Genomic DNA, 57,671 nt, shown 5'->3' with positions numbered 1-57,671 from the left:
AATGCACAAGAAAAAGACTTTGATGCAGAATCAATCGTTGCCTTGAAGACTTCCTTGATGGGTCCACTATCAGGTATTGGCGATTCAATTTTCTGGGGTGTTATCCGTGTTATCGCCGCCGGTGTTGGTATCAGTTTAGCTGCACAAGGTTCAATCTTAGGACCAATTTTGTTCCTATTGATCTACAATATTCCTTCAATTTTAACGAGATATTATTTAACATACATGGGCTTCTCATTAGGTTCATCCTTTATTGAAAAAATTTATGCTAACGGAAGTATGAAGATTTTGAATAAGGCCGCAAGTACATTGGGTCTTCTAATGATTGGTAGTATGACTGCAAGTATGGTCAAGTTTGAAAGTAAGTTGTCTGTTCCTATTGCTGGTGGCAAGCCAATCTTGATTCAAACTTATTTAGATCAACTATTCAAAGGCTTGATTCCATTGAGTATTACACTTCTTTGCTACTGGTTATTGAGCAAGAAAGTTAACGTTAACTGGATTCTATTAGGCGTCTTAGTTCTGGCTATTATCCTAGGACTACTTGGTGTTGTTTAGTTGACGACTCAATTGGATGCCATCACAGTAATTACGAGATTATTGATGGCAACAGTTTTTTCCGGGGCCATTGGGATTGATCGAGCCTATAAGCACCGACCTGCCGGATTAAGGACGCACATCTTGGTTTGCTTAGGAGCTTGTATCATCGCAATGATTCAGAAGAATCTCGGTTTCAATGCATTAATGGTTGCCCAACAATATCCTCAATACAAAGGAATATTGCGAGTAGATGAAGCTAGACTGATAGCACAAGTTGTCAGTGGAATAGGATTTCTCGGTGCAGGAACGATAATTGTTGAAAATCATTCAATCCGAGGCTTGACTACAGCAGCTAGCCTTTGGGTTGTAGCTTGTATCGGAATCGCAATTGGAATGGGCAACTACATTATTGCAATAAGTGGATTTTTGGTGGTGTTTGGTGTGGTAGCATTTTTGAAAAAGATTATCCGGATCAGTCCGGTACGAAAACTAAAAGTTGAATATAAGCAGAAAGTAGAAACGAAGGAATTTATCGATGGTTACTTTAAAGAAAATAAAATTTCTGTTGAAGACGTAAAATTCCGCGTTTCCAAATTGAATAACAACAATAGTATTTATACCAACATTTACTCGATTGATTTTGGCAAAAATGTTGATTACGTGGATATCGTTGAGAATCTATCAATGAATGAAAATATTGTTAAAGTTGAGACTATTAACGTGTAATGGGTTTGTGAAGTATGCCGTCTTCCACAAAAATTGGGAATGCTGTTGGAACGTTATGGGTACGATTTGAAACTAATTATTTTACACTTTGTGCAAAATAATGGATTTCCAAAGTCGGCCTCACTGTAACCGGTAAAGCCGGTAACAATGATCTCATAGCTGAACGCATTCCCAAATTTTGCTCCAGACTGAATCTCACTTTGATTGTTTAGCTTGAGATGAATAAATTAGTCTATTATTTTTCATCATAAAAATTAATTTTAATTCGAAAGAAATGTCCGTAGAGCCAATGTATATTGGTTAATACGGATATTTTTTAGTGTTGATAATTTTGAGGTAGAAAAAACATAAAATAAGTACAGTTATAGTAGAAAAAACAGCTCCCTTTACGTTATGATGAAACTTGAATAATGAAAAGGGAGTTTTTACATTGAAGAGCTTAAAGAAAATAAGTATCTTTTTAGTAGCTTGTCTTTTAGTGCTTAGTTCATTCTCATTTGTCGGGATAAAGAACGTTCAAGCTGCTGACACAGATCAAGCACAATACACGATTGGAACAACTAAAAATATTCCTTCCGCTGTTGCCCAAATGGGTAAGGATTTAAATGCTTATACGAACAACAATTTAAATGTTGATCTGAAAGCATATGATTCTACTAAAGAATTGAATAGTGCTATTGCCGATGGAACGGTTAATGCGGCTGTGACTGATTTAGTAAATTATGCAGCTATTTCTAAGAAACATTCAAATTGGAAGATTGCTGGTACTATGCCTGGTTATAGCGGTTTAGTTGCTAACAAGAAGTACAAGAGTGTTAAGAAATTAAAAGGTAAGACAATTGCAGTTGATAAAACTGACTACTCAATGTTCTATCTAAAGAAAGCTTTGAAGAAGAGCAGATTAAAGTTATCTAGCGTTAAATTGAAGCAAGTTGATTCTGAGGCAGATCGTGTCAGTCAGTTGAAGAGTGGCGACGTTGATGCTGCTGTCTTACAAGATCCATCAATGACTGAAGCTAAAGTTAATGGTGCTAAGGTTCTAAATAGAGATAAGATTAGTGCTGATAATGGTAATGTTTTGATTGTTAATAACGATTATGCTAAGAAGAATGTTTCTAATACTAATATTCTATGCAATGTTATGAAGCAAGAAGTTAAGAAAATCAATAAGGGTAACATGTACATCATGCTTAACAAGACATTCTCTAACTATGGAACTAGCGATAAAGCTGTTGCTAAGTTGAACAACATGAATGTTAAGTTTAAGACAATGCATAAGGTTAAGAAATCTGATTTTAAGAAAGCCTTCAAGTATGCTAAGCAACAAAAGTTATACAAAGGTAAAATCAATTATAAAAAAGCCAATATGAAGCTTAGACAAGTTAAGTAATCAAAAAAAGTTCATCTGATGATGAACTTTTTTTCTTGCTCAGATAATAATGGTAAAATGTTCTTATTATTTAATTGATTTGAGGGAAATATCTTGAAGAACAAAAGACTAATCTATGTCGATACGATTAGAGTTTTTGCGATGTTATTGGTGGTTTTGGCGCATTCTTGTGCTGATGATTTGGCTAACTATCAACCAACGTTAAAATGGGGTGTCGTAAATTCCATCGTTATAGTGACAGAAATCGCAGTGCCACTTTTTTTCATGATCAGTGGTGCCATGGTTTTAAACAGTAAAAAAACTTATGATTTAAAGTACTTATTCAAGCATCGATTGGTCAGAGTCGTTGTACCATTCTTACTTTGGTCAGTTGTGTCAGCTTATTTGGCTCGTGCCATGTCAGGTCCAGTTGATATGAAGGATTTCAGCAATACATTGTTAATGATGTATCATAAACCAGTATTAATAGCATATTGGTTTATGTATCCATTGATTGCTTTGTATTTATTGTCACCATTTTTGAAAGCTATTGCTGATAAGATTGACGATAAGATGTTGATGTATTTGTTAATTCTTTGGGTCATCATTGATATTGCATTGCCAACGTTAACAACTACTACACCTAAGAATATTGGAGTTTACTTCAATTCCTTTGATTTAGGCCGAGTGGTTGTTTCCAAAGATATTGGTTACTTCTTTATTGGTTATCGAATTTCTAAGATTGACAAACATTCGTTAAAACTCAATATGAATATCCTGATAGCGGCCGTGTTAATGGCAATCAATATTCTAATCAGTTTTATCAGTTTGAAACCAAACCTACAATTCTTGAATGCCATTGCTAACATCAATACGCCAATCATTGCAGCATTGGTCTTCATGCTCTTCAAACGCTTTGAAACAAGTTATGGTAAAGGATTTGCACGAGTGATTGAATTGATAGCACCATTGACTTATGGAGTTTATCTAGTTCACGGATTATCAATACAGTTTGTGATGAAGTATTATGTGAATGCTAACTTCTTATACGTATTCGTTTTAGCAACTGTCTTATCACTATTAGTAATTTTGATTTTAAGCAAGATACCAGTTGTAAAAAGATTGTTCACTTAGAAAAATTAAAATGGCATCTATTCAGAATTTCAATTTCCGTAATAATTAGGGAAAATGAGGAATCTGAATAGGTGCTATTATTTTTACTCATCATTGCAGGTCATTTCTTTATCTATTAATGTATAATGTAACTAATATTAACTTTAAAGGTGGTATTGCAATGCTTGAAAAAGTACAAGGAATCGTTAAAGTAACTCAAGACGATCGCTACGTTGTTTTCTTATTTGATAATTATGAAGTTAACCGTAAAATGCTTCAAGACAAATACGTTAAAGGTCAAACTGCTTGGTATACTGATGCCAAGGGTACAGGTGAAGACGGAAAAGAATTCTATCGTATCGCTGAAGATGGTGAATGGATCGAAGCTGAATATGTTGAATTCATTCCTACTGAAGGTTAGTGATTTTAAATCATTAAAAAAGTTTAAAAATATCCAAATTTCTTAAGGTTTTATTGTCGAATTCCAAATTAAATAGTAGTCTAAGCATTAGATATACAAGAATTTGGGAGGAGACAAATTATGAATAAAAAATGGGTTGCCTCAACGGCATTAGCAAGTTTTTTAGCCGCTGTTGGTATTTCTTCTAATACTTCTCCAGTTAAGGCTGCTGTTTCTGATGACGAGGGTAATCAAACTGACGACCAAAATCAAAATACATCTGAGACTAAGGATACTACTGTTGCTAGTGTAATGGACAAGAGTGGTGCACCAATCAATGAGGATGCAGCTGACGCTATTGAAGCTAATCAAAAATCTGGTAGAAGTAGTGTTTTGCCAGCTAATGCGGTTGCCGCTTTGACACAAGCTGGAACAACTAAGGGAGCATCAACTGCTCAACAACAAGCCTACTTGGCTAAGGTTGCTCCACAGGCACAACAGGTTGCATCAAAATACAATTTGTATGCTTCAGTAATGATGGCACAATCTATTTTGGAAAGTAGTTGGGGTACTTCAGTATTATCATCACAGTATAATAATTACTTTGGTATTAAAGGGGACTATCAAGGTTCATATGTCTCACTACCAACTCAAGAGTGGAGTGCCGATAAGGGCTACTACACTATTTATGCTAACTTTAGAAAGTACCCTAGTGTTTACGCATCTTTTGCTGATAATGGCGATAAGTTACGTAATGGTATTCAAGGAAATAGTGCTTTCTATAAAGGTACATGGAGAGAGAATACCTCTTCTTATAAAGATGCTACAGCTTGGTTGCAAGGACGTTATGCCACTTCACCAACCTATGCAGCTGTATTAAATAATATAATTGAGAGCTCTAATTTGACACAATATGATGGAAAAGCCAGTACAAATGGTACTGGTAATGAAAATGCAATTGAAGGTACACAAACAAAATTAAACGATGTTGTAACAATAACTAATAAAAATTCAGCACATGTTTATATAAACGCTGATAAAATAGCTGCTAACCGTACTTTAGCTAACGGAACTAGATGGAAAGTTACATCTAAGGTCGTTAAATCTGACGGTACGACTTATTATCAAGTCTCGACAAACGAATACGTAAAGGCTTCAGATGTTCAATTGGAATCTGAAAAGACTAACCCACCAGTTAATATTGCTGATACAGCAATTATTATTAATAAGAGTGGTTCCGTAGTTTATCGTTTGCCTAATTTGAATACGGCTACGAATCGAGTTTTGCCATATCAATCTTCTTGGATTACAACTAAGTATGTGTTGGATAATTCTGGTAATAAATTCTACTTTGTAGGTAACGACTGTTATATCAAGGCAACTGATGTTTCCTTGAAATCAACACAATCACATGGTGACTATACTAAGGATAAAGTAGTATCTTATCCCGATATCGTTAACATCACTGCTAATCCAGGAGCCAAAGTTTATGATGATAAACATAATCTTTTGGCAGTTAGTCTTTCAAACAGAACTGATTGGAAGATTGATCAGAAGTCTACTCATTCAGATGGTTCCATTTGGTATCGTGTAGCTACTAATCAATGGGTCAGTGCTAACGATGTTCAAGTTAAAGGATCTAACTATGTAACAAGTGTTAGTGGTATGGCAAAGATTAACTATATTCCTGGATATGGTGTCAACGTTTATAACAGTCCTGCTGCCAATAATAAATTTACAGGAACTCGTCTAGCCGATGGTACGACTTGGCGTGTAACCTCAAAACAAATTGTCGATGGTCAAACTTGGTATAAAGTAAATGCCGGTTGGGTCAACGGAAAATACTGTATTTTCAATGCAGATTAGGAAGTCCTTAGGGGCTTCTTTTTTTGTACAAATTACGTGAAATTATTTTGAATAAATTATATATTTTGGTATCTTCAGAACATATATTCTTGTTATATTGTTGACATACTCATGAAAAGTGAGTAAATAAATATTTTAGGGAAAATAAATGATGATATCAAATTTTAAATCCATTAAGGATGTAATATCTAAAAGAATCTTTAGTTCTCTCAATGTTTGTAAAAATTTTAAAGTTGATTATAAAATTGAAGCCTTGTTGGATATTTCAGATATCACTAATTTGGGAAATACGATTGTTGTTCATGCTGAACAAGGAATCTTTATTGACTCAAGAACGACCAGGAAGATTATGAATGAGATGTATTTGATTAATGGAATAGGATTTGCCATGGCCAAGTTTTTAGCTGATTTGTATGGGATGACTCACTATACGCCGTTTATTCATGAAGATATTGCCTATATGCCAATGACTGGGGCCAGTCGAAGAAATGCCGATTGGATTGCTGTTCACTTCTTAGAATGCTATGAACAAATTGAAAAGAAAGCCTATTTTGTCACCGAGAGCAGCCATAAGATTCAATTAGATTTTCCAAGGGGAGATTTGGAAAAAAGATTGCATGATATTTACTTTTTAATGAAGTGTTCATTAAACGTATTTGAAATGATGGTTAATGTTGGTAGTTGTCATTTAAAGTATAAGTGTAATAAATTATTTTCTACGTATGATAGATGTCGTTGTGATTTGCATTCAAAAATTTGCCTATTGAACAGTTTGCCGATATTTTACTGGCATTTGATTGAGTTTATTTTGATAAATCAAGGTATTGAAGGATTAGGTAAACTCGAGACGAAAAAGTATTACCATCAAAATTTAACCAGAATTAAAAAATTATATTAATCGCCAAAACCAAAAAAGAACACTGTTTGTGGGTGTTCTTTTTTAATCGATCGAATTAAAGCCTTATTCTTAGACTGTTTTGGCAACTAATTTTTCTAGTCTAAATTAGTTATCCTAGTTTTACCACAAGCGCTTGTGAGTAAAACTAGGAGATGCTCACAATGAATCTAGAATTAGGATTTCAGCAAGCATTAGAGAATCAACAATTAATTCATGGAGCTTTGAAACGAGTTCATATTTATGTGACTCGTTGTGATTATGAAGATTACTTTCAAGAAGCAGTAATTATTTATGCACAAACTTATTTAAAATACTGTCAAAGAGATCAAAATATGACTAAGTTCAAACCATATGTGTTTCAAAAATTGGTTTGGCGGTTAACCGATATGTTGCGACAAGAGAAACAATACTTCGATTTTCATAGTTTAGAAGAGTTTGATTTTCAAAGAGTACCGGAGACAGAAATTACTCAAATTAATTTCGTTGATTGGCAAAAATTATCTGAATTGGAAAAAGAAATATTGCAGGAACATTTCATGAATGGGATTTCACTCACAACAATTGCTCAACATCATCAACAGACGCCCCGTAACCTTAGATACCAGCGAAATAGGCTTTTAACCAAATTAAGAGCAATGAATCAAAAGTAAATTTTACTATCTGTTTACATATTTGTTACTTTTCTCAAAAATGCTTTGAAAATTGTTATAATTTATGGGTTAAGGAAATTAACATTGGGAAGGAAATATATATTATGGTCTCGAAGAAATTTATTACAAGTTTAGCTACTTCAGCTGCACTTGCAAGTGTCGGTTTTGCAACTGTTGGACAAGTGGTTCCACAACTAGGTTCACAAGTTCAAACAACACAAGCTGCAACTTCAGCAATCAACGATTACATTAATAATAACAACATTAAACCAGTTTCAATTCAATATCGTGCAGGAACATTTAACAAGATGTTCGGTTACGAGAACGGTGTTGGTAAGCCAGAAGGGGTCGTTATCCACGAAACTGCAACACCTGGTGCTACAGCCGAAAATGAAGTTTCATACTTTAATTGGTCATGGCCAACAACATACACTTATGTTCATGCTTTTGTCGATGATAAAGAAATTATAAATATCCATAGTGCTGACTATGGTGTTTGGGGAGCAGGTCAAACTGCTAATAACAAATACATTCAAGTTGAGTTGTGTCGTGTAAATACAACAGATCAATTTGCTAGATCCGTTGCTAACCAAGCTTACTACGCAGCCTTTAGATTAGTTCAATATGGATTACCATTTACACCTGGTAAGACAGTTCTTTCACATAACGATGTTTCAAGAATGTACAAAGAAACAAATCATACTGATCCAGTTGGCTACTTTGCTCAATGGGGTTACAGCATGGATCAGTTCTATGATTTAGTTGGTAAGTATTATAACCAATTAAAGGGCAGCAACACTAACAACGGTGGAAATGCTAATACTAATAATGGTAACCAGGCAAGTAACATTGGAATTCTTAGAGTTAAAGATGGTTCGAAAGAATATATTTCTCTATACTCATTGAATAATGATACTATGTCTAGAATTACAAACCGTGCTTTAGGTACAGGGACTGATTGGCAAATGGATCAAGTTAAAGTAGTTAATGGTATTAAGTATTATCGTGTTGCTACTAATGAGTGGGTTCCAGAAAGTTCAGTTGGACAAATTATTAAACCACTAGCATAATTTCAATATAGAATGAAATATTCTTTGATAACAAATTATTACAAAAGACCCGCTGAAAAGCAGGTCTTTTTTTGCTATCATTATTTCATAATAGGGGTTAATCTTGAAGTTGTATAATTGTCTTCAGAAAGGCATTGAGTGAACAATATGGTTAAAAAATTCTTAGCGGTTCTTGGAATTCTTTGTTTATTCCTAACAATCTTAGGATGCAAGCCAAAGGAAACTGATGAGGTAGTTTCCAGTAACAAAACTTGGTATTTGTATCAAGATCAGGGAGAAAACGATACTGTTTCAATTAAGTTTTTAAAGAACCAACGAGCAGAAATAAAAGATGTTTCTACTATTAATGGTAAAGTCGGCATTAACCGATTTGATAATCAATTTAACAATCCAAAATACGTTTTAAATCGTGATGGTAGAACGATTACCTTTAAGACGGCTAAAAAAGATTTAGTTTTAAAAATTGAAAAAACTTATCATGAAAATGTCTATGGTAAACATATGAAGGGTTATTCGGTGTCTTCTGGTGGTGACACGTATAAATTTGCCTATATTACTAAAGTAGACAAACCGTCTACTGCTGCTAATAACACGAAAAAAGATTTGTCTCAAAGTATTTCTTCTAAACAAATGCCAGATCATATCATCGATGTTAACAGTAATGCTAAACCGTTAACGGCTAATAATGTGATGATTGGTAATTATAACTTCAAAACAATTATTGACTATCGTCGAACTGATGGGAATCTAACGATTAATCAGAATGGGACTTATCAGCTGACTTTAACGGAACATTCAGCCCAGAAGTTAAATGATGATACCGATAGCAAAGTTGTCATGGAAACGTTAATTGAAAGTGGTCAGGTACAGAGTTTATATGGTAAGTACTATTTAACCCCGAAGAACCTGTTGACGATTAATTACTATTATCATGGACAGAACACGGATCGACTTTTGCCTAAGAGTGTTAATTTGAAGGTTAATTCAAAAGCTACGGGGAATCAAATCAAGCGAGCTAACATTAGAATTGAAACGGATTCTAATCAGTTGTACTTGTATTCAGGTGACTACACGGTCCGAGTTCAGGATGGTCAGAGCAATAAGAATGGTAATTTATTGACTAAATCGGATACTGCTCAAACTGATTTGAAAGCAGCCATTTCACAGACTCAAGATTACTACGATAAATATAAAGAAAATCCTTTATCATCGAATGCTGATTTAATGCAATTGGCAGGAGCTATTTCGGATAATAATGATAAAAAAATTGGCAATTTAGGGGTTAATTTTGGTGGTCAATATGGAACTAATTTACAACCGACTGACTATCAAGGGATTAGTGTCAACGGTAGTAAACAACCATTGATGCAATATATGTTTTTAGTATCACCTTCAGCTTATTCACAGAATGGACCGGCTGTTACAACTACTAAGGGTAAATTTTTAGTTTATGGTTCATTGGACAATCGATTATTTCTTTTGAAACAACCAGATAAAGATTCAACAACAGTAACCTGGACTTTAGTTAAGGACTTTCCATTGAAGGTTCCAAAATTAAAATTCAGTTTAGATTAAGCCATGGAGGGGAATATGACTTATTTATTAATATTTGCTGTATCAATGATTGAGGTAATGATTATTTATAAAATAAGGTATGCCTATAGTCGCTTACCGATTTTTGCCATAGGAGTTGCTGTCATAACCATAGCGGCGTTATACTTCATTTCGATTGTTTCAGTAGATAAGTATTTACGTGCCTATGCGTTCAATTTTGCAACGGTGGATTTGATTTTGTTAGTGATCATGTTGGTTTATATGTATCAAATGAAACGTGATTTGCGCGAGTTACCGGCCGCCAAACAACCAGATTTCTTAGTTGTTTTGGGTAATAAATGTATGGGATCACGAGTACCACCAATATTGAGTGAACGTTTGGATAAGGCAATACAACTATACAATCGTTTTGAATATAAACCGAAGATTATTGTTAGTGGTGCTAAAAGTTCAGAATCATCATATGGAACCGAAGCTGAGATGATGCGCAAGTACTTAATAGATAGAAATATTTCGGAATCGGTTATTATTAAAGAGGATGAATCGATCAATACAGTACAGAATTTAGAGTATTCGGCGATCGAAATTCATCAAGCATGGCAGAAAAAAACACGGCCAAGGGTTATTATAGTAACGAGTGATTATCATATTCCTAGAACTAAATGGCACGCCAAAAGATTGGGCTTAAAAGTTCAATTTGCGGCCGCTTGTACTGTTAGAATGTTGAAGTGGCCAGCAATGTTTCGTGAGTTTACGGCGATTGTTTGGTATCATCGTTATTCATTGTTGACGTTATTAGGAATGGATTTGGTATTTTCACTAAGTATGTGTATGTGAGGAGTTTTATATGAGTTTGTACGATAAGTTCGTTGATAACAAACGATTGAGAAGATTCACGTTATTAGCTTTAGTCATATTGCTGATCTATCTTTTTCGAGGGATGATGAGTCTATTTCTACTAACTTTTACTTTTACCTTCTTGTCAGTTCAATTAGTTCGAGTAATTCAAAGAAAGTTTCCCAGAATTAAACCGATTTGGGTAATAGCACCAGTTTATTTGATAATTATTGCGTTATTAGTTTTTGTCATTGCTAACTATGTGCCGCAACTGATCACGCAAACAGCAAAAATGTTCTCATCGTTACAGAAGTTTTATGAAAGTAAAGAAGTACGTTCGAATCCTTATTTGAATGTTATTTATAATTATTTGCAACAAATTAATTTGGATAATCAAATTAAGGGAGCCATCACGCAAGTTGTAAACTACATCAGCAGTGTTGGTGCAGTCGGATTCAATATTGTTGTCTCATTCTTATTGAGTTTCTTCTATGCTAGTCAGGTAGAACAAATGAATTCCTTCGGAAGACAATTCTTGGACAGCAATTATGGTTGGGTATTCTCTGACTTAAAGTATTTTGGACAAAAGTTTGTCAATACTTTCGGTGTTGTTCTGGAAGCACAATTGATGATTGCCGTTGTTAATACAGCCTTGACGACAATTACTTTGTTGTTCATGCAGATGCCAGGGATTATTGCTTTGGCAGTGATGGTCTTCATCTTGTCACTGATTCCGGTAGCTGGAGTTATTATTTCGATGATCCCACTGAGTTTCATTGCTTATACGGTTGGCGGTATCAGATACGTTATTTATATCATTATCATGATCGTGATTATTCATATGATTGAAACGTATTTCCTGAATCCACAATTCATGTCCAGCATGACACATTTGCCAATTTTCTTTACATTTGTTGTATTGATCGTATCAGAGGAATTGCTTGGTACATGGGGATTGATTATTGGTATACCAATCTTTGTTTTCTTCCTTGATATATTAGGCGTTCATTCGATTACTAAGAACTCCAAAAAGAAGAGAATAAAATTAAAGAAAATGTTATAATTAACTTTAAAGAAAACTTGTCATATATAATGGAGATAACTAACTGACGTAGATAGGAGATTAAGTTATGTCATTTTTTGATAGAAAAAAGAAAGACAACGATGATAATTATTCTGATCCGAATAATTCTTCTTATCAGACACCTCAACAACCAGACCAAAATAATTTTGATCCTAGTCAAGGCCAATTCAATAATGACCCTAATATGGGGATGGGGACTCAATTTACACCTAACAATCAAGATTTTAATAGTAGCAACAATAATTACTACTTTGGGCCACAAGAGCCTCAACCTCAAGCACAAGCACCGGTTCAACCGGGACAACCTGGCAATGAGGATTGGGAATACACTGAACAAAGTTTACAAAATACTTTGGATCAAAGTGCTGACCTTAAGTCACAATTACGTAGTCAATTATTAGCTGACCGTAGCTATTGCAATCATCTTTTGAGAACGGTTGGTAGTGACCAAATTGATGAGAGAAGACAGGCAACTGACCGTATCAATGATATCAATGATTCATTGAAAGAATGGTTTGGAACTGATGAAATGGCTAATGAGATCTATTTGGATCCTAATACAAGCTATTTTGTCTTTACTGATGATTTGCCTGCCAATCCAGATAGTGATGTCACATCAATGTGGCAACAGATGACAATGACTTTAGCTGATCGGGGATTATTGGCTAATGCAATCTCTGTTACTTATAATGACCAAATTGACGCAACTTGGATGAATTATCAAAATGCCGGTTTCGTTGATGGGAATGCTTACTTATTGAATATGTACAATGAGTTGCAAGGTCGTGACTTGAATGTACCTATCACGCCTGCTGAGATACCATTTGATGCTGATTATCGTGTTCAACATGTGACTGATAAAGTTGATAAAATTTTGGATGCTAACGATAAATTAGTTATGGAAGTTTCTCGTGATTCCAATCATCAACTACAAATTATTCGTCACTATAAAGATGAACAAGTATTAAGTCGTGATATTTTTGACGTTAACGGAGTTATCTCTGCCACACAATTTTACGATCATCGTAATGCCAACAAAGTGGTTCGCGAGAACTTTTATCGCCAAGATGGAACACTTGTCTTGATCAAGAGTTATACAGGTGACGAGCCTTATATTCAACTCTTCAGTGAAGGTAACGTCTTGATGAGTACATTTGACAGTGATGAAGATTTAATTATCTGGTGGCTTAAGAATCAGGCCTTGAAACAAAGTACATCGACTATCTTCGTTTCGATTGGTTCAGACTTCTATAAGAAGCTCTTGTCACTACGTGATAATGGGATTGAAGTGATTCCAATTGTAATGAAACAAAGTGAAAACGCTGATAGAATTTCCAGTTTGATTGATGGTACAGATAAAGTTTCTGCAGTGATTGCTGGAACTGATCAAGTAAATACTTACTTGAATAAGAATGCCAAGAACAAGATGGATATCACAACTTTAAAGGAAATCGAGACACCAATTTATAAAGAACAAAAATAAATTTTCATTAAAAATATTTTTTTCATGAGAATGATGCCAAAAATTAGTCTTTTAGGCTAAATTAGGTGTCACTCTCTTTTTTTTATTGGCAATATCGTGTAAAATGTAGATTGTTAAAGAAATGAAAAGAGGATCATATAAATGGCAAAATTAGTTTTCATTCGTCACGGACAAAGTGAATGGAATTTATCAAACCAATTTACTGGTTGGGTTGATGTTGACTTAAGTGAAGAAGGTGTAAAGCAAGCTCAAAACGCTGGTAAACTTCTTAAAGAATCTGGCATCCAATTTGACCAAGCTTATACATCAGTATTGACACGTGCTATCAAGACATTGCACTACGCTCTTGAAGGCTGTGACCAATTATGGATTCCTGAAACAAAGACATGGAGACTTAACGAACGTCACTACGGTGCACTTCAAGGTCTTAACAAAGCTGAAACAGCTGAAAAATACGGTGATGAACAAGTTCATATCTGGAGACGTTCATACGATACATTACCTCCACTATTGAAAGCTACTGACGAAGGTTCAGCAGCTAACGATCGTCGTTACGCAAACTTGGACCCAAGAATTGTTCCAGGTGGTGAAAACCTTAAAGTTACTTTGGAACGTGTAATTCCATTCTGGGAAGATGAAATTGCTCCTAAGCTATTAGACGGCAAGAACGTAATCATCGCTGCCCATGGTAACTCACTACGTGCTTTGACTAAGTACATCGAAAATATCTCTGATGCTGACATCATGGATGTTGAAATGACAACTGGTGAACCAGTTGTTTATGACTTGGATGACAAGTTGAACGTTGTAAGTAAGAAGAAGCTTAACTAATTTTTGATTAGTTTATTTTTAATAAAAAACGCCTATATACAGAGTAAATCTGTGTGGGCGTTTTTTTGTATAAATGGTGAATAAAGGAGATAATAAAATTTTTAGACGAATAAAACAAGACGGACCGACCTGTTTAATTTATGAATTCGTTAATGGTTTAAAATACGTGTCAGGTAGCAGAGATGAGAATAAAGAATTATCCCAGTTAGCTAAAAATATGCTGAACTTTTTTACAAAAGAGAAGAAGTGTTCATATGTCGGTGAATTTTTCGATAGTAACGTAGCCGTAAAGGCTTTAGATGATTATTATCTTAAAAGTAATAATGAAAAGTCACTTTTAGCATCTGAATATAGTGTAAATATGAAAATTTTGGATGATGATCTTGTTAAAAATGTTAATGATTTAAAAAATAATGAATTTATTTTAATACAAATAATTGAAAAACATACTCACTTTACGAACTCGCACTGGTTATGTATTGTTCAACCGAAAATGAATAAACATTATATTATCAACAGTGCTAGTGCAACTCCACTAATACAACATGATGTTAAATCAATTAAATTAAAGAGGATAGAGCAAAAAAATTTGGCATTGGTAGGTAAAATTTTTGATTGGAAATACTGGAAGAAAATGAAAAAGAATAGAAAATATTCCAATGAAAATATTCCAGATGATAAATATGAATTCAAATATGTCAAACCAATCAAAATATCTATTAATAAATTAAAATAGAATTGATTCATTTAAAAAACTCAACAAAACTATATTTAAAGATGATAGCTGTATTTAATCAAAAATACCGACCTGATAGCCACTTAAAATGCTATCCGGTCGGTATTATTTTTTTTGAACTAATATAAATTTTTCACATCAGTAGCTTTGATCCATTCATTTGTAGCAACACGATACATCTTAGTGCCATTGATTGTTGCTGCTTGATCAGTCTTAAGACTCAATGATGAAATGGTTCTTACCACATTTTCGTCACTATCAAATATTTTTACATGAATTTTTGTATTAAGAATTTTACTGATTGGTTGGTATTCAAAAACATTTTCAGCATTGATCCATTTATTCGTAGCGACACGATAATACTTCTGATTATTGAAATAAGCGTATCTATCAAAGCGCCAATTGCTGTTAGCATTTAGACTTGCATTCGCGATAATTTTACCCTGTGAATCGACTAAGGGATAGTTGCCAGAGTAAGTTTTGATGTAGCCTGTATTATTATAATAAACATAGGTATCACTAACTTTAACCCATTGGTTAGTGGCAACACGGTAATAGGTCTGACCGTTTAAACTCATTTTTCTATCGGTTAACCAATTGGAGTCCAAAGTAAGTGTCCAGTTTGTAAAATTACCTTTGTCATCATATATTTTGGCATCTATTGTTGAAATGGTAATAGTTCCATTAAAAATTTCAGTATCGTCAGAGTTATTGCTGTCGGGTTGATCAGTGGAATTGTTATTGGAATTGCCTGTACCACTACTGTTGGAGCCATTGTTGTCAGCCGGATCTTTAGTAACTGTTATGGTAGCTGTGGACGTTAAAACTTTTCCGGTAGTATCAGTATATGAATAAGTTATTTTATAAGATCCGACCTTGGTTGTGTCAACTGAATCTACTGTAGAACCTGTACTATCTTGGATGGTATAGGTAAGAGTCTTATCAGTTAAAGCCTGACTAGCTGTTAAACTATTACCAGAATAATCGACTATAGTCTTTACATTATCTACAGGATTCCAAGTGTTACCGGTTTTCAATGTACTATCTTTGGTTGATAAAGCACTGTTATTAACTACAGGATTACTTACTGTTACGGTGATTGGTGGGTTGATGGTAGTTGAATTACCCTTATCATCCGTATAAGTATAAGTAACCTTGTAATCTCCGACATTAGTCGTATCGATTGAGGTAACGGTATTTCCGCTTGGGTCGGTGATGGTTACCTTAATTGAACCATTGTTAATGGCATCGTTGATTTCGTTGGTAGTCATATCCGAACCATCAGTTTTAGTTACGAAAGAAATATTGTCGCTAGGCTGCCAAGAGGCACCATTCTTAATTGTAGAATCTTTAGCTGTAATACTGCTTTGATCTTTAGCGTTAACGGTTAGAATAACTGGTTGAGACGAAACAATTTTTCCATTAATTGTGTAAGTATAGGTAATTGTATATTTACCAGCTTTAGTAGTATCTGGAGAGTTTACCGTATTACCATCAGAATCAGTAATAGCTGTAGTGATAGTTCCATCTTTAATAGCAATGACTATTTCATCGGTAGTCATATTTGAACCATCAAATTTAGTTACAGAGGAAATATTGTCACTAGGTTGCCAAGAGGCACCATTTTTAATTGTGGAATCTTTAGCAGTGATACTGCTTTGGTCTCTAACATTAATAGTTAATGTGGATGATGCACTAATGGTATTTTCGCCTTCATCTTTATAGTTATAAGTAATCTTATAAGTTCCAGCCTTAGTGGTATCTAGAGAATCAACTGTATTACCGCTTGAATCAGTGATAGTTGTTGTAATAGTTCCATCTTTAATGGCAGTAGTTGTTTCATTGTCAGTCATATCTGAACCGTCAGATTTAGTTACAGTAGAAATGTTGTCACTAGATTGCCAAGAAGCACCATTTTCAATTGTGGAATCTTTAGTAGTAATGGCACCTTTATCTTTATCGTTAATTGTTAGAGTGATCGGTTGAGATGAAACAGTGTAGCCGGTATCATCTTTATAAGAATAAGTAACAGTATATTTACCAGCTTTGGTAGTATCTAATGAATCAATTGTACTGCCATCAGCATCAACAATGCTTGTAGTGATGTCTTTATTCTCGATAGCAGCGGCTATTTCCTCATCGGTCATATCTGAACCATCAGATTTAGTTACAGAAGAAATATTGTCACTAGGTTGCCAAGAAGCACCATTCTTAATGGTTGAGTCTTTAGCAACGATACCACTAAAATCTTTAGCCTCAATAGTTAGAGTAATTGGTTGTGATGAAACCGTCTTTCCAGTGACATCTTTATAAGAATAGGTGACTGAATATTTACCGGTTTTAGTGGTATCTAGAGAATCAATAGTGTTGCCGTCGGAGTTAGTAATAGTTGTTGTAATACTTCCGTCCTTAATGGCAGCGGCTATCTCTTCGGCGGTCATGTTTGTACCATCAGCTAGGGTAACTGAAGAAATAGTATCGTCAGGATTCCAATTTTGTCCGTTAGATAATGTAATATTTTTACCTGAAATGCTTGAAGCAGAATTATTTTTAATTGTGGATATTATTTTGCCATCTTTATTAACAGTATAGGGATTGTCTTCATCAAGAAGAGAGTAATAAGGTGGAACATTGTCTTTAATACTTTGGATAGCGTTGGAAGTAGTAGTTAGAGTGAAATTGGATACTTCTTTACCAGTTTCATCTTGGTATGAAACAGTTGGGGCATCGCTTGTTTTGTAGTTTATGACAGCATAGTTGAGACCCGCAGAGGGAAACATATTTAGAAGGGTACTTATTGTGTCAAATTCGGTTAACTGATCTGAAGTGAATGTGGCTTGGACTGCATCGTCTATACCGTAACTGATTGAATCAATATCTTTAACGTCATTTTTAAGCAATATTTTCGTAAAAGCTTTGTTAGTAGTCTGAGAGTCAAAGACAATATCTCCATTGACCTTTTGAACAAGATGAAGAGTAAGTACATCTGAAACGTGAAGGTTTAGAGTTGTGTTCTTTTCTGTAACCGTATGATCTTTAATGGAATCTACCATATGGTACGAAGGATTTATAGTCGCAATATCTTTAGGAGTTACAGTCTGACCGACTTCACCACGCAATTTGTCGGTATAAATTGTATTACCGTTCTCGTCTGTATAGTTAACGGTAGTATAGTTGAGATCATTTTCTAATAGATAAACTGTTAACGAATTATTATCAGTTACGGTATAAGGCAAAGTAGGATCCATTTTCCAATAGGTATATTTTTTATTATCGATGTTTAAAAAATTAGAGAAATTACTAATTGAATCACCAGTTAAAATATCGGTTCCATCATTATATTTCTTTGAAGAGTCAGTAAATAGTTGTTTACCCTGGTCATCTAAATAGTTGACATTTAAAGACTGGTTAGTTGGAATATCATAAATGGCATAAATAATATATACATTTGAAGAGTCAGTATCACTTATTGCAGGCATATCATAAGTAAAAGTTATTGTGCTGCCATTAGCAGTGGGAAGATCATTGCCATTTCTATCAACCAACTTTGTAAACGCATAGCCTTTGAAGACATATTTGTCTACACTACCCAAACCGTTACTATACGCTAAAGTAACGGGGGTTCCATATGGAACATTGTAAGTTGTATTACCGGAACCCGCTCCATCGCTATTCTTGCCATAGACTTTCATAATCAGGTTGGTTTTGTTAGCGGTAACTTTTAGATTATAATCAGTAGTTCCTGCGGTAATAGTTGTGTTTTGACCAGCATCTATTTTATAGGCTTTTTTTAAATCGTCTGGTAATAAACTGGTAATATCGGTTCCAACTTTATATTTGTCAGAAAGGGAAAACTCCTGGTTTTTACTATTAATTACTTTGTTCCCATTTGAATCAGTGAGGGTAATGTTGGATTGTTGCAACTCATTACTGTTAGTAGATGTGGAATCTGAAGCATTATTAGAACTAACGTTGTCGACGGTGTTAGAAGTATCTTCAGAATTTGATCCAATGGAATTTAAATTAGCTGTAGGATCAGGGGAACTAGTGAGGGTAGAGGGAGTTGAAGAATCAGTGGAATTGGAATTATTTTTTGAATTAGAGGGACTGTTAGAACTAGCAAAATCGGTAGGATTGGAAGTACTAGAAGAACTTGTAGAGGAGTTATCCTTAGAAGTACTGGTTATTGATGGATTGTTTGCATCAGCTTTGACCTGCTGAATATTTAAATTGCCAAGTACTATTGTCGAAAAGAATGAAATACCAATAGTAGCTATTAGTGACTTATTCAATTTCATAAATATTTCCCTCCAAAATTAAAACGCTTAAGTTATTAATAATTATATTTCATATAATGTTAAAAAACACAAAAAGAATTAATTTTATATATATAAAGTATTATAAGTTACATTAATAGAACAATTAATTAAGCATATAAAAGATATTATTAATGATAATAAAAAGTATCCTTAGATTGATCCAAGGGTACTTTTTCACAACATCATTGATGTTTTTAATGTCTGGTATCAATGCAGGTGGATAGATAAACTAAAAACATCGTTATGAATTCAAGCATTTTCTATGAAGTACTGTGGAAAGTATTTTGAAAAAGAAATATCCTAAATTATTAATGATTCGTTTTTTATCAATAAAAATTTCAAAATTTTAAGCTTAAGTAAAATATTAATTCGATTGTTGAAATTATATAGTCTTTTCAAAATATCCTCCAAATGTAATATACATTAATTATGAATTAATTTGTTATCCAAAGAACTAATATTTCTTGATGGTCATATGAAAATATGGCCTTTTTATTTTTATGTCGTATAGTGATCTCTCAAAAAATTAGTCTAATAAATTGAGAAATAATGTTGCAAATTGACCATTAGATTAAAAGAATGATTAGTTTCAGGTTATGGTAATTTGATGGGATTAGTAGGCCGAAACTTCAATATGAATATTAACAAAAGATTGTTTTGTGGGCAAAATATGACTTTAAAAGTTCATTAAATTAAATGATGTTTTGATTTAAATATAAGAAAAATATTATAAAAATAATATGATATTTGTTTACAGGGATGTTTATAAATGCTAACCTAGTAATTGTTAAATAAATCACAAATATATTAGAGGTGAGAGTATGGCTATTAAAAAACAAAAAGCATTGAATGTAACACTATATACTTCGAGTGGAGTTCTATTATTAATGAACGCTAGCTCAGGAGTGGTGAGTGCAGCAGTAGAAAGCAATCATAAACAAGCTCAAGAAAGTACTATCATGCCGACGGCTGGTTTAGCCGATATTTCAGTTTTAGGTAATGCCAGCTTGGTTTCTACAACTGGAAATACCATGACACCTAATTCACAGGGAAACTATGATCTATCCTTGAAATATTCAGGGATGGGGTTAGCAAGTGTTGGAGTGGCTGATAAAAAGGTATTAGTTTATTCTTTGCCACCTGAATTACAAGGAAAGGTTGTGGGAGGAGCGACAGTTCAAATTGATGCTCAGTTATTGCCAATTGTACCTGCGGATGTTCCTGGAGTGGATCTTTTATTTGCAGCGGTAGAGGCAGCTGTTGATGTTTTTGCCGGGGCAGTTAAATTATTGGGCGTGGATGTTAGTGGTTTGCAAGATGCAATTGATGATTTAAAAGGATTAAAGGAATTAGGAAGCTATCATGATACCTTGCCAGGTATAGTTTCAGCCGATGGTAAAACTATTTCAGTCGATTTCACACAAGGATTAGGTAATTATGTTAATCAGGCATACTCATCACTTTTTAATGGTTTAGAAGATGCGGTCAATGGTATTAGTTCAAGTAATCCAGTTGTTAATACGGCCTTAACAGTGCTTAAACGTAGTACGACACCGCTCTTTGATTTAATTGATGAGATTGCCAATGGAAGTTCAACAATTTTAAGTTCTGCTTTAAATGCAAATATTCTGGGTCAAACTAGTGGTACTTTGACAACGACAGTTAGTGACCCTAATACAGCTACAACAACAGTGAGGGCATCAGTTATTAGTAATGCTGTTTTATCAGCCGATATCATTTCACTGATAGATCAAGAAGGACAACCAGTAACTTTGAATTTCCCTAACGATGCGGTTGATCCATTAGTTGATTATGAAGTGGCTTTACCAAGTCTTGATCCGGCTACTGAGGGAGAAACAACAATTAGCGGGTCGGTAGCGCTCAATGAACCGATTCCGGAGGGAACAACTTTTGCTGCAATTGCAACATTAGACGATGGGACTGAAATCAGCGGTAATGTTGATGCTAGTGGAAGTTTTGTAATTGAAACTGGAGTCTTACAAAAAGATCAGATCATTAGCGTAAAAATTAAGGCTACGAATGGTGCTTATACTAAAGATAGTGAAGCTGCATCCTTAACCGTTCAAGCAGGTCAGACAAGTGAGAATCCATTAGAAAACTATTCGGTAAGTGTTCCTACAGTATCGCTATCTTATGCAGGAGATACTTCTATAAAAGGTTCGGTAACCTTAAATCAACCAATTCCAGATGGTACAACATTTAATGCAACTGCTACTCTTAAAGATGGTACAGAAGTAAGTGGAGAGATTGATGAAAATGGTAATTTTACTTTAGATACAGGAATGTTGAACGAAGGTGATATTTTATCAGTCAAAATAGTGGCAACGAATGGAGAATACACTAAAGAAAGTTCATCAGTATCGGTAACTGTCCAAGCAACAATAGGAACTGAAAATCCGTTAGCTGATTATGACGTCGCTACACCAACGGTTGATTCAGCCTATGCAGGAGATACTTCTATAAAAGGTACAGTAGCTTTAAATCAACCAATCCCTGAGGGCACAACTTTTGAAGCTGTGGTTATTCAATCCGATGGAACTGAAGCCACAGGAATAGTAGCAGAAGATGGCAAGTTTGTAATTAATACCGGTGAATTAAAGGAGAAGGATAATTTATCTGTAAAGATTAGAGCTAAAAATGATGTCTATTCTAAGGATAGTGCTTCAACGGCAGTAACAGTTCAGCCACTTGAAATTACTAATCCGTTGGAAAACTATAATGTGTCTTCACCAGCTATTAACCCTGCTGTGGATGGTGATACATCAGTTGAAGGTTCAGTTGAACTTGAACAACCAATTCCAGAAGGTACAATTTTTGAAGCTGTTATAACGATGCCGGATGGAAGTGAGAAAAAAGCCGCAGTTGATGCAGATGGAAAATTCACGGTTGAAACAGGAGAGTTAAAAGAAGGAGATGCTATTACAGTTAAGGTGGTAGCAACTAATGGTGAGAATACGAAAGAAAGTTCTCCAGTATCAATAGTTGTTCAACCAGGGATTGAAGTGACGAATCCATTAAATGATTATGAAGTTTCGAAACCGGATGTCGATGTTCTGACTGAAGGAGATAAACAGATTAAAGGATCAGTTGATTTAGTACAACCTGTTCCGGAGAATACAACATTTGAAGCAGTAGCAATTTTAGCTGATGGAACTGAGAAAACAGGTTCTGTTGCTGCAAATGGTGATTTTACAATTGAAACCGGAATTTTGGAAAAAGATGCAATCCTATCTGTAAAGATCAGAGCTCATAATGACAATAACGTGAAAGATAGTATTTCTGTTTCAGTAGTGGTGCAGCCAGCCAAGGTAACAAATCCATTAGAAAATTATAATGTGATTTCGCCAGTAGTTAATCCTGTTACATCGGGTGATACGTCAGTTGGTGGTTCGGTTACACTGGAACGACCAATTCCAGAAGGTACAACGTTTGAAACCGTTATAACGATGCCAGATGGAAATGAGAAAAAAGCTATAGTTGATGTTGATGGTAATTTCACGGTTGAAACAGGGGAGCTAAAAGAAGGAGATGTTATTTCAGTTAAGGTTGTAGCAATTAATGGTGAGAATACAAAAGAAAGCTCACCTGTGATGATATCTGTACAACCAGAAATTACTGAGACTAATCCTTTGAGCAACTATGAAGTTTCAGTACCTTCAGTTGATACAGTTACCGAAGGAGATATGCAGGTTAAAGGATCAGTTGATCTAGTCCAGCCAATTCCGGAGGGTACGAGTTTCGAGACAGTTGTAACGTTGGTTGATGGAACTGAAAAGATGGGTACGGTTGATGAAAATGGTCAATTCACAGTTGAAACTGGTGCTTTGAAAAAGGATGAAATTCTTTCCGTTAAAGTGACAGCTAAGAACGGAGATTACTCTAAAGATAGTGCTTCTATTTCGGTAAACGTGCGGCCATCAGAAGCAACCAATCCTCTGGAAAATTACAATGTAGTTTCACCAGTAGTTAATCCAATTATATCGGGAGATACATCGGTTACTGGATCAGTAAACTTGTCACAACCAATTCCGGAAGGCACAACATTTGAAGCTATAGTTACACTTCCAGATGGTAGTGAGCTAAAAGGTCAAATTGATGAAACTGGTAACTTTGATATTAGTACTGGTGAATTGAAGGAAGGAGATACTGTTTCAGTTAAAATTGTTGCTCATAATGGCAATAATCAGAAGGACAGTAGTCCAGTATTAGTAATCGTTGGTCCAGCAATTGAAGCGGGGAATCCATTGGCAGACTATGACGTATCACAGCCCGTAGTTACTCCAGTCAAGGCGGATTCTACCTCTATCAATGGATCGGTAGAACTAGTACAACCAATTCCAGAAGGAACTTCATTCAAGGCAGTAGTGACACTAACAGATGGTAGCCAGAAGGTAGGCGTAGTTTCCGCGAATGGAAGTTTCACTGTAGAGACAGGTTCGTTAAACGAAGGTGATATTCTATCAGTTAAGATTACAGCCGAGAATGGCGAATATACAAAGGATGGAGCTTCAATTTCGGTAACTGTCGAGCCTACAAGTGAAGTAACCAATCCATTGGAAAACTATAATGTAGCTTCACCGACAGTTAATCCAATTGTATCTGGAGATACTTCTGTTAGTGGTTCAGTGGAAGTGACAAAGCCAATTCCAGAGGGAACTAGTTTTGAAGTGATAGTTACTTTACCAGATGGTACGGAAGTGAAGGGACAGATTGATGAGAATGGTAAATTTACTGTTGAAACTGGTGAATTGAAAGAAGGAGATACTGTTTCGGTTAAAGTCGTCGCTCATAACGGTAATGACCAAAAAGAAAGTAGCCCAATTTCAGTGACAGTAGGATCAAAAATCCCTGACACTAATCCATTAGCAAATTATATTGTTAATGCACCAATAGTTGATGAAGTATTAGAAGGTGCAACCACAATTAATGGTTCAGTGAATTTAACCCAACCAATTCCAGAGGGAACAACTTTTGAAGCTGTGGCAACTCTTGCTGATGGCACAGAAGTGAAAGGACGGGTTGATGAAAATGGTGATTTTAGTATTGAAACGATTGCCCTTAATACTGGGGAGATTATTTCAATTAGAATTACGGCGCAAAACGATGGCTATTTTAAGGACAGTGCATCAATCTCAGTAACCGTAGGTGAAAAAGAAGAAATCAACCCATTAGAAGACTATGAAGTAGCAACACCAGTGGTTGATAAGATTACAGATGGTGATATGAAAGTAAATGGTTCAGTTGTCTTGAATCAACCAATTCCAGAGGGAACAATATTTGAAGTAGTTGTAACTTTGTCTAATGGAATGCAAAGAAGCTTTATGTTGGCAGACGTACAACCATTTTCGAATAGCAATCCACATACGGGAAGTATTGATGAAAATGGACGATTCTCAATTGACACTGAAAAATGGAACAGCGGAGAATATGTAGACGTACAAATAATTGCGAGAAATACAAACTTTGAAAAATCTAGTCAGAAAGTTTCAGTACTCGTTGATTCTGGACTGCCATCAATCGATAACCCTCTGAATGATTATGAAGTTAGAGCACCATCCGTTGATTCGATTATTGATGGTGACACACAAGTGACAGGCTCGGTTGAATTTAATCAACCAGTTCCGGAAGGAACAGATTTTGAAGTAGTTGTCATCTTGTCTGATGGATCTGAGAGAACCGGTGCAATTGGTTCAGACGGTAAATTTACTGTAGAAACTGGTAAATTAAACAAAGATGATCAAGTAAGAGTTAAAGTGGTGGCTAAGAATGGTCAGTACTCTAAGAATAGTAATATTGTTCAAATAAACGTTGGTGCTAATGATACTGGCGGCAACACAGGTGGCGGCGACGGAAACAACAACAACGGCGGCAATACAGGTGGCGGTGACGGAAACAACAACAACGGCGGCAATACAGGTGGCGGCGACGGAAATAACAATAACGGCGGCAACACAGGTGGCGGCGACGGAAACAACAATAACGGCGGCAATACAGGTGGCGGCGACGGAAATAACAACAACGGCGGCAATACAGGTGGCGGCGACGGAAATAACAATAACGGCGGCAATACAGGTGGTGGCGACGGAAATAACAATAACGGCGGCAACACGGATGGTAATGCTGGTAACAATAGTAGTGGACAATCTGGTAATAGTGAGTTTGAAAGTTCAGTTGTATCTGGTGGTATTAATTCGAGTGGAGGATTACAAAATGAAAGTCTTTCAAATAGAAACGGTCTATCATCCAGTGGTCAAGTAATTGGTAACGGAAGTATTGTGAAATCTAACAATGCTGATGGTCAAAATGTGGCTGAAAAATCTAATAAAACTGGAATGTTACCGAAAGCTGGTGAAAAAACTGCAGGTATTATTTCAATTGGAGGTGCATTATTAGCATTGATTGTAGTTATGTTCAAAAAAGTATTTAAGAAAAGAGAGAATCAATAAAAATAGTTAATATAAAAGACACAAAGTCTAGTTGATGGCTTTGTGTTTTTTTGCGTTGTCGAGTCTATTATTTTTGAACTGGACTGATATTGTGTACAATGATATATGAGAGGGGGTAATAATATGGCAATGAAACCCCAGAAAATCGTGAAAATACTACGACAACATGGTTTTGTTAAAAAGTCGCAGAATGGATCGCACTTAAAAATGTATAATCCCGATACCAATGTGACGCTACCAGTGCCGATACATCATGATAAGGAGCTCGAACATGGAATTGAGAGCAAAATTTTGAAGCAGGCTGGTATTAAGGTTACCGATATCTAAATAAGGTTATGTAATGAACTTTTCATGGAAAGAGTCATTACATAGCCTTATTTTTGTATCGAAATTTAAATTAGTGTAACAAGTTAAAAAAGTGCTGACGAATCTAGATTTGGATGGTATTTTTTTAAACAGAGGAGGAGCCTATGAAAATTAATTATCAGCTAATCGATGATTATGCCACTGATGAAATTGGGATTCGCATGCATCCTAATAATCATGAACTGATTTCAACTATTGAAAAGAATTTAGAGACGAAACATTTAGAAGTAATTGATCCCCAAAATAGTCGACAGTCAAAATTGAGAATTGAAGATGTTCTTATCATTGAGGCCATGGATAATTTGTCCAAACTTTATACCACTGACAAAGACGTTTTTTATTTGAAAGGTAGATTGAAGGATTTAGAATATTTAACAAAATATGGAATTTTGAGAATAAGCAATTCAGTTATGATCAATTTAGATAAAATTGTTAGTTTTAAAAATGGAAAGTACGCGCGCTTAGAAGTTTACACTGACAATGGAGAGAGTTTTGTTGTCAGTCGACACTTTAGTAAAAAAATTCGGGAGTATTTAAGATGATTAAACAATATAAGAATCGCTTTATTCAAGGAACTCTACTGACAATTATTTGGATTGTTTTTCTAACTGGATTTACAAGGCAAACAATGGAGGTAACTTTTTTTTGGAACATTTTGCTTATTTCGGTTAGTTTGAGTTTGATATTTGGTGTTATTTATCCGTATATTTGGAATTACAGTACTTGGATTGCGCCAATAAGTATTATTCTGTCTTCGGTAATAAATTTTTTGACGGGTTATTTTGTTTTATATCTTTATTCAAAAATTCTTTTTCATCTAACGTTGCCATATTGGTTGGTAATTCTATGTGTAACGATACTTCTTCATGTAATATTCTTTTATTTTTATAGAAAATATCAAAATGAAAAGATGGCACGGGAATTGAATCAATTACGTCAACGTTAATGCTTTGGTTGCCAACGACATTAAAAAAAGTCTACTATTAATAGTGTATTTTTAGTGAGAGAGGCTTAATTATGAAAAGCAAACATAATATTTTGACACTGTTTGCGACCAGTTTTATGTCGTTCATGCAATTGCTTGATGCCAGTATCGTTAATGTAGCGATACCTAGTTTAACTAAAGATTTGCATGTACCAATGAATCGGGCCGAATGGATTGTGTCAGTCTATCTGATTATGATTTGTATGCTATTGTTGTTCTGGGGAAGAATGGCTGATCAAATCGGATACATTAAAATTTTTCAAACGGGGACTATTTTCTTCACGATTGGTTCATTAATATGTGCGATGAGTCCATCGTTATACATATTGTTATTTGGGCGAATTGTTCAAGGACTTGGAGCCAGTATGAGTATGGCAACTAATATTGGTATTATCGCAATGATTTTTCCAATGAGTCAGCGTGGCCGGGCCTATGGTATCAACAGTATCATTGCCCAATTAGGAAATATCTCAGGACCTGGTTTAGGCGGATTAGTACTAAGTGTTTTATCTTGGCACTGGATTTTCATTATCAATATTCCAATTGGAATTATTGTTTATATCTATGGTCGTTTTATGTTTCCTAGAGAGAATCGTAGAGTTAAAAAAGTATCTTACGATTGGATTGGTCTAATAACCTATGCCGTTGCAATAGCCACTTTCTTTGTCAGTATTTTTATGGGACAGGATATTGGTTTCGGCAATCGAGCCGTTATACTGACCTTTATGGTTAGTTTGATATTCTGGATTGGTTTCTTCTATGCTGAGAAGCATATTAAATCACCGTTGATCAATTTCAAGATTTTTAAGATATCTCGTTTAACTTTGAGCCTAGTTAGTGCCTTGATAGTCTTTTCAATTGGGTATTATGCCAACGTTATAATGCCGTTTTACTTAACCAATTTTAGATCATTAAGTACTTCATTGACTGGATTAATTATGATGGCAATACCATTTGCTAACGTAATTGCTGCACCAATTGCCGGTTATTTTACGGACAAATATAACGCCGCTAGTGTCTCGATTGTTAACTTGTTTATCTATGCTATTCCTATTGTATTTTTGATGCAGGTTTCAAAAACAGATAGCTTAATAGTCTTTACGTTCATGTTGCTATTTCTTGGAATTGGTAACGGTGGGTTTCAAAATAATCCAATGATTATGGGGTATGCACCTCAGGCTTATCAGGGAATTGCTGGTAGTTTAGCCGCCTTATTTAGAAATCTTGGTATGGGTATTGGCGTCAGTATGGCGACGACTAGCCTTTATTATGGTATGAGTTTGAAAGCTAATAAGCAGATAGCTTATTATCCAACGGCTCATCCAAATTGGTTTTTAAGTGGTATGCATTTTGCTTATTTAACAGCATTAGTATTGCTAATTATTGCAATTGTTTTAGTTTATATGATTCATCGAATTGATAAGCATAACGCCGTTACAAGAAAATACCGATAACTAAGTTAGAAATCATTATTACAAAAGAATCTCGAAAGTAACAATTCGAATAAATCAATTGCTAACTTTGTCTCACTAGCTTCCTTTCTAGTATAATGTAGTGAAAATAGAGAGTAAGAAAGGCGGTAGGGCAATGGAACCAATTTATAATTTTAAGGAAACTGAGATGAATGGTGGGATTATTAATTTCAGAGATTATCAAGGTAAGGTTCTGTTAATCGTTAATACCGCAAGCAAATGTGGCTTAGCACCGCAACTTGAATCCATTGAAAAACTTTATAATAAGTATCGAGCTCAAGGTCTTGAAGTTTTAGGTCTGCCTTCTAATCAATTCCATCAAGAACTTGATAGTGATGAAGAGACAAGCGATTTTTGTCAGATGCATTACGGAGTGACTTTCCCTATGACTCGCAAAGTAATTGTGAATGGCCTGGATGAAGATCCACTATTCACTTATTTAAAAGATCAATCAGGGAAGGGTCGAATTAAGTGGAACTTTACTAAGTTCTTGATTGATAAAGAGGGCAACCTGTTGAAACGTTTTGCACCAATTACAAAACCTGAAAAAATGGAAAACTTGATTATAGATGCTCTAAAAAAATAGATCTCACAACTGTGAGGTCTATTTCTTTTCCTTTGTGAAATCCAACATGTATTCAACTGCTTCATCTAAGGATTTTAGGTGATGTTTTTGACGAATTTCTTCTAACTTTTTTTGTGATTGTTCACTTAATTTTGAAACAGAAAGCTTCTTCTCTGGTTTACTCATTGTCTAATTACCTTTCTAATGGAAGTGCTTTAACTAATAATTCTAATATAGAGGCATGTTTTAAGGCAAATAAGTTGTTTTATTTACAAATTAAATAAATTGTGTTAAAAAACTTGTAGTGGTAGGCTTGCTTCAACGTAGTTCTATAAATAGATGGGATATATTTATATTGCAATTTCGTTTATCAAACGTTAATTAAGTGAAATGGTGGTGAGAATATGTTTTTAGCGATAAAGGAAATTCTTCACAATAAAACAAGATATTTCTTAGTTGTTTTCACAGTCTTTCTGATCAGTTATATGGTTTTTTTCCTAACTAGTTTAGCTGTAGGTTTGGCAAGGGGAAATAGAACGGCAGTAGATCAATGGAATGCTGAATCAGTAGTCGTTTCCAGCTATTCTAATAAGAGTTTGACAGTATCAAATATTCCTGAAGGATCTTATAAGGAATATGAGAGTAAGGATGTGGTACCACTTGGTCAGATGACTGTTGTTACAAAGCTCAAAAATTCAGACAAAAAGATCAATACCAATATTTTCGGTGTAAACTGGAATAGTTTTATTAGCCCTAAGTTGATAGCTGGTCGGATGCCGAAGAATGGTAAAGAAGTCATTGCTGATTCGAAACTAGGTAATGACAATATTAAGCTCAATTCAGAGGTAAAGATCAATGGTAGTAAGGATCTCTACAAAGTTGTTGGGTTGACTGAGGATAACAGTTTCTTCACAGTACCGATTATCTTTACCAATATGAATACCTTTAGGACTTTGAAATATGGATCAGATCAAGCAAAGAATATCAGTGCTTTGGTTGTCCGTGATAAGACTAAAATCAAAAAATCTGGATTGTCACAAATTACGATTCCTGATTTGATCAATCATATTCCAGGGTATACGGCCCAAATCATGGTCTTTGCCTTTATGATAGGAGCAATGATTATCATTACTTTCTTGATCATTGGAATTTTCATGTACATCATAACGATTCAAAAGATCAGTCTTTACGGTGTCATGAGAGCTCAAGGAATCAGAACAGCCAGAATCATAGCGGCGTTATTCTATCAGATTTTGATTTTAACGGCACTTGGGGCTGGCTTAGCTCTAGTGGCAATTGCGGCAACTCAATTGGGATTACCGAAGACAGTACCATTCTACAGTAATTGGCCGGCATATGGCTTATTGACCTTGGCAATTATGATCATGGCGCTATTGGGTGGAACCTTATCAATGCGCAAAGTTCTAAAAGTCGATCCATTATCAGCTATCGAAGGGGGTTAAACTTATGCATTTAATTGAAGTTAAAGATGTAGTTAAACAATACGGTTCAGGTCGAACTTTAGTCGAAGCATTACATAAAACTAATTTTACCCTCGATGAAGGTGAGTTCAACGCTATTATTGGACCATCTGGTTCAGGTAAAACGACGTTATTGACCATTTTAGGACTATTACAAACACCAACCTCTGGTGAAATCTATGTCGGTGGAAAAGATGTTACTAAGTTAAGTGCCAAGAAAAAAACAGATTTACGGTTTAATAAATTTGGCTTCATCTTACAGGCATCCAACTTGATTCCGTTTTTGACAGTTAAAGAACAATTCAAATTAGTTGATAAGTTTACTCCGGATAATAAGGAAAAAATGAATCAAGCCGATCTATTGAAGATGTTGGACCTGACTGATGTAGCGACCAATTATCCTAGTAACTTATCTGGTGGTGAACGCCAACGTGCCGCAATTGCCAGAGCTTTATATAATAATCCTGACGTGATTTTAGCGGATGAACCAACAGCTAGTTTGGATTCAGAAAGAGCCAACCAAGTGGTAAGCTTATTAGCCAAAATTGCTCATGAATATCATCGTGGTGTGATTATGATTACCCATGATACACGTTTGTTAACACCGACGGATCGGGTATTTGTTATGCGAGACGGTACCTTAACAGAACAGAAAAAAGAATAAAAAAATCCTCAACCGATTTGGTTGAGGATTTTTTACTCGTCACACAGGGAACGTTCAATTAAATTGTGATTAACATGAGTATCACCCCAAGTACAGATGGCATCCAAGATAGGAATCAAAGATTTTCCATTTTCACTTAGTCGATATTCAACATGTGGTTCAGCAGTTTCAAAGTCGTGTCTGATAATAAGCCCGTCAGCTTCTAATTCACGTAGTTGATTGGCCAATGTTTTATGTGAAACATTTTGAATATGTCGTTGTAATTCACCAAAGCGACCCTGACCAGTTTCGGCTAATTCATAGAGAATGATGATTTTCCATTTTCCTTGAATCATTTGCATGGTGGCATCAAACTCGTTTAAATATTTTGCCATAAGTTTTCCTCTTAGTTTTCCACAGCTAGTAACCTGAAAGTGCGTACTTGTTGTTCATAATACCTGCCATTATACTTTAAAGCGTTGAAAAAATCTTTTTAAGTATTGAGGATATAAATATGAAAAAATTAGTTGTAATAACAGGTGCAAGTTCAGGTTTTGGTGCTGAAATTGCTAAAATTTTTAATGCTGATGGATTTCCATTGCTACTGTTAGGACGTAGGATGGAAAAACTTCAAGAGGTAGCTACAGGTATGGAAAATGTCATGCTTGATTCGGTTGATGTTACTGATTATAAGCAATTTGAAAAGGCTATTCGCAAGGCTGAAACTAAATATGGTAAAACTGACCTTTTGGTTAATAATGCCGGTGTTATGCTGTTAGGAAATGTTCAGAATCAAAATCCACAAGAATGGCAAACGATGTTGGATACCAATGTTATGGGTGTTTTGAACGGTACGCAAATTGTTTTAAATGATATGTGTGAACGTGAACACGGGACAATTTTAAATATGTCATCAATTGCTGGTAAGAAAACATTTGTTAATCATGCTGCTTATGTGGCTTCTAAGTTTGGTGTTCATGGATTGTCTGAAACTGTTCGTGAAGAAAATTCTGCTAAAAATGTTCGTATCATGATGGTGGCTCCGGGTGCTGCCGAAACAGAATTGTTAACGCATGTGACAAGTAAATCAGCATTGAGGGATTATGCTGCTTGGGAAGAAACTATGGGCGGCGTAGTGCTTGATCCTAAGCGCGTTGCTGAAACGGTCAAGTTTATGTATGATATGCCTCAAGAAGTTAATATTCGTGAAGTCGATATTGCGGCCACACGTCAAGATTCATAGAGTAAAAAAAGTCTCGATTGTAATAGTCGAGGCTTTTTACTACACTAATTTAATGGCACGAATATTGACGATGACAATAGAAGTTTCATCGAAAGTTACTCGTCCTTTTTGTGGTTCAATCTTTTTAAGATATCCTTTGAGATGTTCGTAATAACCGGACTTGTCGTTGAAGTAATTCACATCCACTTTTAAAGGGTGTGTTTCTAAATAGTTTAATTGTTGTGTAATGCATTTTTCCTCAGCCGCTGTGGAATACTTTTTTCGAGTATAATCTTTAGTTTTATCTTTAATGAGACTACTGAAACCTTCTAAGGCTCCAAAAGGGGCGAATTGCGCAGCACGATCGATTTGTTCCATTGGTAAATGACGTTTAGAAGAAGTGTAGGGTAAGTCCATAATGTCTTGATATGCAGAGGTGTCATTAAATATTTGTTGTTCAATTAATTTCTTTTCGTCCATTATGCGTGATGACCACCAATCTGATTGTTTCTTTCAATCGTAGTTGAACCTTCTACTAAATCGGAAGCTTTCAAGACAATGTTGCGACTGCCAAATTTCCTTTGTAAATCGAGAATAGTTTCCTGAATTTTACGATCACGATTACGTTCAATTTGAGAATGTTGATCCTGGATAATTTCCTGTGATGTATTGGAAAATAAATCAGTCTGTTTAAAAGTTATTTGTTGCTGGGCTAATTTTTCGTCAGTTAAATTATTGGCGGTGAGGGTGACACGTCGAATTAACAATTTACTGTTGATATTGTCTTCATAAAGTTTTTTGAAAGTCTGTCGTAGCTCGTTAGATGAAGAGGTGAAGGCAGACATTTTAACGTGATTGTGATCCGGTTTAGGAGTTTTGCGACCATAGTAATCATCAACTAATTCGCCATTAAAGCTGTTGTCGATCTGCAAACTTTTAATATCGTAGTCAACGATTAGACCAATACAATTAGTTACTAACTTCTTTTGAACCAAATCGAGAGCTAGATTATCGCTCATGCCACGAACAATTTTTAAGCCATCATCATAAGAGGTTGGTTTCATTAGAACTTGACTGGAATAGAGTCCGTGATTGTCAGACCGATAGTTTTTAATATCGGCAAGTGTAGCCGTTTCATGCCCCCAAGCATGATCAATCAATAGTTCAGCGTTCTTTCCAAATTCATGATAGAGAATTTCTTCATTCATATCGTCGGACAAGCTTCCTAAAGAGCAGCAGGCAATATCTCCCATTGTGTTCAAGCCTAGTTTCTCTAGACGCTTAGAGTAGCCACGACCAATACGCCAAAAATCAGTTAGAGGTTGATGAGCCCAAAGTAATTGACGATATTGATGTTCATTCATTTGTGCAATCCGGACGCCATCTTGATCAGCAGGGATGTGTTTAGCAACGATATCCATCGCTACTTTAGCTAAATAGAGATTAGTTCCGATGCCGGCTGTAGCCGTGATACCAGTTTCAGCTTGAATCTGCTGGATAATAGTTTTGGCTAAAGTGTGAGCGGTAATATTATGTTTTTCTAAATAATCAGTAACGTCCATTAGAACTTCATCGATTGAGTAGACGTGAATATTTTTGGCCTCGATAAAACGTAAATAAATACCGTAAATTTCAGCACTTTTATACATGTAAAAGTTCATTCTCGGTTTAACTACTTTATAGCCAATTTTGAGGGTTGGTGATTTCAATAAGTGTTGGCGGTCGATGGAAGAATATCTGGTTAAACGGTGATGGGGAGCACTATTCATCTTTTCCCGGTTTAGCTTGTAGACGATTCTTTCAACTTGAAATAGTCTAGGACGTCCTGGTACACCAAACTTCTTGAGTGCTGGAGAGACTGCTAAGCAGATAGTTTTGTCAGTTCGTGAGTTGTCAGCAACGACTAGATTATCATTTAAAGGATTTAAATCATGTGCGATGCATTCGACCGAAGCATAGAAAGATTTCAAATCGATTGCCATATAAGTTCTTTCTTTAGTCATTGCTAAACTCCTTTTTAAAAATGTACAAACATACGTTCTTTTTAAAATTATACCATTACAATTTGTACGTTTAAATGATTAAGTCTATAATTGAAAGATAGATAATTATTTTCAGTAAATATCATATTTATACGCTGTAGAAATAAGACATTGCACTCTGTGTGGGTCTTATTTTTTATGGAATTTGTAGGGGAAAGAAGTAAGGATATGAGTAGGAATAGAAAAATTCTGGTTACGTTCGCATTAGTTTTGTCGAACATGATGGCTGGACTCGACGCAACTATTATTAATACCGCCTTGCCAGCAATTATTAGTGATTTGCATGGTATTCAATATATGGGCTGGATCGTTGCTATTTTCCTTTTGGGGATGGCCGTTTCGACACCGTTATGGAGTAAATTTGGTGAGAAACGTGGAAACAAAGTTGCTTACATCACAGCAACGATTGTCTTCATGATCGGAGCGCTATTCCAAGGATTAGCTCCTAATATTATTTGGTTCATTACCGCTAGAAGTATTATGGGAATTGGTGCCGGAGGGATGAACACGATTCCTTTCATTATCTATTCACAAATTTTTAAGAATATTAAACGTCGTTCGCAAGTTATCGGAATTGCCTCGGCTGGTTTCAGTGGAACATCAATTATTGGTCCTTTAATTGGTGGTTGGATCGTTGATACCTTCAGCTGGCATTGGGTGTTCTATATTAACTTACCTTTGGCATTGCTTTCTATCATCATTATCGCTTTCTTCTTTAAAATCAAAGAGAAGCTCAATCATGCTAAAGTTGATTATCATGGGGCCATCTTGATGGTTTTAGGATTATCTTCAATCTTAGTAGGTATTCAATTGTTAGGTGTTTCCTCAATCTTTGTCACACTAGGGTTTATCATCGTGGGACTACTATTGATATTGTGGATGTCACGAGTTGAGAATCGGGTTGACGATCCTATCGTACCTAATCGCTTGTTTAAAAATGAGAAACTAGTAATCGATTTGATTTTGTTTGCTTTATTGTGGGGATCGTTCGTAGCCTTCAATATCTATATTCCAATGTGGGCACAAGGAATTATGGGCTTGAGCGCTCTAATAGGTGGTATGACGCAGATTCCCGGAGCAATCGCTAACTTCATTGGTTCCGAGTTAGAACCTCTGATTCAGCGAAAAATTAGTCGTTATTCGATCATAGGTATCGGGGCAATTGCTTTCTTGATCTCGTTTGCTGGATTGTATTTTGCAAAACAAACTGCCAGTTATACTTTTCTATTGATCATGGGCGTTTTTGAAGGATTTGGTGTAGGTATTTGTTTCAATGCTTTATTGATTGCTGTTCAATTTGATGTTGAACCACGAGATGTACCAATCTCAACGTCATTTGCCTATTTAGTTAGAATCTTGAGCCAAACTTTCATGTCTTCAATCTATGGAGTTATTTTGAATATTGCTTTGATGCGTGGAGTTAGAGAAAGTCACGGTAGTATTACAATGGCAATGATGAACAAGTTGAGTAATGCTGCTGATGCCAAATACTTACCACAACATTTGATTCCTGAAATGAGACAAATCTTTTTTCAAGGAATTCACAGTATTATGCTAACAGCACTCATTTTGATTATCTTAGTTATCATTATTCTGTTGTATCTCTTCAGACGTGAACATTTGAATCGCAAGGCTTCATAAAATATGAAGTCTTTTTTTGTTATAATCACAGTAATCGCTTACAAATAAGAGGAGATAAAATGACAAATATAGAACGTATGCAACGAGGGAAAGTTTATAATCCAGATGAACCAGAGTTAATGCAGCAACAAATTATTGCTCAAGAAAAAAATGATGCTTACAATGCTTTAAAGAGAAGTGATTTCAAAGGTCGTACGCAGTTGTTAAAAGAGATGTTTGCGGAAATGGGGACAGATTGTATGATTGAAATTCCATTTTACGCTAATTGGGGTGGGCAACATGTTCACTTTGGCAATGGCGTTTATGCTAATTTCAATTTGACGTTAGTTGATGATGGGGATATTTTTGTGGGAGATAATACAATGTTTGGTCCTAATGCGACAATTGCAACGGCAGGGCATCCAGTTTATCCACCTTTACGATCAGAGAAGCATTATCAATTTAATAAATCTGTCTATATTGGTAAGAATGCTTGGTTAGGTGCAAATGTGACGGTCCTACCTGGTGTGACGATTGGTGATAATACCGTAGTTGGTGCAGGTAGTGTGGTCACGAAAGATTTGCCGGCCAATGTTGTAGCAGTGGGGACACCATGCAAAGTATTGAGGCCGATTGGGCAGCATGATCACGATTATTTTTATAAGAATGAAAAACTCGATATCTGGAGTTAAAGATATTTTTGTAATCTTTATAATTTTGTCATTGAAAAGATAGTGGTTATTAATTGTAGAATTTATTAAAGCTAACTAGAATTAAATTTGATTATTAGATATATTGTAATTATAAGCAGGAGGCAAATTTTGACCGTACATACTTTGTCAAAAGAAAAGATTGTTGCAGCGGCGGTTCAAATTATAAATAATCAAGAATCCTTAACTTTTACTAGGTTAAGTAAGCTGTTGGGAACACGTTCGCAGGCTATCTATAATTATTTTCCCGATGTAATGGCGATTAAGACCGCTGTAGCGATTGATTTTTATAATCAATTGTCACAAAGATTAGAAGTAGATCTTTTAGGATTGTCTGGCAAACAAGCAATAAAGACCTTTGCAAATGTCAGTGTTCAATTTTCTTTGAGTCATTTTTTAGTAGTTCAAAAAGTTTTAAGTATTCCTGCAAATGAGGATTATGATAAAACTTCAAATAATGGTCTACCTGCAGTTCTTAAAATATTAAATAAATTATTGGATTCTCTCATTGAGGACCAAAAATTACAACTAATAATTTCTAGAATGTTACGTAATTTAATTATTGGAGAAATTATTCACATAGGAAATGATCGATTTAATGATAAGCTTGTAGCGGCGCGTGATAGCTTTGATAAAATGTTGAACATAACGTTACTTTCACTTTAAAAGCACAGTAAATTATGCATGTAGTCTTACATATACAATGTATTTTTAGTGCTGTGCATTTTTTGATATTTTAATTATGTTAGAAAAAAATATCGTTGTGGAGGGAGTGCAAATGCGCAGCAAATTAAATTATGATATGTTACATCCAACGTATAAAGCTTTATACGACATAGTTGGAGAAGATAACTTATTGAAGATATATGAGCTATTTAGGGGGACGCAGTTACAATTGCCTATGAAAATGTACGATCGGGTCGCTTTAAAAGAAGCCATTCGTACAGGTAAGTTAGATGATATGACGAACCAAGAAATATCTTTAGAATTCGGTTATTCACCACGTTGGATCAAAGGTATTAGAGAAAAAAGAGCATAAAAAAATTCCACTAATTCAAAATAAATTAGTGGAATTTTTTATTGATTATAAATATTTTCTAATCCTTCGATGTCTCCTTTGGATAAGGTTGTGACACCTTGATCAATAGGGTACATGACTGAATTAGTATCTGAACTGTGGGCTAAACCTAGAGCATGTCCTAGTTCATGCAGAGCGACTGACTCTTTAATAGATAGATTGGGGTAATCTAGATTTAAACCGGCTTGACCAGTATTAATTGCATAGTGATTGATTACTAATGCTGATGGACCACCATTTCCTAATTCAACAGTATTAGAAGCAATATTTTCTATTTTCTTATGGTAAACAAAAAAGGTAATACTGTTTTTGTTAGTTTCAGCACTTCCTGGAATTAGTTGAACAATACCGGTGTCGTTATATGCGTTGACGGCGGTAGTGAAGACATCACGGACTGATTGAGGAACGTTCTTCTTGAAATGAAAGTAATATGTATCAGAAGTTGTCACATTTTTTAAAGGACTTTCCATAGGAGTAGTGGTTTTACCAACTTGTTTATTATCAGTAGTTTTAGTTTTTCCGCTTAATTTGCGGTTGACAGATGCTTGTAATGAATATAGGTAGGGTTGAAGCTTAATGTTAGTTTCACGTACTTGTTCTTTAACTTGTGTCATCAGTTTAGGATTCTTAGTAATTACTAATACGACTGAGGCTAAGATCAATAGCCATATCCATGATTTTCTTTTCATATTGAGTAAGTACTCCTTTAGAATCATTGAAATATCTCAATTATGATAAATGTTTCATGACTAAAAGTCCAATATTGGCTCTTCTAACCCGTCTTCCGTAAAAGTTGAAAATGCTGGTGGAACGCTGTGGGCACGGCTTGAAGCTAATTATTTCACACTCCGTGCAAAATAATGGATCTTCAAGTCCGGCCTCATTGTAAGTGGCAAAGCCACTAACAATGATTTCACAGCTGACCGCATTTTCAACTTTTGCTCCAGACTAGTGAACTGTTCTTTTGATTTAGAATTTTCATTTGGATAATGTGGAGTTAAGAATTTCAAGATGCTGCGTTTTTACTCGCTAATATTAGGATTAAGAACACAGTTGACTTTAATTTAAATTTCGGGCTATTATTTTTTTGTAAATGAGGACATTAAAAAGGACTGAAGACGGCAATCTTCAGTCCCAAAAATCTTAATGTCATCGCCTGAATATATAAAAAAACTATGTGTTACTCAAGGTCAGACATGCCAGTGTCTGGCCTTTTTTTGTAATTCAATCATACTAATAATGTTTCTATTTGAAAGAATACATATAATGATTATGAAATTACTTTTTAATCAATTATTTAAAAGTGTAAAATTAAGGTAATTACATTTCCACCAAAGGAGAATGTCGCGATGGAAAACGTTATTTCACAAAGAGAATTAGAAAATAAAGAATTAGCTAAAAATGCAGCTGAAGAAGGTATTGTTTTATTACAAAATCGTAATGCTACTTTACCGATTAAAAATAAAACAGTAGCTTTGTACGGAAGTGGGGCTTTTGCCACAATCAAAGGTGGTACTGGTTCTGGTGATGTTAATCAACGAAATATGGTTAGTATTCTGGATGGACTAGAGAGTCATGGTTTCACGGTTACTACTAAGGCTTGGTTGAACCGTTTGAATCGCTATTACCAAAAAGAAAAACAGTCACATGATGAAAAATTAAAAGATGATCCTTTAGCTTTATTAGCACCAGCCTTTAAATTTGATGACCCAGAAGTCGGTGAATTTGAAGATAGTTTAACTGGAATCTATGTTATTTCAAGAAGTTCTGGCGAAAATTATGATCGTAAAAATGAAGCTGGCGATTTTAAATTAACTGATAATGAACTTTCAAATATTAAACGAATGAGTGAATATTACACTAACAGCATTTTGCTTTTGAATGTTGGTGGTGTGATCGATACTAGTTTTATTGATGAATGTCCTTTGTTGGATAGTGTTGTTCTCGTTTCTCAATTGGGAATGACAACTGGAGATGCGGTCGTTGATATTATTGACGGTACAACAACACCTTCTGGTAAATTAACAGATACTTGGGCTTATTCATACGATGATTATCCAACTTCAGAAAATTTTGGTATGGAGAATCCTAAGTACGTTGAGGGTATTTACGTTGGTTATCGTTATTTTGATAGCTTCAACGTTAAACCAAGATATGAGTTTGGTTACGGCTTGAGTTACGCTGATTTCTATTTAAAAGCACAAAAAGTAAATGTTAATGAGAAAAAAATTAAGCTAAGTGTTAATGTCGAAAATATTGGCAATAAGTATTCTGGTCGTGAAGTCGTTCAAGTGTACGTTTCTAAGCCACAGACGGGAATTCCTACGCCTTATCAAGATTTAATTGGCTATGAAAAAACATCTGTATTGCGTCCTAATGCGCAACAGAAGGTGGATTTTGAAATTGATACGAGTGATTTAAGTGTTTTCGATGATGAATTAGGAGCTTATGTTCTAGTGCCTGGGACTTATCTTTTGCGAGTAGGTAACAGTTCACGTAATACGAAAGTCGTTGCTTCGTTTAAACTTGATGAAAAAGTTATTTTGAAAAAAGTTGATTCATTGATGAAGCCGGAAACTGATCCAACTGTCTTTACAGAGAACAAAGTTGAATTGGAGAATGTGACTGACGTACCACGTTTTATTTTGAAAGCTAATAATTTCCCAGAAACTGAATTTATCCAATATCAAGAAAAATCTGATGTTACAACTTTCATCAATGATGAAAATCCATTGCCTGGTAAAGGTTTAGACGAAGTTGTAGAACAAGTTCGCAATGCTGCTGGAAAAACACTTGATGACGTTAATAATGGTGATGTCGAGCTGGCTGAATTTGTGGCTAGTTTATCTACTAAGCAATTAGTTGATTTAGTCGAAGGACAGCTTTCAACTAAAGAGAATAGTGTGGTTGGTATCTCGTCAGATATTTTACCTGGTGCTGCTGGACAAACTGGAATGATCGATCATAAAGGGGTTCCCGCTTTAGTTATGGCCGATGGACCTGCTGGAATCAGAATAGAGCCAGTCTTTGAACGAAACGGTCAGACAATTACACATTATGCAACTGCATGGCCTATTGGAACAGCATTGGCTCAGACTTGGAATAAGAGTTTGGTTAAAAAAGTTGGATTCGCCATTGGTAAAGAAATGGTCGAGTTTGGAGTTGATTTGTGGTTAGCTCCAGGAATGAATATTCACAGAGATCCACTAGGTGGACGTAATTTTGAATACTTTGCTGAAGATCCATATCTTTCTGGAACGATTGCTGCATCAGAAACTAAAGGGGTACAAGATCACCAGACAATTGGAGTAACCTTGAAACACTTTATTGGCAATAACCAAGAGAGTTTCCGTAATTCCGGAGATAGTTTAATTGGTGAACAAGCTCTACGTGAAATTTATTTGCGTAATTTTGAGATTGCTGTGAAATTAGGCCAACCAGTGGCAATGATGACTTCATACAATCAAGTTAATGGAACGTTCTCAGGTGCTAATTTTGAATTATTAACGAATATTTTGCGTGATGAATGGCATTTCAAGGGATTAGTAATGACCGATTGGTTCAGTTCCGCTGATCCTAAAGAAAGCATGCATGCTGGAAATGATTTAATTATGCCTGGAAGTTCCAAGGAAGATTTGCTCTGTGCAGCTAGTGATTTTGGACCAGAGTTTGATGATCAGGGCAATATCAAAATTAAAGAAGAACTTGATATTAAAACTAAGGGCATCAAGAGAACAGAAATGTGGAACGACTTCGTATTAGATGCCGATGGGGATGTGTTAGTAAAAGTTAGAGTTGATAGCAATTCTAATTTGAATAAGCAAATCCAAACTTGGGTTTATACTGGAGAAGCTCAAATCGTTGATGATGATCACGTCTTGTTAACAGGAAAGTGGAAAGATAACAATACTTTGTACTTAGGTGATTTACAAAAATCTGCAATCAATATTTTAAGAACAGTTTTGAAATTGAAGTTTAGTTAAAATGCCGTCCTCCGCAACAAGAAAATTTGGCTGGAACGCCATGGGCCGACTTAGAGCTAATTATTTCCCACTTCGTGCAAAATAATGGATCTCTAAGCTCGACCTTTCCCTAAGCAATAAATTGCTAAGGGAATCTCATGGCTGAGCCAATTTTCTTGTTGCTCCGGACTAAATTCTGCTTTGCTAGGTAGTGTCATTGTAAAATTTGAATAATAAATAAGAACAGCCTCTATTAGGAAATACTCAAGTATATAGAACATATATCTTGAATATTTAATAGGGCTGTTCTTTTGATTTGAAATTTTTATTTAAATTATGTAGATCTAAAAATCTCGAAACATTGCAATTTTACTTGATAATATTAGAACTAGGGAACTAGTCGGTAGTAAAAAATCTGTGGACCCTCAGTCGTGTCCACCACGTTCCAGTGGCCCACAGATTTTTTGCGGACGACGGCATTTTACACAAAAAAAGAATAAGGGCGTAGAAATCAAAATTAACTTCTACACCCTTATTCTTTTTTGATACGTGATAAACTGTTTGCAATAGACTGATTACGTACCGAAAGTAATATTATAACATTATATTAATATCTGTTTAATAGGTCAACATAAGCATCAACAATACTTTGTAAGAATCCGACAGTTCCCTCAGCAACATTGCCGTTTTCATCAAGAATATTTGTCACATTGCCAATGTATGCTTCCGGTTGTTGAAGAACTGGCATGTTCAAGAATACTAGTGATTGACGTAGATGGTGGTTGGCACCAAACCCACTGATAGCACCGGGTGAGACGCTGACAATAGCAGCTGGCTTCATGTCCCAAGCACTTTGTCCATAAGGTCTTGAACCAACATCAAGAGCATTCTTCAATGCAGCTGGAACAGAACGATTGTATTCTGGTGTTACAAATAAAACACCTTTAACATTTTTAATTTTATTTCTGAATTCTGTATATTCTGCTGGAACTGATTCAGGTGTATCAATATCCTCATTATATAGTGGTAAATTACCAATTTCGATAAATTCTGGTTCGTATTGGCTAGGGAAAAGCTTAGCAAGATTCTTAGCGATTTGCTTTGAATATGATCCTTTACGTAAACTTCCCACTAAAACAGCGATTTTTTCTGACATATGAAATTCCTCCGTAACCTTTGATGTTTTTAAATTATCATAAAAAAGAATAATCAACAAATATTTGTTCTCGCAAACAAAAATAAATTTATTCTGTAAGAAAACGATTGCAAAAGAATTACATGTGTGTTCACGATTTATCGACAGTTGTATAAGTATGCAGAATGTAACATTTTAATTGCAATAATATGACCTTAATTACAGGAGTGTTACAAAAACAACTTCAAACTGAATTTTTTTATTCTGTTCGTAATATGATTGAAATATTTATCTTGTATAGTTTCCTCTGGTAAATGAAAAACCGGGGAGAGATTAGTTGTTAAAGCAAATTAAATTAGAAGCACTACTTATCATTAGTTTGATCGTTACTGGGGATATGGGATATACAGTTGCTTATGCCGCAGATTCATCAGCAGACCAAACAAGTAATGCAACGGATTTTAGAAAAACACTGACTAATTTGGAAACAAACCAAAGAGTCGATGAAAATGCCGATAAACTAAATAAAAAAATTGTGTTATCAGGTAATAAGGAATTTATGCCTGGAATCGAAAATAGTGAAAAAGATCCAAATGTGAACATGGACGAGATTGCATCACAAGTTCAAACAGAACAAAAACAACAAGATGTTGATCACGCGCCAGTTCAAGAATCACAGCCAGAACAAGTTGAAGAGTCACAACAAGCAATTACACAAGCTGCTTCAGAACCACCTGTAGAAATGCAAACAGCTGGTAAGAGTGTTGGTACTTTTAAAATTAGTTTTTATGATCCTGCAGTTTTAGGATCAGATATGGGCTATTCAGGGGTTGCTACTAATTTAAGTGTTATTCCACGTGGATCAAGCTTGAAGATTACTACAGCTCAAGGGGATGTCTTCTATCGAACAGTTAACGATACAGGAACATTTGCCTATGACAATCCTTATCAAATTGATATGGCAATGCCAAATAGTATGATTCCTTCATATGGAATTACTAGTGCTACTGTTGAAATCATTGGTTAATTGAATTAGTTCTGAAAAACAGCCAGTAACTCACAAATTGAGTTGCTGGCTGTTTGTTTTCTATTATCATGAGGGGGTCAAAAATTTAATTAACTATCTTCTTATTGTAAAATATAATTATTAAAAAGAAGGTTAGATAAATGAAAGCATTTGGAGTAACTAATAATAGACAAGATAGTTTTGTAGAATTCGATAAAGCAGAAGAATTGCCTACAGGTAAAGATTTGTTAGTTAAAATCGAAGGTATCTCAGTTAACCCAGTTGATATTGCTACACGTAAAGGTATCAATACTGAATTAAAAGAGCCTAAGATTTTAGGTTATGACGGTTACGGTGTCGTTGAAAAAATTGGCGAAGCCGTTAAGAATTTTCAAGTAGGTGACAAAGTATTTTTTGCCGGTGATTACACTCGTGATGGCTCATATCAAGAATATGAATTGATTGATGAAAGAATCGTGGCTCATGCACCTGCACAAACTTCGATTGAAAAAAGTGTCGCTATGCCATTGGTAGCTTTGACAGCTAGTGAATTGTTATTTGAAAAACTAAATATCAACCCAGTTATCGATAATCGTGAAAAAACAATTTTAATCATCAATGGAGCCGGTGGTGTCGGTTCTATTGCTACTCAATTGGCTCATTTGGCTGGTCTAAAAGTTATTGCTACAGCTTCAACTCCGGAAAAGGTAAAGTGGGTCAAGGACTTGGGTGCCGATTTAGTGGTTAACCATCATCAAGATCTAATTAAGCAAGTGCACGATTTGGGAATTGAAAATATTGATTATATTGTTGGATTAAGTAACAACGATCCACACTGGCAAGAAATTGTTGAATTGATCAAACCATTTGGTACTTTTGCAACTATTACTAATTTACGTGAATCACAAATAGGTGATTTAAAACAAAAATCAGTTAGCTTTGCTTGGGAATGGATGTTCACCAAGGCTAAGTTCAAGTTAGACTCAATGTCTGATCAAGGGGCTTATTTAGAGAAACTCGCTGATGGTTTAGACAGTGGCATGATTAAGTCAACGGTTACTAAAGTTTTCCATGGATTTAACGTTGAAAATATTAAAGCAGCCACAGAATTAGTTGAAGAAGGACACATGATGGGAAAAGTCGTTGTTTTAGCTAAATAGTAAAAAAGCAGGTAATCGTGTTTTGATTACCTGCTTTTGTTTAATTTAAGCGCAAAAAGTTATTGAGTATTAGATTAAATTGTAGTGTTTTAGACCATTAACGATACCACCGTTAACGTTTTCAGTGGTAACATAAGAAGCAATGGCTTTGACCGAGTCTAAACCGTTACCCATGGCAACACTGTAATCAGCAAATTCAAGCATTGGCAAGTCATTATTACCATCGCCAAAGGCATAAGTTGGTTTGTCTTCAAGGTCTAGTTCCTTTAATAGATGTTTGATACCACTCATCTTAGAAACACCCTTATTGACAGTATCAACTGATCTAGGACCTGTCTTATAAAAAGTAAGATCATCGAAGACTTCTTGATAATTGGAGCCATCACCTTCAGTAACGATAACAATCATAGGAACTTTGTTAGATTTGTAGAAATCAGGATCAATTTCAGGTAGTTCTAAATGAACACTTTTGTAAAAATCTTCAACAAAAGGGTTAACTTCGTTAAGATATGATTGATCAGCTGAATGAACACTAACAGTGTCACCGAATTTTTTAGCTTGTTTAAGAAGCTTTTCGATTAAGTCTGGTTTAATATTGTTTTCGTAAACTACTTTGCCTTGAGATTGGACATAAGCTCCATCCAAGGTAATATATGTATCAATATCAGTTGAGTTAAGCACTGGGTCAATTTCAATTGGAGCACGTCCAGTGTTAACGACTGGTAAATAGCCATTTTCTTTGAGTTCACGTGTAGCTTGTGCAACGTCTGCATCAATTTCTGAATGGGCGTTTAGAAGTGTACCGTCGAGGTCGAAGAAAACAGTTCCCTTATAATTTGTTTGCAAAAGATCACCAACCTAAATAAATTTTGTATACTTATAACATATTACCAAGTTTTAAAGAAAAGATGGAGTGATATTAATGAAAATTTTAATGATTGAAGATAACAAGTCCGTCTCCGAAATGATGGGAATGTTCTTCCAAAAGGAAAAGTGGGATGCCAGTTTTGCATATGATGGTAACGAAGCCGTCGATATGTTCAATGCTAGTCCTAACGATTGGGATATGATCACCCTAGATTTGAACCTTCCAGGAAAAGACGGAATGGAAGTTGCTAAAGAGATCCGTAAAGTATCTAAAACTGTACCAATTATTATGTTAACTGCCCGTGATACCGAAAGTGATCAAGTATTAGGTCTAGAATTTGGTGCTGACGATTATGTCACAAAACCATTCAGTCCTATCACTTTAATTGCTCGTATGAAGGCTATTCACAGACGTGATGAAAATATGGCTGAAAAATTAGCTGAGAGCAAGAGCGTTAATGCAACGGTGGAAGAAGCAGATGATGGGTTCGACATCAATACTGGTTTCTTTAAGCTCAACTCAAGCACGCGTGAAGCTTATTTAAATGATAAAGAAATTCCTGATTTGACACCAAAGGAATTTGATTTATTGAAGACTCTAGCTAGCAAGCCTAAGCAAGTCTTTTCACGTGAACAATTACTAGAATTAGTTTGGGATTACGACTATTTTGGAGAAGAAAGAACAGTCGATGCCCATATCAAGAAATTGCGTCAAAAGATTGAAAAAGTAGGTCCACAAGTTATTGAAACTGTTTGGGGCGTGGGCTACAAATTTGACGATACAACTGCAAGGGCTGAGGCATAATGAAATTAATTTACCAAAATATGCTAAGCTTTTTGATTGTTATCTTAACGACCTTGGGGATCATTTTATATTCAGTTACGAGTGCCTCAACTAGCTGGGAATATAATCGGACTTACAAGAGTTTGGAAAGCTATGCTGGTAATCTGGAAAAGATTGCTTTGAAGACTGATCCTAAAACAGGACAGATTCATAATATTACTGGTGACAATATTCGAACGGTTGAACAAGTCTTGTCAGAAAGAAACGTGCAATTCGCTATTTTTGACTACAACAACGACCAAGTGTACCCAACGCCACCAACTAATGTAAAACTACATTTGAAAGATTCTTATTGGAAGAAACTTAAGCAAGGCAAGACAATCCGTAATGTGCAGAAGTTGCAAGACACTGATGGAAATCCGCGATTGCGAAAGGATGATAACCGAAGTTATGTTTATGTCCTAACGCCGTGGTTCCAAAATGGAAAGTTAATTGCGGCCGTTTGGGCTGGATCAGATGTTTCCGAGTTGCAGACTAATATTGGTGAGATTAATAGTCGTCTGTATTTTGCACTCTTGATTTCGCTATTAGCGGCAATTATTTTGAGTTTCTTACTTTCGAGATATCAGGTTAATCGAATTAATCGATTACGTAGTGCGACGAAGAAAGTTGCTAATAATGACTTCTCGGTTCATATCGAGAGTAAAGGTCGCGATGAACTAGATGATTTGGCAGAGGACTTTAATCAAATGGTTAAGTCTCTAGAAGCCTCAGATACTGAAATTAAGCGTCAGGAACAACGACGGAAGGAATTCATGGCAGATGCATCACATGAAATGAGAACGCCGCTAACGACTATTAATGGACTATTAGAGGGATTGGCTTATGATGCTATCCCTGAAGAGTCTAAAGGTCAAAGTATCCAGTTGATGAGGAATGAAACAAAACGTTTGATTAGATTAGTTAATGAGAATTTGGATTATGAGAAGATTCGGACTAACCAAATAACAATGGCTAAGCGAGTCTTTGACGCCAATAAGCCTTTAACCGATATTACTTCACAATTGGAGAAGAAGGCTGCTGGATCTGGCGATGAATTGATTTTGAAGAAGTATGATGGTGAATTAAAGACCTTCGCTGATTACGATCGTTTTGTTCAAGTTATGTTCAATATTATTCAAAATGCAATTCAGTTTACTAATGATGGCAAAATTTTTGTCAGTGGAACTCGTGAAGAAAATCGTCACGCCTCTGTCTTTACCATTTCTGATACCGGAATAGGGATGTCGGAAGACCAAGTTAAGAACATTTGGGATCGTTACTACAAAGCTGATCCTTCACGTAAGAACCGTAAGTATGGAGAATCTGGTTTAGGACTATCAATCGTTCATCAATTGATTGAAAATCATGGTGGTGAAATTGAAGTTAAGAGTAAGGAAAATGAAGGGACGACCTTTACCGTAACGCTCTTTGACGACGGTTATGAACATAAACCAAATGAAAATAAAGAAGGCAGTAATCGTTAAGTCTAAAAGATTTTGCCTAGATTTAAAATAAAAGAGTGCTCACAGCAAACTGAAATATATCAGATTTGATGTGAGCACTCTTTTTAATCCCTTTCAAATTTTTTTAAAATGTGAATACGCTTAAATTTCCAATTCTTACTCCAGACTAAATAACATTTCAATTATTTTTCTTGAGGTAAGTATGTTTAATACGTGATTTTGTAAAATAATTTAGTCCAGTAAGATGAAAACAGCCTCTATTAAAGGATTCAAGCAAAGTCTTGAATATTTAATGGAGGCTGTTCTTTTAATTTAAAATTTCTATATTTTTAGGTTTAAAAATACTAGAACCAACTAACTAGTCGGTAGTAAAAAATCTGTAGGCCCTCAGTGGTGTGATTTTACTTAGCTTGCGTAGCAAGATTAGTAAAAGACCGAGCTTCGAGATCCATGATTCCGTACGAAGTGCGGAATTATTAGCTTGAAGTCGTGTCCACCACGTTCCAGCGGCCTACGGATTTTTTGCGGACGACGGCATATTTCAACCACATTAGTTGGTGTGATTATTTCTCTTTTTTACCTAAGTATGACCAACTGTCGATTGGTGAACGGTCATCTTGTAATTGCAAAGCATCGGTATTATACAAATTAGTAGTTGATTTGTTGCCATTACGAGAATAAATGCTAGTAGATTTAACGCCTAGTTCATCACGACGTTTGACCAATTGTTGAACTTGATTCTGATAAGAGTAATTAGTTGGATTAACAGGGATGAATCCTGTTGGTGTATAGAATCTCAAGAGATTTTTGTTATTAACGTTGTCAGAAACTTTTAATTTTAGACTGACATCTTCCAACCATTTGTCGGCCTGCATAGCTAATCTTGGATTATCCTTCAAAGGAATTTCTTGACCGGTTTTGTTTTCATAAACGGTTGGACTACCAGAATCATTAGGGTAGACCGTATACTTCGGTGTAATCAAACTCTTATTTCGGAAGGCTACAACGGAACTATGTTGTTTCGATAGTAGATCTGTTCCTAATTGAACGTATTGACTAGTGTTAACTCCGGCCAAATGTAGAACTGTTGGTAAGACGTCAATTTCGCCACCGTAAGTATGTTTGATTCCGCCTTTAAGACCATTCATGTGAATCATAAAAGGTACACGTTGATACTGTGTTTCGTTGAATTTGCTCCAAGTGTCAGGATCTTGACCAAAGAGACCAGTAGCTAATTCTTTGTGCTGACTATCGCCTTTACTGTTCTTGTCAAGACCATAGTGATCACCATAAAGTACAATCATACTATTTTTTGACAGTCCAGTATCATTCAAATAATTGAAAAACTCTTCGACAGATTTATCTAAATAATGAGCGGTCTTAAAATATTGATTAATTTCGTCATCGTCAAGATCGGTAGATTTGAAATTATCATTATCTTCGTCAGCAAATTGATAACGAACGTGATTAGTAACGGTTAAAAATTTAGTATAGAAAGGTTGTTGCATCTGTTCAAGATACTTAGCACTTTCAGACAGCAACAATTTATCCTTAATACCATAAGTGTTAAGTGAGGCGGTATCAGGATTTTTAGTGTCGTAATAACTTTTATCGAAGAAGTAATTGTAGCCCATATTCTTATAAACAGAATTACGATCCCAGAAACTACCAACATTTCCGTGGAAAACAGCACTGGTATAACCCTTCTTTTGTGCAAGGATGGCGGGTGCTGCTTGGAAGGTATTTGAAGTTCCCAATTTGGTAAAGACAGAAGTACCCGCAGGAAGGCCAAATAGTCCAGATTCTAGCATTGTTTCGGCATCACTAGTTCGACCGCTACCAACTTCGTTGAAAAAGTTATCGTAAGCAATAGTATTTTTGTCATGATAAAGCTTATTCAAGAACGGTGTAACTTCTTGACCATTAACTTTCAAACCGATAAGGAATTGTTCAAAGCTTTCCAGATGGATGATGATGATATTTTTGCCATTAGCTTTACCGAAATAAGTTGGGTTGGGCGCTGCATAGTTTTGATGGACATAATCAAGGACTTTATCCATCTCTGATTCAGTAGCAGTTGAGCGCACTTGGTCATTTTGAGCCGATCTAATCGAATCATATGGTAGGAATGCGTTTATTCCTAAATATTTAACGATATAAGAGTGGTCAAAGGTTCTTCCTAATAATTGGGGACGATTAGCTTCAGAACCCGCCAAATCGGCTGAAAATAGCATTAAGCCCAAACAAGTTGTGGCTACGGCATTCAATTTTCTAAAAGGACGACGATCAACCTTGATGAAGTGGAAAATAAACAGAAGTGCAATAATGACAATATCAATTAGATAGATGGCATCACGTGCTTGGACAACACCTAAAGTTGTAGTACCAAGACCTTTGGCGACTTTACCGACACCAGTAATGGAATTGAAGGAAATAAAATCAGAAAATGATCGGAAGTATAAGACATTGCTGTAAATAAAAATTGAATCAGCAATATAAATAATCCCCATGGCAATGTAAGATAAAATTCCTCTATTGAAATAGAGCGCGACACTCATCAATAAAACCAGCGTAGCGAATGGATTAACAATTAATAAAAAGTGCTGTAAAAAGTTTTCGATACCTAAAGAAAAATCGAGATAGTAAGTAACGATGGTTTTTAACCATAGACAAAGAATTAAAAAGGTCATAAATCCTAATCTAGTATTTAGTACGGATTTAATTTTTTTCATAAAAGTTCCTCATAACATAATTAGTTCACTACGTAATAATACTTTATCTGGACCAATAAAAAAAGCCAGCTCTAAGCTGACTTTACTTGTTGGAGGTAGAATTGTTGCTCTTATTTTCAGAATCTTCTTTTAAGATGCTAGACCAACTATCAATATAAGTACGATCACCGTTTAATTCAGGTGCATCGGTGGTATATAGACTAGTTGTCGACTTATTATTATTTTGCGAATAGACGCTGGTTGATTTTAGACCTAAGTCATTACGCGTTTGAACAAGTTTTTGAATTTCGTTTTGATAATCATAATTCTTAGGGTTAACCGGTGTGAATCCACTTGGCGTGTAGAATCTCAAAAGATTCTTATTGTTAATAGTATCTGAAAGTTTAAGTTTGACGTTGACATATTCTTGCCATTTTTTAACCTTTTGCTTGAGAATCGGATTCTGACTGAGGTCGACTAATTCACCAGTTTTATTCCGATAAACCTCAGGCTGATCACTATTGCCTTTTAAGACAGTGTAGTGCGGGGTGACAAAATTCTTGTTTCGGAAAATTACGATAGGATTATGTTGTTTTGAAAGTAGGTCAGTTCCTAATTGAACATACTGTTTTGTATTGATTCCGGCTAAATGAAGTAGTGTAGGCAAGACATCAATTTCACCACCATAAGTGTGGTTAATACCACCCTTGAGTCCCTTCATATGAATCATGAAAGGCACCTTTTGCATTTGTGAATCATTGAAGTCGGTCCAATCTTTCGAATCAATTCCTAAAACAGGTGCTAGATCAGTATTTTGACTATCAGATAATCCATAGTGGTCACCGTAAAGTACAATCATTGAATTATCGTAAATTCCACTGCTCTTTAAATAGTTGAAGAATTCTTTCAAGGCATTGTCCAAATAGTGAGCTGTTTCAAAGTAACCATTAACAGTACTGTTGTCAGTATCCGGTGGAGTAAAATCGTCTTTATCTTCATCAGTTAATTGGAACGGATAATGATTGGTTACAGTAATAAATTTAGCGTAAAACGGTTGTTGCAATTGCTCAAGATATTTCACACTTTCTGAAAGCATTAATTTATCTTTCATACCGAATCCCAACATTGAATCATCACTCTTATTAAAGTAACTGGAATCAAAGAAATAATTATAACCCATATTTTTGTAAACGGAATTACGGTTCCAAAAACTTCCAACATTACCATGGAAGACAGCACTAGTGTAGCCTTCTTTTTGTCCCAAAATAGCCGGGGCAGCTTGGAAAGTATTGTCACTTCCTAGTTTGGTGAAGAGTGATCCTTCTGGTAAACCAAAGAGACCAGTTTCTAGCATATTCTCGGCATCACTAGTCCGTCCTTGTCCTACTTCGTGATAGAAGTTATCAAATGACATTGTGTTTTTATCGTCATAAAGACTGTTTAAGAACGGCGTTACCTCCTGACCGTTAACTTTGTCGTTAATCAGGAATTGTTGGAAACTTTCCAAGTGAATAATGATAATGTTTTTACCCTTAGCTTTACCAAAATAAGTTTTATTCGGTTTAGCGTAATTCTTTTGAACATCAGCTAAAACATCATCCATATCGGTACCAACGGCTTCGGAACGGACTTGATTATTTTGAACTGTCTTGATTGAGTCATAGGCTAAAAAAGTATTTAAGCCTAAATACTTAACAATATAAGAACGATCGAAAGTTCTTCCTAATAGTTGAGGACGATTGCTTTCCGCAACGGTTAAATTGAATGAGAATAAGAAAATACCCAACATAGTCGTCGCTACAGCAGTCAATTTTTTCATGGGACGAGGATCAATTTTAATAAAGTGAGTAAATAACAAAATAGCAATAATAATAAAATCTAAACCATAAAGGATATCGTGAGCTTGGATTAGACTGGTGGCACTGCCACCAAGGCCTTTAGAAACCTTTGAAGCACTGGTGATAGTGTTGAAAGATAAGAAGTCACTTAATTCGCGGTAATAAAGCACGTTTCCATACAGAAGAACTGATTCAAGAACGTATATCACTCCCATAACGATATAAGAGATTCTTGGGCGAGTGACATACAACGATATACTGAGTAAGATAACGGAGGTAGCGATAGGATTAAAAATCAAAATCGCATGTTGTAACGGGTCCGTTGCGCCTAGAGAAAAATCAGTATAATAAGCTATAATAGTTTTGAGCCAGAGAGTAAAGACTAAAAGGGTTAGAAAACCTAATCGTTTACTCAAGAAATTTTTTAATCTATTCATTGATAATTCCTTATTTGTAAAAATTCTTTAATAAAATCTATTTAAGTACTAAATAAATTGTTTAATTGTTAGTATAATACGTTATAGGTAAAAAGTGGGGAAGAATAAGAAAAATGATATTTTTAGGACCGTTGTATACATACATTTTTGAAAAGTATGCGTCAAGATTCAATCATTTTCCATTGATTAGGCTTTCTTTTTATGCTGTGGATAAAGCAATATTATATACCTTATTTTTCGTTATCCTTAGGTATATATGGGTAAAAGTTAAAAAGAAAAATACAACCTTTGGCCGTGAATTTGGCCTAACTGTATTTGTCTTCTATGTTCTCCTACTTTTTGCTTTAACAGTCTTTCGAGATGGCTATTTCATTTGGCAATTCAAGTTTTATTGGCATCGGCCGTTATCCCAAATTAATATAATTCCACTAGTAGAAACGATAAAATTATTAAATGGTCAATCATTAGTCGACTTTTTTTATAATTTATATGGTAATATTGTGTGGTTCGTACCAATGGGAATATTTATACCTGCGCTTACAGAAAGACACTTTGGATTTCTAAAAGTTGTCCTAATTGGCGCTTTGATCTCGACTTCGATTGAAACGCTTCAGTTTATTTTGAACACTGGTGTAACGGATATTGATGACGTTATCTTTAATACTCTCGGCGCTGCGGTAGGATATTTTTTATATTTTGTAGGAAAATGGATAAAAAAGCTAATAAAAATTTGAAATTTTCTTCAAAAATGATTAATCTAGTTTTGACGATATATATGGAGGAGAGAAAATGACACAAATTAAATTTGATGATTCAAAATTGAACAAATTCGTTCATGAGAATGAAGTTGGCGAAATGCAAGCTCTTGTTACAGCTGCTGACGATGAATTACGTAAGGGTACTGGTGCTGGTGCTGACTTCCGTGGTTTCATCGATTTGCCTGTTGACTATGACAAGGATGAATTTGCCCGTATTAAGAAAGCTGCTAAGAAGATCCAATCAGACTCAGAAGTCTTTGTTGGAATCGGTATTGGTGGTTCATATTTAGGTGCACGTGCTGCAATTGATTTCTTAAGTTCATCATTCTATAACGTTAAGAATGAAAAAGATGTTCCAGAAGTTTACTTCTGTGGTAACTCAATTTCTCCAAATTACCTAGCTGATCTTCTTGATGTTATCGGTGACCGTGATTTCAGTATTAACGTTATTTCAAAATCTGGTACAACAACAGAACCTTCAATCGCTTTCCGTATTTTGAAAGCTAAGTTGATTGAAAAGTATGGTGTTGAAGGTGCTAAGGGCCGTATCTACGCTACAACAGATCGTGCTAAGGGTGCTTTGAAGACAGAATCTGATGCTGAAGGCTACGAAGAATTCGTTGTTCCTGATGATATCGGTGGTCGTTTCTCAGTTCTTACAGCCGTTGGTCTATTGCCAATCGCCGTTGCTGGTATTGACATCGATAAGTTGATGGAAGGTGCTGCACAATCACGTGAAGACTACTCATCAGCTGATCTAACAAAGAACGATGCTTACAAGTACGCTGCTTTGAGAAATATCTTGTACCGTAAAGGTTACACAACAGAATTGCTAGAAAACTACGAACCAAACGTTCAATACTTTGGTGAATGGTGGAAGCAATTGATGGGTGAATCTGAAGGTAAAGATCAAAAGGGTATCTACCCATCATCAGCTAACTTCTCAACTGACTTGCATTCATTAGGTCAATATATCCAAGAAGGTCGTCGTAACCTTATGGAAACAGTTGTTTTGATTGACCAACCAAGACATGATGTTAAGATTCCTGCTGAAAAAGATAACCTTGATGGTTTGAAGTACTTGGAAAACAAGTCAATGGACTTTGTTAACAAGAAGGCTTACGAAGGTGTTGTTCTTGCACATACTGACGGTGGCGTTCCAGTTATGACAGTTCACATTGAAAAACAAGATGCTTATAACTTAGGTTACTTGATGTACTTCTTTGAAATTGCTGTTGGTATTTCTGGTTACTTGAACGGTATTAACCCATTCAACCAACCAGGTGTTGAAGCATACAAGAAGAACATGTTTGGTCTACTTGGCCGTCCTGGTTATGAAGAACTTGGCGAAGAATTAAACAAGAGACTATAATTTTATAAGTTAAATTAATTAAACCTCACGTCGAAAGATGTGAGGTTTTTTGTCGACCAATAATTCTTAGTAAAATTTTAGCTATCTTTTGTCTATTTGATACTAAAATTGCTACACGAATATTTCATCTCGGTATAATTCCTCTTTGCAAACACTTTTGGCTTGATTGTAAACTTGGTTCTGGTTTAAGCCTCAGTAAACTTGTAAAATACAATTACTATAAATGGAAGGGGAGATTGCGACGATGGATGATTTGGTTTATACGCGATATTTAGGTCATCTTAAATCGTATGTTCACCAGAGACCTGAAAAGAAAGCGATTATATTGTTGGGATATATTCAAAGGGATTTTCTTCGATATTATCGTCGAGGTGACTTAATAGATGGATTTAAATTTATAAAAGAAAATTTTGAAAGAAATACTGACTTAATGAAGTATTTGACCATAACTCAAATAACTGCTCAAATGCATAGTTTTGTCGATGATTTAGCACATGAAGGTATTCAGAATCATGTTGAAATTTATCCATTTTTAGAATTGCAACAGAAGTATCATAGTTTATTGCAAAATAAGCCTGTGAAGGACTATTTGGAGTGGGTTCAGAGAATAATATATGACTTTAGTTTATTGATGAGAGTGGATAATCTATCTTTCTCAAGCCGCTTGGAACCAACTTTGGATATTATTTATTATATTAATACTAATATTTATCATAAAGTTACTGTAAAAGATGTTTTGATTCATGCTAATCAATATTGTAATCCAGCCAGAGCCCAGAGAGATTTCAAAGCTGAAATGAACATGTCAATAAGTGAATTCATTAGTACTAAAAAGATCAGTGTTGCTCAAAAGTTATTGCGCGATACGGATGATTCAATTCAAACAATTGCTGAAAAATTGAAATTCTATGATTTGAATGACTTTTCCAAACAATTTAAAAAGAAAGTTGGAATATCGCCATTGATGTATCGTAAAAATAATTATCAAAAAGAAAGCAGATGAGATAATTAATATGTTATTGAATATAGGTATTGGAATATTTGCTATAGGTTTCATTTTTGCGGGTATTGCCACGATTAGTTTTAAAATTCGGGCAATTGCTAATAAACCAGCTTGGGGTGGAATAACAATTCCATTTGGAATTATTGGATTCATTGCTCTTGTACTAGGAACAATTATGGTAGCCGGGACCAGGATGTAATAAAAGGAATCACTATGAAATTTAAACGTCATAGTGATTCCTTTTATTTTGTAAAGATTATTTCATCCAAATTTCCATAAGCAGTATGTTCAACCAATTTTTCTTCAGTAGATTCGAATCCAAACATTTCATAAAAAGCTTGAGCAATCAGGTTATCTTTTAGAACAATCAGATAAAATTTATTGAAGTCCTTTTGTAAGATATTTAGGGCAGATTGGAAGAGCTTTTGACCAATGCCTTGATGTTGAAATTCAGGTAAGACGTAAATTGAATAGATTTCCCCATAACCGACATAATTTTTCCGACGTGCAGGTCCATAACTACAGACACCGACTATTTTTCCATTGACGATAGCAATTAAGGTATTGTTGACACGTTTTTCAGGATGCCAGATATCGGTTGTTAAGTGATCTAAAAACGATTGTGGAACGATACCGATATATGCGTAATTCCAAGTCTGATAATAAACTTCCTTGATGGCTTTAAAATCAGTTTGTTGATTGGTTTTGACTATTTCAAAATTCATTTTAATCTCGACTTTCAACGGTATTGTTGATGCTTGCTAAGTTACCCAATTTTCCGACAACTAATCCTAATACGAATCCAGCCAATGTCAATGTGACCCAGCCCAATCCTAAATTTGCCAATGGAATGTATTGATGATAATATCTCAAAGCCAATTTGACAAAAGTTAGGTTAGTGACAGCTGCAGGTGAGGCATTCAACATATCGAAGATAGCAGGTAGAATAGTGAATGCAATGGTCATTTTGTATACTACACCAGCATATGGTTTAGCGTGGACAGTT

Annotated in this window: 49 protein-coding genes (2 of these 49 cut by a window edge); 37 read left to right on the top strand and 12 right to left on the bottom strand. The window is 35.2% G+C overall.

The features are described from left to right. From ATN92_RS11940 to ATN92_RS11870, 15 genes are all read left to right on the top strand, one after another. A protein-coding gene (locus ATN92_RS11940; protein WP_054643577.1) for a PTS system mannose/fructose/sorbose family transporter subunit IID crosses the window boundary here: on the top strand, positions 1–558 show its 3' portion. The gene continues 270 nt to the left of window position 1, outside the view; the window shows 558 of its 828 coding nt (coding positions 271–828); its start codon lies beyond the left edge, outside the window; it ends in the stop codon at positions 556–558. 45 nt (positions 559–603) lie between these two features. After that, complete coding sequence (locus ATN92_RS11935; protein WP_056954031.1) at positions 604–1,266, top strand: MgtC/SapB family protein; 663 nt, start codon at positions 604–606, stop codon at positions 1,264–1,266. 430 nt (positions 1,267–1,696) lie between these two features. Beyond that, complete coding sequence (locus ATN92_RS11930; RefSeq protein WP_056953390.1) at positions 1,697–2,656, top strand: ABC transporter substrate-binding protein; 960 nt, start codon at positions 1,697–1,699, stop codon at positions 2,654–2,656. A gap of 93 nt (positions 2,657–2,749) precedes the next feature. Continuing rightward, positions 2,750–3,769: an acyltransferase gene (locus ATN92_RS11925; RefSeq protein WP_056953393.1), complete on the top strand. Its 1,020-nt coding sequence runs from the start codon at positions 2,750–2,752 to the stop codon at positions 3,767–3,769. Positions 3,770–3,929: 160 nt separating this feature from the next. Further along, positions 3,930–4,169 carry a hypothetical protein gene (locus ATN92_RS11920; RefSeq protein ID WP_056953394.1) on the top strand — a complete coding sequence of 80 codons (240 nt, stop codon included), beginning with the start codon at positions 3,930–3,932 and terminating at the stop codon, positions 4,167–4,169. Between the two features lie 120 nt (positions 4,170–4,289). Beyond that, the gene (locus ATN92_RS11915; protein WP_056953396.1) at positions 4,290–6,014 is read left to right on the top strand and encodes a glucosaminidase domain-containing protein; all 1,725 of its coding nucleotides are present in this window, start codon (positions 4,290–4,292) and stop codon (positions 6,012–6,014) included. Between the two features lie 148 nt (positions 6,015–6,162). Beyond that, positions 6,163–6,912: a hypothetical protein gene (locus ATN92_RS11910; protein WP_056953398.1), complete on the top strand. Its 750-nt coding sequence runs from the start codon at positions 6,163–6,165 to the stop codon at positions 6,910–6,912. A 161-nt stretch (positions 6,913–7,073) separates the two neighbouring features. Next, positions 7,074–7,562, top strand: a complete 489-nt coding sequence (locus tag ATN92_RS11905; protein ID WP_056953400.1) for a sigma-70 family RNA polymerase sigma factor — start codon at positions 7,074–7,076, stop codon at positions 7,560–7,562. Positions 7,563–7,666: 104 nt separating this feature from the next. Next, complete coding sequence (locus ATN92_RS11900) at positions 7,667–8,632, top strand: peptidoglycan recognition protein family protein (RefSeq protein WP_056953401.1); 966 nt, start codon at positions 7,667–7,669, stop codon at positions 8,630–8,632. A 147-nt stretch (positions 8,633–8,779) separates the two neighbouring features. Beyond that, the gene (locus tag ATN92_RS11895) at positions 8,780–10,207 is read left to right on the top strand and encodes a hypothetical protein (protein ID WP_056953403.1); all 1,428 of its coding nucleotides are present in this window, start codon (positions 8,780–8,782) and stop codon (positions 10,205–10,207) included. Positions 10,208–10,222: 15 nt separating this feature from the next. Continuing rightward, positions 10,223–11,023, top strand: coding sequence for a YdcF family protein (locus ATN92_RS11890; RefSeq protein ID WP_056953405.1), 801 nt, complete (start codon positions 10,223–10,225; stop codon positions 11,021–11,023). A gap of 10 nt (positions 11,024–11,033) precedes the next feature. After that, a complete protein-coding gene (locus ATN92_RS11885; protein WP_056953407.1) occupies positions 11,034–12,086 on the top strand; it encodes an AI-2E family transporter in 1,053 nt (350 codons plus the stop codon). Between the two features lie 67 nt (positions 12,087–12,153). Then, positions 12,154–13,590: a Rossmann-fold NAD(P)-binding domain-containing protein gene (locus tag ATN92_RS11880; protein ID WP_056953410.1), complete on the top strand. Its 1,437-nt coding sequence runs from the start codon at positions 12,154–12,156 to the stop codon at positions 13,588–13,590. Positions 13,591–13,731: 141 nt separating this feature from the next. Next, positions 13,732–14,421, top strand: coding sequence for a 2,3-diphosphoglycerate-dependent phosphoglycerate mutase (locus tag ATN92_RS11875; protein ID WP_056953412.1), 690 nt, complete (start codon positions 13,732–13,734; stop codon positions 14,419–14,421). A 73-nt stretch (positions 14,422–14,494) separates the two neighbouring features. Continuing rightward, positions 14,495–15,157 (top strand): hypothetical protein, encoded by a 663-nt coding sequence (locus ATN92_RS11870; RefSeq protein ID WP_056953414.1) that lies wholly within the window; start codon positions 14,495–14,497, stop codon positions 15,155–15,157. A 119-nt stretch (positions 15,158–15,276) separates the two neighbouring features. Here ATN92_RS11870 and ATN92_RS11865 read toward each other — a convergent pair whose 3' ends face one another. Then, positions 15,277–19,455, bottom strand: coding sequence for a beta strand repeat-containing protein (locus ATN92_RS11865; protein ID WP_056953416.1), 4,179 nt, complete (start codon positions 19,453–19,455; stop codon positions 15,277–15,279). 842 nt (positions 19,456–20,297) lie between these two features. Between ATN92_RS11865 and ATN92_RS11860 the strand changes: the two genes are divergently transcribed. The 6 genes from ATN92_RS11860 (at position 20,298) to ATN92_RS11835 (ending at position 29,352) form a co-directional block, all read left to right on the top strand. Beyond that, positions 20,298–25,943, top strand: coding sequence for an adhesive domain-containing protein (locus ATN92_RS11860; RefSeq protein ID WP_056953418.1), 5,646 nt, complete (start codon positions 20,298–20,300; stop codon positions 25,941–25,943). A gap of 123 nt (positions 25,944–26,066) precedes the next feature. After that, positions 26,067–26,270, top strand: coding sequence for a type II toxin-antitoxin system HicA family toxin (locus ATN92_RS11855; RefSeq protein ID WP_025086359.1), 204 nt, complete (start codon positions 26,067–26,069; stop codon positions 26,268–26,270). A gap of 143 nt (positions 26,271–26,413) precedes the next feature. Next, positions 26,414–26,851, top strand: a complete 438-nt coding sequence (locus tag ATN92_RS11850) for a LytTR family DNA-binding domain-containing protein (protein WP_056953420.1) — start codon at positions 26,414–26,416, stop codon at positions 26,849–26,851. Next, positions 26,848–27,255, top strand: a complete 408-nt coding sequence (locus ATN92_RS11845) for a hypothetical protein (RefSeq protein WP_056953422.1) — start codon at positions 26,848–26,850, stop codon at positions 27,253–27,255. The genes ATN92_RS11850 and ATN92_RS11845 overlap by 4 nt, the downstream gene beginning before the upstream one ends. Positions 27,256–27,326: 71 nt before the next feature. Next, complete coding sequence (locus tag ATN92_RS11840; protein WP_056953424.1) at positions 27,327–28,748, top strand: MFS transporter; 1,422 nt, start codon at positions 27,327–27,329, stop codon at positions 28,746–28,748. Positions 28,749–28,881: 133 nt separating this feature from the next. Continuing rightward, a complete protein-coding gene (locus ATN92_RS11835; RefSeq protein ID WP_056953426.1) occupies positions 28,882–29,352 on the top strand; it encodes a glutathione peroxidase in 471 nt (156 codons plus the stop codon). A gap of 18 nt (positions 29,353–29,370) precedes the next feature. Here the strand turns inward: ATN92_RS11835 and ATN92_RS11830 are convergent, their stop codons facing one another. After that, positions 29,371–29,517, bottom strand: coding sequence for a hypothetical protein (locus ATN92_RS11830; RefSeq protein WP_156638764.1), 147 nt, complete (start codon positions 29,515–29,517; stop codon positions 29,371–29,373). Positions 29,518–29,735: 218 nt separating this feature from the next. Here ATN92_RS11830 and ATN92_RS11825 point away from each other — a divergent pair, with 218 nt between their 5' ends. Together ATN92_RS11825 and ATN92_RS11820 are read left to right on the top strand one after the other, a co-directional pair. Further along, on the top strand, positions 29,736–30,794 hold the full coding sequence (locus tag ATN92_RS11825) for an FtsX-like permease family protein (protein WP_056953428.1): 1,059 nt from the start codon (positions 29,736–29,738) through the stop codon (positions 30,792–30,794). Between the two features lie 4 nt (positions 30,795–30,798). Then, positions 30,799–31,476, top strand: a complete 678-nt coding sequence (locus ATN92_RS11820; RefSeq protein WP_056953430.1) for an ABC transporter ATP-binding protein — start codon at positions 30,799–30,801, stop codon at positions 31,474–31,476. 32 nt (positions 31,477–31,508) lie between these two features. Here ATN92_RS11820 and ATN92_RS11815 read toward each other — a convergent pair whose 3' ends face one another. After that, complete coding sequence (locus ATN92_RS11815; protein ID WP_056953432.1) at positions 31,509–31,850, bottom strand: winged helix-turn-helix transcriptional regulator; 342 nt, start codon at positions 31,848–31,850, stop codon at positions 31,509–31,511. A 119-nt stretch (positions 31,851–31,969) separates the two neighbouring features. Between ATN92_RS11815 and ATN92_RS11810 the strand changes: the two genes are divergently transcribed. Beyond that, positions 31,970–32,698, top strand: a complete 729-nt coding sequence (locus ATN92_RS11810) for an SDR family oxidoreductase (protein ID WP_056953433.1) — start codon at positions 31,970–31,972, stop codon at positions 32,696–32,698. A 39-nt stretch (positions 32,699–32,737) separates the two neighbouring features. Here ATN92_RS11810 and ATN92_RS11805 read toward each other — a convergent pair whose 3' ends face one another. Together ATN92_RS11805 and ATN92_RS11800 are read right to left on the bottom strand one after the other, a co-directional pair. Further along, positions 32,738–33,157, bottom strand: a complete 420-nt coding sequence (locus ATN92_RS11805; RefSeq protein ID WP_056953435.1) for a hypothetical protein — start codon at positions 33,155–33,157, stop codon at positions 32,738–32,740. Further along, the gene (locus tag ATN92_RS11800; protein WP_056953437.1) at positions 33,157–34,680 is read right to left on the bottom strand and encodes a Y-family DNA polymerase; all 1,524 of its coding nucleotides are present in this window, start codon (positions 34,678–34,680) and stop codon (positions 33,157–33,159) included. Before ATN92_RS11800 ends, ATN92_RS11805 begins: the two co-directional genes overlap by 1 nt. A gap of 207 nt (positions 34,681–34,887) precedes the next feature. On the opposite strand from ATN92_RS11800, the gene ATN92_RS11795 reads away from it, so the two are divergent. The 4 genes from ATN92_RS11795 (at position 34,888) to ATN92_RS11780 (ending at position 38,088) form a co-directional block, all read left to right on the top strand. Continuing rightward, a complete protein-coding gene (locus ATN92_RS11795) occupies positions 34,888–36,360 on the top strand; it encodes an MFS transporter (protein WP_056953439.1) in 1,473 nt (490 codons plus the stop codon). Positions 36,361–36,419: 59 nt separating this feature from the next. Continuing rightward, positions 36,420–37,031, top strand: coding sequence for a sugar O-acetyltransferase (locus ATN92_RS11790; protein ID WP_056953442.1), 612 nt, complete (start codon positions 36,420–36,422; stop codon positions 37,029–37,031). Between the two features lie 129 nt (positions 37,032–37,160). Then, positions 37,161–37,715: a TetR/AcrR family transcriptional regulator gene (locus ATN92_RS11785; protein ID WP_056953444.1), complete on the top strand. Its 555-nt coding sequence runs from the start codon at positions 37,161–37,163 to the stop codon at positions 37,713–37,715. Between the two features lie 112 nt (positions 37,716–37,827). Beyond that, positions 37,828–38,088, top strand: coding sequence for a hypothetical protein (locus ATN92_RS11780; protein ID WP_056953446.1), 261 nt, complete (start codon positions 37,828–37,830; stop codon positions 38,086–38,088). A gap of 38 nt (positions 38,089–38,126) precedes the next feature. Here ATN92_RS11780 and ATN92_RS11775 read toward each other — a convergent pair whose 3' ends face one another. Further along, the gene (locus ATN92_RS11775) at positions 38,127–38,816 is read right to left on the bottom strand and encodes a M57 family metalloprotease (protein WP_056953448.1); all 690 of its coding nucleotides are present in this window, start codon (positions 38,814–38,816) and stop codon (positions 38,127–38,129) included. A 660-nt stretch (positions 38,817–39,476) separates the two neighbouring features. Between ATN92_RS11775 and ATN92_RS11770 the strand changes: the two genes are divergently transcribed. Beyond that, positions 39,477–42,110 carry a glycoside hydrolase family 3 protein gene (locus ATN92_RS11770; RefSeq protein WP_056951785.1) on the top strand — a complete coding sequence of 878 codons (2,634 nt, stop codon included), beginning with the start codon at positions 39,477–39,479 and terminating at the stop codon, positions 42,108–42,110. 586 nt (positions 42,111–42,696) lie between these two features. Here the strand turns inward: ATN92_RS11770 and ATN92_RS11765 are convergent. Continuing rightward, entirely contained in the window at positions 42,697–43,245 is a 549-nt protein-coding gene (locus ATN92_RS11765; protein ID WP_056951790.1) for an NADPH-dependent FMN reductase, read from the bottom strand. 316 nt (positions 43,246–43,561) lie between these two features. On the opposite strand from ATN92_RS11765, the gene ATN92_RS19325 reads away from it, so the two are divergent. Next, a complete protein-coding gene (locus tag ATN92_RS19325; RefSeq protein ID WP_082604502.1) occupies positions 43,562–44,251 on the top strand; it encodes a hypothetical protein in 690 nt (229 codons plus the stop codon). A gap of 140 nt (positions 44,252–44,391) precedes the next feature. After that, on the top strand, positions 44,392–45,390 hold the full coding sequence (locus ATN92_RS11755) for a zinc-binding alcohol dehydrogenase family protein (protein WP_056951792.1): 999 nt from the start codon (positions 44,392–44,394) through the stop codon (positions 45,388–45,390). 69 nt (positions 45,391–45,459) lie between these two features. On the opposite strand, the gene ATN92_RS11750 is transcribed toward ATN92_RS11755, so the two are convergent. Then, positions 45,460–46,236 (bottom strand): Cof-type HAD-IIB family hydrolase, encoded by a 777-nt coding sequence (locus tag ATN92_RS11750; RefSeq protein ID WP_056951793.1) that lies wholly within the window; start codon positions 46,234–46,236, stop codon positions 45,460–45,462. Between the two features lie 76 nt (positions 46,237–46,312). Here ATN92_RS11750 and ATN92_RS11745 point away from each other — a divergent pair, with 76 nt between their 5' ends. Both ATN92_RS11745 and ATN92_RS11740 read left to right on the top strand, forming a co-directional pair. After that, a complete protein-coding gene (locus ATN92_RS11745) occupies positions 46,313–47,062 on the top strand; it encodes a winged helix-turn-helix domain-containing protein (protein WP_056951795.1) in 750 nt (249 codons plus the stop codon). After that, positions 47,062–48,567, top strand: coding sequence for an ATP-binding protein (locus tag ATN92_RS11740; RefSeq protein ID WP_056951797.1), 1,506 nt, complete (start codon positions 47,062–47,064; stop codon positions 48,565–48,567). The genes ATN92_RS11745 and ATN92_RS11740 overlap by 1 nt, the downstream gene beginning before the upstream one ends. A gap of 542 nt (positions 48,568–49,109) precedes the next feature. Here the strand turns inward: ATN92_RS11740 and ATN92_RS11735 are convergent. Together ATN92_RS11735 and ATN92_RS11730 are read right to left on the bottom strand one after the other, a co-directional pair. Further along, complete coding sequence (locus ATN92_RS11735; RefSeq protein WP_056951799.1) at positions 49,110–51,278, bottom strand: LTA synthase family protein; 2,169 nt, start codon at positions 51,276–51,278, stop codon at positions 49,110–49,112. A gap of 82 nt (positions 51,279–51,360) precedes the next feature. Next, on the bottom strand, positions 51,361–53,532 hold the full coding sequence (locus tag ATN92_RS11730; RefSeq protein ID WP_056951802.1) for an LTA synthase family protein: 2,172 nt from the start codon (positions 53,530–53,532) through the stop codon (positions 51,361–51,363). A gap of 113 nt (positions 53,533–53,645) precedes the next feature. Between ATN92_RS11730 and ATN92_RS11725 the strand changes: the two genes are divergently transcribed. From ATN92_RS11725 to ATN92_RS11710, 4 genes are all read left to right on the top strand, one after another. Next, positions 53,646–54,266, top strand: a complete 621-nt coding sequence (locus ATN92_RS11725; RefSeq protein WP_056951804.1) for a VanZ family protein — start codon at positions 53,646–53,648, stop codon at positions 54,264–54,266. 55 nt (positions 54,267–54,321) lie between these two features. Next, on the top strand, positions 54,322–55,662 hold the full coding sequence (locus ATN92_RS11720) for a glucose-6-phosphate isomerase (RefSeq protein WP_056951806.1): 1,341 nt from the start codon (positions 54,322–54,324) through the stop codon (positions 55,660–55,662). Positions 55,663–55,906: 244 nt separating this feature from the next. After that, positions 55,907–56,665, top strand: a complete 759-nt coding sequence (locus ATN92_RS11715) for a helix-turn-helix domain-containing protein (RefSeq protein ID WP_056951808.1) — start codon at positions 55,907–55,909, stop codon at positions 56,663–56,665. Positions 56,666–56,675: 10 nt separating this feature from the next. Beyond that, positions 56,676–56,864, top strand: a complete 189-nt coding sequence (locus tag ATN92_RS11710) for a hypothetical protein (RefSeq protein WP_056951810.1) — start codon at positions 56,676–56,678, stop codon at positions 56,862–56,864. Positions 56,865–56,907: 43 nt separating this feature from the next. Here ATN92_RS11710 and ATN92_RS11705 read toward each other — a convergent pair whose 3' ends face one another. Then, positions 56,908–57,390 (bottom strand): GNAT family N-acetyltransferase, encoded by a 483-nt coding sequence (locus ATN92_RS11705; protein WP_056951811.1) that lies wholly within the window; start codon positions 57,388–57,390, stop codon positions 56,908–56,910. 1 nt (position 57,391) lies between these two features. Then, positions 57,392–57,671: the 3' end of a branched-chain amino acid transport system II carrier protein gene (gene brnQ, locus ATN92_RS11700; RefSeq protein ID WP_056951812.1), read on the bottom strand. Its footprint extends 1,124 nt past the window's final position; the window shows 280 of its 1,404 coding nt (coding positions 1,125–1,404); its start codon lies beyond the right edge, outside the window; it ends in the stop codon at positions 57,392–57,394.

This window comes from Companilactobacillus bobalius (genome assembly GCF_009764355.1).
Note: the sequence above shows the minus strand (reverse complement) of the source record. Positions and strands in the feature narration are given on the sequence as shown.

What these genes read in the sequence shown, in the direction of transcription:
- ATN92_RS11725 (WP_056951804.1), top strand. Translation starts at nt 53,646, where the DNA reads ATGATATTTTTAGGACCGTTGTATACATACATTTTTGAAAAGTATGCG.
- ATN92_RS11880 (WP_056953410.1), top strand. Translation starts at nt 12,154, where the DNA reads ATGTCATTTTTTGATAGAAAAAAGAAAGACAACGATGATAATTATTCT.
- ATN92_RS11920 (WP_056953394.1), top strand. Translation starts at nt 3,930, where the DNA reads ATGCTTGAAAAAGTACAAGGAATCGTTAAAGTAACTCAAGACGATCGC.
- ATN92_RS11755 (WP_056951792.1), top strand. Translation starts at nt 44,392, where the DNA reads ATGAAAGCATTTGGAGTAACTAATAATAGACAAGATAGTTTTGTAGAA.
- ATN92_RS11790 (WP_056953442.1), top strand. Translation starts at nt 36,420, where the DNA reads ATGACAAATATAGAACGTATGCAACGAGGGAAAGTTTATAATCCAGAT.
- ATN92_RS11885 (WP_056953407.1), top strand. Translation starts at nt 11,034, where the DNA reads ATGAGTTTGTACGATAAGTTCGTTGATAACAAACGATTGAGAAGATTC.
- ATN92_RS11745 (WP_056951795.1), top strand. Translation starts at nt 46,313, where the DNA reads ATGAAAATTTTAATGATTGAAGATAACAAGTCCGTCTCCGAAATGATG.
- ATN92_RS11875 (WP_056953412.1), top strand. Translation starts at nt 13,732, where the DNA reads ATGGCAAAATTAGTTTTCATTCGTCACGGACAAAGTGAATGGAATTTA.
- ATN92_RS11735 (WP_056951799.1), bottom strand. Translation starts at nt 51,278, where the DNA reads ATGAAAAAAATTAAATCCGTACTAAATACTAGATTAGGATTTATGACC.
- ATN92_RS11795 (WP_056953439.1), top strand. Translation starts at nt 34,888, where the DNA reads ATGAGTAGGAATAGAAAAATTCTGGTTACGTTCGCATTAGTTTTGTCG.
- ATN92_RS11840 (WP_056953424.1), top strand. Translation starts at nt 27,327, where the DNA reads ATGAAAAGCAAACATAATATTTTGACACTGTTTGCGACCAGTTTTATG.
- ATN92_RS11775 (WP_056953448.1), bottom strand. Translation starts at nt 38,816, where the DNA reads ATGAAAAGAAAATCATGGATATGGCTATTGATCTTAGCCTCAGTCGTA.
- ATN92_RS11710 (WP_056951810.1), top strand. Translation starts at nt 56,676, where the DNA reads ATGTTATTGAATATAGGTATTGGAATATTTGCTATAGGTTTCATTTTT.
- ATN92_RS11815 (WP_056953432.1), bottom strand. Translation starts at nt 31,850, where the DNA reads ATGGCAAAATATTTAAACGAGTTTGATGCCACCATGCAAATGATTCAA.
- ATN92_RS11900 (WP_056953401.1), top strand. Translation starts at nt 7,667, where the DNA reads ATGGTCTCGAAGAAATTTATTACAAGTTTAGCTACTTCAGCTGCACTT.
- ATN92_RS11850 (WP_056953420.1), top strand. Translation starts at nt 26,414, where the DNA reads ATGAAAATTAATTATCAGCTAATCGATGATTATGCCACTGATGAAATT.
- ATN92_RS11720 (WP_056951806.1), top strand. Translation starts at nt 54,322, where the DNA reads ATGACACAAATTAAATTTGATGATTCAAAATTGAACAAATTCGTTCAT.
- ATN92_RS11905 (WP_056953400.1), top strand. Translation starts at nt 7,074, where the DNA reads ATGAATCTAGAATTAGGATTTCAGCAAGCATTAGAGAATCAACAATTA.
- ATN92_RS11935 (WP_056954031.1), top strand. Translation starts at nt 604, where the DNA reads ATGGCAACAGTTTTTTCCGGGGCCATTGGGATTGATCGAGCCTATAAG.
- ATN92_RS11800 (WP_056953437.1), bottom strand. Translation starts at nt 34,680, where the DNA reads ATGACTAAAGAAAGAACTTATATGGCAATCGATTTGAAATCTTTCTAT.
- ATN92_RS11845 (WP_056953422.1), top strand. Translation starts at nt 26,848, where the DNA reads ATGATTAAACAATATAAGAATCGCTTTATTCAAGGAACTCTACTGACA.
- ATN92_RS11865 (WP_056953416.1), bottom strand. Translation starts at nt 19,455, where the DNA reads ATGAAATTGAATAAGTCACTAATAGCTACTATTGGTATTTCATTCTTT.
- ATN92_RS11780 (WP_056953446.1), top strand. Translation starts at nt 37,828, where the DNA reads ATGCGCAGCAAATTAAATTATGATATGTTACATCCAACGTATAAAGCT.
- ATN92_RS11820 (WP_056953430.1), top strand. Translation starts at nt 30,799, where the DNA reads ATGCATTTAATTGAAGTTAAAGATGTAGTTAAACAATACGGTTCAGGT.
- ATN92_RS11805 (WP_056953435.1), bottom strand. Translation starts at nt 33,157, where the DNA reads ATGGACGAAAAGAAATTAATTGAACAACAAATATTTAATGACACCTCT.
- ATN92_RS11910 (WP_056953398.1), top strand. Translation starts at nt 6,163, where the DNA reads ATGATGATATCAAATTTTAAATCCATTAAGGATGTAATATCTAAAAGA.
- ATN92_RS11895 (WP_056953403.1), top strand. Translation starts at nt 8,780, where the DNA reads ATGGTTAAAAAATTCTTAGCGGTTCTTGGAATTCTTTGTTTATTCCTA.
- ATN92_RS11770 (WP_056951785.1), top strand. Translation starts at nt 39,477, where the DNA reads ATGGAAAACGTTATTTCACAAAGAGAATTAGAAAATAAAGAATTAGCT.
- ATN92_RS11715 (WP_056951808.1), top strand. Translation starts at nt 55,907, where the DNA reads ATGGATGATTTGGTTTATACGCGATATTTAGGTCATCTTAAATCGTAT.
- ATN92_RS11825 (WP_056953428.1), top strand. Translation starts at nt 29,736, where the DNA reads ATGTTTTTAGCGATAAAGGAAATTCTTCACAATAAAACAAGATATTTC.
- ATN92_RS11870 (WP_056953414.1), top strand. Translation starts at nt 14,495, where the DNA reads ATGGTGAATAAAGGAGATAATAAAATTTTTAGACGAATAAAACAAGAC.
- ATN92_RS11855 (WP_025086359.1), top strand. Translation starts at nt 26,067, where the DNA reads ATGGCAATGAAACCCCAGAAAATCGTGAAAATACTACGACAACATGGT.
- ATN92_RS11810 (WP_056953433.1), top strand. Translation starts at nt 31,970, where the DNA reads ATGAAAAAATTAGTTGTAATAACAGGTGCAAGTTCAGGTTTTGGTGCT.
- ATN92_RS11860 (WP_056953418.1), top strand. Translation starts at nt 20,298, where the DNA reads ATGGCTATTAAAAAACAAAAAGCATTGAATGTAACACTATATACTTCG.
- ATN92_RS11765 (WP_056951790.1), bottom strand. Translation starts at nt 43,245, where the DNA reads ATGTCAGAAAAAATCGCTGTTTTAGTGGGAAGTTTACGTAAAGGATCA.
- ATN92_RS11730 (WP_056951802.1), bottom strand. Translation starts at nt 53,532, where the DNA reads ATGAATAGATTAAAAAATTTCTTGAGTAAACGATTAGGTTTTCTAACC.
- ATN92_RS11835 (WP_056953426.1), top strand. Translation starts at nt 28,882, where the DNA reads ATGGAACCAATTTATAATTTTAAGGAAACTGAGATGAATGGTGGGATT.
- ATN92_RS11705 (WP_056951811.1), bottom strand. Translation starts at nt 57,390, where the DNA reads ATGAATTTTGAAATAGTCAAAACCAATCAACAAACTGATTTTAAAGCC.
- ATN92_RS11740 (WP_056951797.1), top strand. Translation starts at nt 47,062, where the DNA reads ATGAAATTAATTTACCAAAATATGCTAAGCTTTTTGATTGTTATCTTA.
- ATN92_RS11915 (WP_056953396.1), top strand. Translation starts at nt 4,290, where the DNA reads ATGAATAAAAAATGGGTTGCCTCAACGGCATTAGCAAGTTTTTTAGCC.
- ATN92_RS11890 (WP_056953405.1), top strand. Translation starts at nt 10,223, where the DNA reads ATGACTTATTTATTAATATTTGCTGTATCAATGATTGAGGTAATGATT.
- ATN92_RS11830 (WP_156638764.1), bottom strand. Translation starts at nt 29,517, where the DNA reads ATGAGTAAACCAGAGAAGAAGCTTTCTGTTTCAAAATTAAGTGAACAA.